Raw genomic sequence first — 57,671 nt, forward strand, 5'->3', positions numbered from 1 at the left:
CCCCCAACAGCCTCCAACGCCAACCCCACACACTCACCCACCTTCAACTGAATCCCCTCAACATCCCCCCGCCGCACCAGCAACTCAAACACATCCCGCTGGTAATCCCCCATCACCAAGTCATCCCGCAAAATCGGGCTCTGACCTTCCGACTCATAAGCCAGTTTCAGGGAGAAGAGGGCAACGGTTTCCAGGTGCAATTCCATGGGGGGAATCCTTGATGAGTGTCTTACTGACCGAGGGTGCGAGGATCAAAAAATCGCCAGCAGGCTGGCTCCCACAGGGTGGTGGGGTGTCAGGCACTTTATTGCAGGCGAAAAAAAAGGCCTTGCAAAGCAAGACCTTTCTTAATTTTGGTGCCCCGAGGGAGACTCGAACTCCCACTCCTTTCGAAAACGGATTTTGAATCCGCCGCGTCTACCAATTCCGCCATCAGGGCTCAATGGCGGCGAAGTATAGAGATGAGATAACCGCTGGTCAATCAGGTACATGGAGAATTTTTGATATTTCCGCTAGACTTCCCGGCCCTGCTAGACGACACCCCATCATGCGCGTTGCTGACTTTACTTTCGAGCTCCCTGATTCGCTGATCGCCCGCCATCCGCTGGCCGAGCGGCGCAATAGTCGCCTGTTGACCCTGGATGGGGTCAGCGGCGCCCTGGCACACCGTCAATTCACTGATTTGCTGGAGCATTTGCGCCCCGGCGATTTGATGGTGTTCAACAATACCCGGGTGATTCCGGCGCGGCTGTTTGGCCAGAAGGCTTCCGGCGGCAAGCTGGAAATCCTGGTGGAGCGGGTGCTCGACAGTCATCGCGTGCTGGCGCATGTGCGGTCCAGCAAGTCGCCCAAGCCTGGTTCGAAGATCCTCATCGACGGCGGTGGCGAGGCCGAGATGCTGGCGCGGCACGATGCGTTGTTCGAGCTGGGGTTCGCCGAGGAGGTGTTGCCGCTACTCGACCGTGTCGGGCACATGCCGCTGCCTCCTTATATAGACCGCCCGGACGAAGGCGCCGATCGCGAGCGTTACCAGACGGTCTACGCCGAGCGTTTGGGCGCGGTGGCGGCGCCGACGGCGGGGCTGCATTTCGATCAGGTGCTGATGGAGGCGATTGCCGCCAAGGGCGTCGAGACTGCGTTCGTGACCCTGCACGTCGGTGCTGGCACGTTCCAGCCGGTGCGCGTCGAGAAGCTTGAAGACCACCACATGCACACTGAATGGCTGGAAGTCGGCCAGGACGTGGTCGATGCCGTGGCCGCCTGCCGCGCTCGCGGTGGTCGCGTGGTGGCGGTGGGGACCACCAGCGTGCGTTCCCTGGAGAGCGCCGCCCGCGATGGCGTGCTCAAGCCGTTCAGCGGCGATACAGACATTTTCATTTACCCTGGCCGGCCGTTTCATGTGGTCGATGCCCTGGTCACCAACTTCCATTTGCCCGAATCCACGCTGTTGATGCTGGTTTCGGCGTTCGCCGGTTATCCCGAAACCATGGCTGCCTATAGGGCCGCGGTCGACAACGGATACCGCTTTTTCAGCTACGGTGATGCGATGTTCATCACGCGTAATCCTGCGCCGACTGCCCCTAAAGAATCGGGCCCCGAGGAAACTGTATGAGTCGCACCTGTCGTATGTCTTTCGAGCTGCTGGCCACTGATGGCAAGGCTCGTCGCGGTCGTTTGACCTTCCCGCGCGGTACCGTCGAGACCCCGGCCTTCATGCCGGTGGGCACCTACGGCACGGTCAAGGGTATGCTGCCACGGGATATCGAGGCGACCGGCGCTGAAATCATTCTGGGCAACACCTTCCACCTGTGGCTGCGCCCGGGCACGGAAGTGATCAAGAAGCACGGCGACCTGCACGATTTCATGCAGTGGAAAGGCCCGATCCTGACCGACTCCGGCGGTTTCCAGGTGTTCAGCCTGGGCGCCATGCGCAAGATCAAGGAGGAGGGCGTGACCTTCGCTTCCCCGGTCGACGGCGCCAAGGTGTTCATGGGCCCGGAAGAGTCGATGCAGGTCCAGCGTGACCTGGGCTCCGACATCGTGATGATTTTCGACGAGTGCACGCCGTACCCGGCTGACGAAGACGTCGCGCGTATCTCCATGGAATTGTCCCTGCGTTGGGCCAAGCGTTCGAAAGAAGCCCATGGCGAGAACACGGCGGCACTGTTCGGCATCGTTCAGGGCGGCATGCACCAGGACCTGCGCATGCGCTCCCTGGAAGGCCTCGACCAGATCGGCTTCGACGGCCTGGCCATCGGCGGCCTGTCAGTGGGCGAGCCCAAACACGAAATGATCAAGGTGCTGGATTATCTGCCGGGCATGATGCCGGCTGACAAACCTCGTTACCTTATGGGCGTTGGCAAACCGGAAGACTTGGTTGAGGGTGTGCGCCGCGGTGTGGACATGTTCGATTGCGTGATGCCAACCCGTAATGCCCGCAATGGGCATCTGTTCATTGATACCGGCGTGCTGAAGATCCGAAACGCGTTCCATCGCCATGATGATTCGCCGCTCGATCCGACCTGCGATTGCTATACCTGCCAGAACTTCTCCCGCGCTTATCTGCATCACCTGGACAAGTGCGGCGAAATGCTGGGAAGCATGCTCAATACCATCCATAACTTGCGCCATTATCAAGTGCTTATGGCTGGTTTGCGCGAGGCTATTCAACAGGGTACATTGGCCGCCTTTGTCGATGCCTTCTACGCCAAACGCGGGTTACCTGTTCCGCCTTTGGACTGAGTTTTCTGACCCCAAGATTCAACATTTGCAACTGGAGTGCTAAATGAGCTTTTTTATCTCGAATGCCATGGCTGATGCTGCTGCACCTGCTGCAGGCCCAATGGGTGGCGGTTTTGAGTGGATTTTCCTGGTCGGTTTCCTGGTCATCTTCTACCTGATGATCTGGCGTCCACAGGCCAAGCGCGCCAAAGAGCAGAAAAACCTGCTGAGCAGCCTGCAAAAAGGCGACGAAGTTGTGACCACTGGCGGCATCGCCGGCAAGATCACTAAAGTTGCAGACGATTTCGTCGTTCTGGAAGTTTCCGACACCGTCGAAATGAAATTCCAGAAAGGCGCCATCGCTGCCACGCTGCCAAAAGGCACGCTGAAAGCGATCTAAGTTTCAACTTCATCTTCAATCGACGGGGCGCGCAAGGCGCCCCGCGTCATAAACGGGCGGCGTGATGCTGAACAAATATCCTCTGTGGAAATACATTCTGATCCTGGCGGTGCTGGCGGTCGGTCTGATTTATTCCGCTCCCAATCTTTATCCTGATGACCCGGCCATTCAGGTCAGCGGTGCAAGCACTGCGCTGCAGGTCAATCAGGCTGATCTGGATCGCGTGAGCGTTGCGCTCAAGGAATCCGGGATCAACGTCAAGGCTGCCACGCTGGCTGCCAACGGCAAGGGCGGGCTGATTCGCCTGACCAAGGCTGAAGACCAGCTGCCGGCCAAGGACGTTGTACGCAAGGCATTGGGTGATGACTACGTCGTTGCACTGAACCTGGCACAAACCACCCCGCAATGGCTGCGCAACCTCGCTGCGCACCCTATGAAGCTGGGTCTGGACTTGTCCGGTGGTGTGCACTTCCTGCTGGAAGTGGACATGGACAAAGCCCTCGACGCACGCCTGAAAGTCTACGAAGGCGATGTAAAGAGCCTGTTGCGTAAAGAGAAACTGCGCTATCGCAGCCTGCCGCAACTCAACGGTGCCATCCAACTGGGCTTCGCTGATGAAGACAGCCGTGAACAGGCCCGTGTGCTGATCCGCAAGAACTTCAACGATTTCGACATTGTTCCGGCCGACCTCAATGGTCAGGCGGTACTGCGTCTGGCGATGACCCCGGCCAAGCTGGCGGAAATCCGCGAATACTCCATCAAGCAGAACTTGACCACGGTACGTAACCGCGTCAACGAGCTGGGTGTTGCCGAACCGATCGTCCAGCGCCAGGGCGCCAACCGCATCGTGGTTGAGCTGCCGGGCGTGCAGGACACCGCAGAAGCCAAGCGTATCCTTGGCAAGACGGCCAACCTCGAGTTCCGTCTGGCCGCTGAGCCTGGCGCTTCGAAAGCCACTTCCGAGGAATTCGAGTTCCGCGAAGGCAAGCGTCCTCCTGCGCTGATCGAGCGTGGCCTGATCATCACCGGTGACCAGGTGACTGATGCCAAGGCTGGCTTCGGCGAGCATGGCACGCCGGAAGTGAACATTCGCCTGGATGGTCACGGCGGTGAGCTGATGAGCCGTGCGACCCGTTCGAACGTCGGTCGCAGCATGGCGGTGATCTTCATCGAACAGCGTCCGGTGACCACCTACACCAAGCAAATGGTCAACGGCGTCGAGAAAGACGTGCCGGTCCAGACCTTCAAGGAAGAGAAGAAGATCATCAGCCTGGCGACCATCCAGTCGCCGCTGGGTGCTCAATTCCGCATCACTGGCCTGAACGGTCAGGGCGAGTCGTCCGAACTGGCGCTGCTGCTGCGTGCCGGTGGTCTGGCTGCACCGATGTACTTCGCTGAAGAGCGCACCATCGGTCCAAGCCTGGGTGCGGACAACATCACCAAGGGTATCGACGCTTCGCTGTGGGGCATGCTGTTCGTCTCGCTGTTCATCATGGCCATCTACCGCTTCTTCGGCCTGATCGCCACCGTCGCACTGGCGGTGAACATGGTGATGCTGCTGGCCCTGATGTCGCTGCTGGGTGCAACGCTGACCCTGCCGGGTATCGCCGGTATCGTGTTGACCATGGGTATGGCGGTCGACGCCAACGTGCTGATCTTCTCGCGGATTCGTGAAGAGATCGCTGCGGGCATGACCATCCAGCGGGCAATCAACGAAGGCTTCGGCCGGGCATTCACCGCGATTCTCGACGCCAACCTGACCACCTTGCTGGTCGGCGGCATCCTCTTTGCCATGGGCACCGGCCCGGTCAAGGGCTTCGCAGTGACCATGTCCCTCGGGATCTTTACCTCGATGTTCACGGCCATCATGGTGACCCGCGCGATGGTCAACCTGATCTTCGGCGGTCGTGACTTCAAGAAGTTGTGGATTTAAGGGGCTGCCATGTTACGTACAATCAACTTCATGGGCGTTCGCAACTTCGCGTTCGGCGTCACATTGTTCCTTACGGCGCTGGCCTTGTTCAGTGTCGCCACCAAGGGCATGAACTGGGGCCTGGACTTCACCGGCGGTACGCTCATCGAGCTGACCTACGAGCGTCCGGCCGACGTCACCCAGGTGCGTGAGCAGCTGGTGAAATCGGGTTATCACGAAGCTATCGTGCAGAACTTCGGTGCCACCACCGACCTGCTGGTGCGCATGCCTGGCGAAGACCCGCAACTGGGTCACCAGGTAGCCGAAGCCTTGCAGAAGGTCGGCGGCGAGAACCCGGCGACGGTCAAGCGCGTCGAGTTCGTCGGCCCGCAGGTGGGTGAAGAGCTGCGCGACCAGGGCGGCCTCGGCATGCTGATGGCGCTGGGCGGCATCCTGATCTACCTGGCTTTCCGCTTTCAGTGGAAGTTTGCGGTCGGTGCGATCGTTTCCCTGATCCACGACGTGATCGTGACCATCGGTATCCTGTCGTTCTTCCAGATCACCTTCGACCTGACGGTGCTGGCGGCGGTACTGGCGATCATCGGTTATTCGCTCAACGACACCATCGTGGTATTCGACCGGGTTCGTGAGAACTTCCGTGTGCTGCGCAAGGCCAGCCTGATCGAGAACATCAACATCTCGACCACGCAAACCCTGCTGCGGACCATGGCGACGTCGATCTCCACCTTGCTGGCGATCGCGGCCCTGCTGTTCTTCGGTGGCGACAACCTGTTTGGCTTCTCCATTGCCCTGTTCATCGGTGTCCTGGCGGGTACTTACTCGTCGATCTACATCGCGAACGTGGTGCTGATCTGGCTGAACCTGAGTACGGAAGACCTGATTCCTCCGGTCAATACCGAGAAGGAAGTCGACGACCGCCCTTGAGGGAAAAATCCTTATAGGCTGTCATCCAAAAAAGGCACGAGTTGAACTCGCGCCTTTTTTTGTGCTCCAAGGCTGGGAGAAGCGCGGACACGTTCCGCATGTGATGGTCCAGGAGGTTCATGTGAACAAGTCGATGCTGGTTGGTGCTGTACTGGGTGCTGTCGGTGTGACTGCCGGGGGTGCTGTGGCCACCTACAGCCTGGTTAAAAGCGGCCCGGAGTACGCACAAGTACTCGCCGTTGAGCCGGTCAAGACACAAATCAAGACTCCACGTGAAGTGTGCAAGGATGTAACGGTCACCCGGCAGGCGCCGGTGAAAGATCAACATCAGATCGCCGGTACGGTGGTCGGTGCATTGGCAGGTGGTTTGCTGGGTAACCAGATCGGTGGCGGTACCGGCAAGAAGATCGCCACGGTCGCGGGCGCTGTCGGTGGTGGTTATGCCGGCAACAAGGTGCAGGAAGGCATGCAGGAGCGTGATACCTACACCACGACCCAGACCCGCTGTAACACGGTTAACGACATCAGTGACAAGGTCGTAGGCTACGACGTGCGGTATTCGCTGGATGGCAAGGAAGGCAAGGTGCGCATGGATCGTGATCCAGGCAACCAGATTCCGGTGGATAAGGAAGGCAAGTTGATCTTGTCGCAGAATGAGCCGGCTCAGTGATCTGCTGAAGCCTGATTAAAAAGAAGCACCCTGCGGGGTGCTTTTTTTTGTGCTCGCGATTTATGCATCAGCGCAATCCCCTGTAGGAGCGAGCCTGCTCGCGAAGAACCTGAGGGCGCCGCGTTCATCCAGAATGCCCGCGTTATCGTTGACGACCATCGCGAGCAAGCTCGCTCCTACAGTGGGCGTGTGGTGTTTTTGAGGGTGATTTCCAGGCATAAAAAAAGCACCCCGAAGGGTGCTTTTTCTGTCGCGGGAAGCTTAGCGCTTCAGCGAGGCTGGCAGGTGCGGCTGGATTGCCGTCAGAACGGCCTTGAAGCATTTGGTGTTGCCGGCAACGACGTGGCCTTTTTCAAGGAAGTCGTGACCGCCGGTGAAGTCGCTCACCAGGCCGCCCGCTTCCTGGATCAGCAGTGCACCTGCCGCCATGTCCCACTCGGACAGGCCCGACTCCCAGAACGCGTCGAAACGGCCGGCAGCCACGTAGGCCAGGTCCAGGCTCGCCGAACCAGCACGACGGATGCCGGCGGTCTGGCCAACCAGGGCGCGGAACATGCCCAGGTAGTTGTCGAGGTTGTCCATCTGGTCGTCACGGAACGGGAAGCCGGTACCCAACAGGGCGCCGTCGAGGCTGGTGCGGCCGCTGACGCGCAGGCGACGACCGTTCAGTTGAGCGCCGCGACCACGGCTGGCGGTGAATTCTTCCTGGCGAACCGGGTCCAGAACAACAGCGTGCTCCAGGCGACCGCGGTATTTGCAGGCGATGCTGACAGCGAAATGAGGAATGCCGCGCAGGAAGTTGGTGGTGCCGTCCAGCGGATCGATGATCCACAGGTACTCTTCGCCTTCGATGCCGGTGCCGGCGTGCATGCCGGTCTCTTCGCCCAAGATCGAGTGATTCGGGTAAGCCTTGCGCAGGGCGTCGATGATTTTCTGTTCGGCGGCGCGATCCACCTCGGATACGTAATCCTTGGCGTCTTTTTCGTCGACCTTGATGGTATCCAGGCGCTCGATGGAGCGGAAGATCAATTCACTGGCGCTGCGGGCGGCGCGCAGCGCGATATTCAGCATGGGCTGCATGGATGTGTCACCTAAGGTTGTTAAAGAAAGCCGGGCATTCTATCAGAAAGTTTCTACAGGAGAAGGACGACGTTCGCTTTCATGGCTTAACGGTAGCTGGCGCTGTAAGATTCCGCTCCCGATTATCGTGTTCGAGAGCGCCTCCCTTGCTGCAAAACATTCGTGTCGTCCTGGTCAATACCAGCCATCCGGGCAATATCGGCGGGGCTGCGCGTGCCATGAAGAACATGGGGCTGTCGCGGCTGGTGCTGGTCGAGCCTCGCCTGTTCCCGCACCACGAGGCCGATGCCCGTGCTTCCGGTGCCGGGGACATCCTTGAAAACGCGCAAGTCGTCGCCACCTTGGAAGATGCCTTGGTCGGTTGCAACCTGGTGCTCGGCACCAGCGCTCGCGACCGGCGGATTCCCTGGCCGCTGCTCGACCCCCGCGAATGCGGAACGAAAGTGGTCGAGGAAGCCGGGCAGGGCGCGGAAATCGCCCTGGTGTTCGGTCGTGAAGATTCCGGCCTGACCAACGAAGAGCTGCAGCGATGTCATTATCACGTGCACATCCCATCAGACCCTGAGTTCAGCTCGCTGAACCTGGGGGCGGCGGTGCAGGTGTTGGGTTATGAAGTGCGCATGTCCTGGTTGGCAGCCCAAGGGCAGCCGAGCAAGGTCGAGAAGGAAGAAGTGGCTTCGGTCAAAAGCGCTGAGCTGGCGACCATGGACGAGCTGGAACGATTCTATGAGCACCTGGAGCAGACCCTGGTGGCCATCGAATTCCTCGATCCGGAAAAGCCACGGCACTTGATGGCGCGCCTGCGCCGGTTGTACGGACGCAGCTCGGTCAGCCGGGCGGAAATGAATATTTTGCGTGGCATCCTCACGGAAACCCAAAAAGCGGCCCGTGGTGAGCTCCTTAAGCGGAAGGATTAATGATGTTCGAGCGTTTGCGTGAAGATATCCAGAGCGTATTCCACCGAGACCCGGCGGCGCGTAACGCTTTTGAAGTCCTGACCTGCTACCCCGGCATGCATGCCATCTGGATACACCGTTTGTCGTCGATGTTGTGGCGCGCGGACCTGAAATGGCTGGCGCGACTGGTGTCGAACTTCGGTCGCTGGTTGACCGGGATCGAGATTCATCCGGGTGCCAAGGTCGGTCGACGCTTCTTCATTGACCATGGCATGGGCATCGTCATCGGTGAAACCGCCGAGATCGGCGATGACGTCACCATTTATCAGGGCGTGACCCTGGGCGGTACCAGTTGGAATAAAGGCAAGCGCCACCCGACGCTGGGTGATGGCGTCGTGGTCGGGGCGGGCGCGAAGGTACTCGGGCCGTTCACTGTCGGTGCCGGGGCCAAGGTCGGTTCCAATGCGGTGGTGACCAAGGAAGTGCCGCCGGGTGCAACTGTGGTGGGTATTCCGGGGCGGATCATCGTCAAGCCCGACGTCGAGCTGGATGCCAAGCGTAAGGCCATGGCCGAGAAGATCGGTTTTGATGCCTACGGCGTCACTGAAGACATGCCGGACCCGGTGGCGCGTGCCATCAACCAATTGCTCGATCATCTGCAGGCGGTTGATGGTCGCCTGGAGGGGATGTGCGGGGCGCTGAAGGATCTGGGCAGTAATTACTGTGCGAAAGATCTGCCTGAACTGCGCGAAGAAGACTTTGCCTGTGTGAAGGACAAGGATCAGAGTCAGGTCAGCTAGACCGCGTCGCCCCCTTCGCGAGCAAGCCCGCTCCCGCAGGATTTGTGTTGTCCCCTGTGGGGGCGGGCTTGCTCGCGAAGAACGATAACTCGGTACCACTGGCTGTACACGGCCAGCCTTTGCTATGATGCGGCCGCTCTTTTGCGGGTAAACCTGACTAAAGTACTAGGTCTTATAGTTGACTTAAATACTCGGGAATTGCATACTCGCCCCATTCCGAACTCCGTGGTAATTGTCCATGCGACTGACTACAAAAGGCCGATACGCCGTGACCGCCATGCTTGACCTGGCGTTGCACGCGCAGCACGGGCCCGTGTCCCTGGCCGATATCTCCGAGCGCCAAGGCATCTCCCTGTCCTACCTCGAACAGCTTTTCGCCAAATTGCGCCGCAGCAATCTGGTGTCCAGCGTCCGCGGTCCAGGCGGCGGCTACCAGCTGTCCCGCGACATGCAGGGCATCCAGGTCGCCCAGGTGATCGATGCGGTGAACGAGTCGGTCGATGCCACCAAATGCCAAGGCCAGGGTGATTGCCATCAAGGTGACACCTGCCTGACTCACCACTTGTGGTGCGATCTAAGCCTGCAGATCCACGAATTTCTGAGCGGTATCAGCTTGGCTGACCTTGTGACTCGCCGTGAGGTGCAAGAAGTAGCCCAGCGTCAGGATCAACGCCGTTGCAACAGCAAGGCGCCACGCCTGGACAAGATTGAAGCGTCCGCCGTCGAATGACAGCCACAGAGCTAACGGCGCGCCAGCCAGCCTGATTTAGGAGATAGTCCATGAAATTGCCGATTTACCTTGATTACTCTGCGACTACCCCGGTTGATCCGCGTGTCGCGCAAAAGATGAGTGAATGCCTGCTGGTCGACGGAAACTTCGGTAACCCGGCGTCCCGTTCCCACGTGTTCGGCTGGAAAGCTGAAGAGTCCGTCGAAAACGCTCGTCGTCAGGTGGCTGATCTGGTCAATGCCGATCCGCGCGAAATCGTCTGGACCTCCGGTGCCACCGAGTCCGACAACCTGGCAATCAAGGGTGCGGCACATTTCTACGCCACCAAAGGCAAGCACCTGATCACCACCAAGATTGAGCACAAGGCTGTCCTCGACACCATGCGCCAACTGGAGCGTGAAGGCTTCGAAGTGACCTACATCGAGCCTCGCACTGATGGCCTGGTGACCCCGGAGATGATCGAAGCCGAACTGCGCGACGACACCATCCTGGTTTCGGTCATGCACGTGAACAACGAAATCGGCACCATCAACGACATCGCGGCGATCGGCGAACTGCTGCGTTCCAAGGGCATCCTGTTCCACGTCGACGCTGCTCAGTCCACTGGCAAGGTCGAGATCGACCTGCAGAAGCTGAAAGTCGACATGATGTCGTTCTCCGCCCACAAGACCTACGGTCCTAAAGGCATCGGCGCCCTGTACGTAAGCCGCAAGCCGCGCGTACGTATCGAAGCGACCATGCACGGTGGCGGTCACGAGCGTGGCATGCGTTCCGGTACCCTGGCCACTCACCAGATCGTCGGCATGGGTGAAGCGTTCCGCGTAGCCAAGGAAGACATGGCTGCCGAGAACGTGCGCATCAAGGCCCTGAGCGACCGCTTCTACAAGCAGGTCGAGCACCTGGAAGAGCTGTACGTCAACGGCAGCCTGACCGCCCGCGTTCCGCACAACCTGAACCTGAGCTTCAACTACGTTGAAGGCGAGTCGCTGATCATGGCGCTCAAGGATCTGGCGGTTTCGTCCGGTTCGGCTTGCACCTCGGCTTCGCTGGAACCTTCGTACGTACTGCGCGCCCTGGGCCGCAACGACGAACTGGCGCACAGCTCGATCCGCTTCACCTTCGGCCGCTTCACCACCGAAGAAGAAATCGATTACGCCGCGCAGAAAGTCTGCGAGGCCGTTACCAAGCTGCGCGCTTTGTCGCCGCTGTGGGACATGTACAAAGACGGCGTCGATATCTCGAAGATCGAGTGGGCGGCACACTAACTATAGAAGCCGCCGGATACAGGTCCTGTAGCAGCGCGGCAGTAAACGCAGCGCAACTACAGGGTCTCAAGAGCGGCCCTGATGAGTGAGGATTGAGAATCATGGCTTACAGCGAAAAGGTCATCGACCACTACGAAAACCCGCGCAACGTCGGCAAGATGGACGCGGAAGATCCTGATGTCGGCACCGGCATGGTCGGCGCGCCGGCGTGCGGCGACGTGATGCGCCTGCAGATCAAGGTCAACGAAGCCGGCATCATCGAAGATGCCAAGTTCAAGACTTACGGCTGCGGTTCGGCTATCGCTTCCAGCTCCCTCGCCACCGAGTGGATGAAGGGCAAGACCCTGGACGAAGCGGAAACCATCAAGAACACCCAGCTGGCTGAAGAACTGGCCTTGCCGCCAGTGAAAATCCACTGCTCGGTACTCGCTGAAGACGCCATCAAGGCCGCCGTTCGCGATTACAAGCAGAAGAAAGGCTTGATCTGATTTTCGAGTTTTGGCGACGAGTAAGGAGTCACCGATGGCTATCAGCATGACAGAAGCGGCTGCTCGACACGTGCGGCGCTCCCTCGACGGGCGCGGCAAAGGTGAAGGGATTCGTCTGGGTGTTCGCACCACGGGCTGTTCCGGCCTTGCCTACGTGCTGGAGTTTGTCGACGAGGTGGTTGCAGAGGACCAGGTGTTCGAAAGTCACGGCGAAAAAGTGATTATCGACCCGAAAAGCCTGGCCTACCTGGACGGCACCGAGCTCGATTTCGTCAAGGAAGGGTTGAACGAAGGCTTCAAGTTCAACAACCCCAACGTGCGCGGTGAATGTGGCTGCGGCGAAAGCTTCAACATCTGAGGCTTGTCGTGGGAACTCCTTGTCATTTCGCTTTATTTGAGCTGCAACCGAGTTTCGATCTGGACCTCGACCAGCTGGCTACGCGCTACCGTGAGTTGGCGCGCAGTGTTCATCCGGACCGCTTTGCCGACGCTTCCGAGCGTGAGCAGCGGCTGGCGCTAGAGCAATCCGCGAGCCTCAACGAGGCCTACCAGACGCTCAAGAACCCACCCAAGCGCGCGCGTTACCTGCTCGCCTTGAATGGTGGCGAGCTGCCGCTGGAGGTCACGGTGCATGATCCGGAGTTTCTTCTGCAGCAGATGGAGTTGCGTGAAGAGCTCGAAGACCTGCAGGACAGCGCCGACCTCAAGGGCGTTGCCGTCTTCAAGCGTCGCCTGAAGGCTGCCCAGGATGAACTGAACCAAAGCTTCGCAGCTTGCTGGAACGATGCCGCGCAACGCGAAAAGGCCGAACGCCTGATGCGGCGCATGCAGTTCCTCGACAAGCTCACCTACGAAGTGCGCCAGTTAGAAGAGCGCCTCGACGATTAACCCAGTGCCGCTCCGGTCGCACGCCTGATATACAGATAAGTCCTGATAACGATGGCCCTACTGCAGATCGCCGAACCCGGCCAAAGTCCTCAACCGCACCAGCGTCGTCTGGCTGTGGGGATCGACTTGGGCACTACCAATTCGCTGGTCGCTGCATTGCGCAGTGGTCTTTCCGAGCCGCTTGCCGACGCAGAAGGGCGGGTCATCCTGCCGTCTGCCGTGCGCTATCACGCTGATCGCGTCGAAGTTGGCGAATCCGCCAAACTGGCTGCCGCTACCGATCCCTTGAACACCGTGCTGTCGGTCAAGCGCTTGATGGGTCGTGGTCTGTCCGACGTCAAGCAGCTTGGTGATCAGTTGCCGTACCGCTTTGTCGGTGGCGAGTCGCACATGCCGTTCATCGAGACGATCCAGGGGCCGAAAAGCCCTGTCGAAGTCTCTGCCGATATCCTCAAGGTCCTGCGTCAGCGCGCTGAAGCGACCCTGGGTGGCGAACTGGTAGGTGCGGTGATCACGGTTCCGGCCTATTTCGACGACGCTCAGCGTCAAGCCACCAAGGACGCGGCCAAGCTGGCCGGTCTGAACGTGCTGCGTTTGCTCAATGAGCCGACCGCGGCAGCCGTGGCTTACGGTCTGGACCAGCACGCCGAAGGCCTGGTCGCGATTTACGACCTGGGCGGCGGTACCTTCGATATTTCGATTCTGCGCCTGACCGGCGGTGTCTTCGAGGTTTTGGCTACCGGTGGCGACAGCGCCCTGGGCGGTGATGACTTCGACCACGCCATTGCTGGCTGGATCATCGAGAGCGCCGGTTTGTCCGCCGATCTCGATCCGGGTGCGCAGCGTCAACTGCTGCAAACCGCCTGTGCGGCCAAAGAAGCGCTGACCAATGCCCCATCGGTCGAAGTGGCCCACGGCGACTGGAAAGCCAAGCTGACCCGCGAAGCCTTCGATGCGTTGATCGAACCGATGGTCGCGCGCAGCCTGAAAGCCTGCCGTCGCGCTGTTCGTGATTCCGGTGTCGAGCTGGAAGACGTACATGCGGTCGTCATGGTTGGCGGTTCGACCCGTGTGCCGCGTGTTCGCGAAGCCGTGGCGGAAGCCTTCGGTCGTCAGCCACTGACCGAAATCGACCCGGATCAAGTGGTGGCCATCGGCGCTGCGATCCAGGCCGATACCCTGGCGGGCAACAAGCGCGACGGCGATGAGCTGCTGCTGCTGGACGTGATTCCGTTGTCCCTGGGCCTGGAAACCATGGGCGGCCTGATGGAGAAGGTGATTCCGCGCAACACCACCATCCCCGTCGCCCGCGCCCAGGACTTCACCACTTATAAAGACGGCCAGTCGGCCATGGCGATCCACGTGTTGCAGGGCGAGCGCGAGCTGATCAGCGACTGCCGCTCCCTGGCACGCTTCGAATTGCGCGGTATTCCGGCGATGGTGGCTGGCGCGGCGAAGATTCGCGTGACCTTCCAGGTCGATGCCGACGGTCTGCTCAGCGTCTCCGCGCGTGAGCTGGGTTCGGGCGTCGAGGCCAGCATCCAGGTCAAGCCGTCCTACGGCCTGACCGACGGCGAAATCGCCAAGATGCTCAAGGACTCGTTCCAGCACGCCAACGACGACAAGGTTGCCCGCGTATTGCGCGAGCAGCAGGTCGATGCCCAGCGTCTGGTTGAGGCCGTGCAGGCTGCGCTTGAAGTCGATGGCGAGCGCTTGCTCGACGCGGAAGAGCGCATGGTCATCGACATGCAGGTGCAGGAACTGACCGAACTGATGAAAGGTACCGATGGTTTCGCCATCGAGCAGCAGACCAAGCGTCTGTCGCAAGTGACCGACGCTTTTGCCGCCCGTCGTATGGATTCGACCGTGAAAGCCGCGCTGGCGGGCCGCAACCTGAACGAGATTGAGGAATAACGATGCCGCAGGTCATTTTTCTGCCACACGAGAAGTTCTGCCCTGAAGGCATGGTTGTTGAGGCCGAAACCGGTACCTCCATCCTTGAACTGGCCCACGAACACCACATCGAGATGGAAAGTGCTTGCGGCGGCGTCTGTGCCTGCACCACTTGCCACTGTCTGATTCGCGAAGGTTTCGACTCGCTGGAAGAGGCTGATGAGCTGGAGGAAGACTATCTTGATAAGGCTTGGGGGCTGGAAGCCCAGTCGCGTCTGGCCTGTCAGGCAAAAGTCGGGACTGAAGACCTGACCGTCGAAATTCCGAAGTACTCGCTCAACCACGCAGCCGAAGCACCGCACTGATTCAAGGAATTGTCATGAGTCTTAAATGGGTTGATGTGCTAGAAATCGCGATCCAGCTGGTTGAGTCCAAGCCAGATGTGGATCCGCGTTACGTGAACTTCGTCGATCTGCACCAATGGGTGCTGGCATTGCCGGAGTTCAGTGATGATCCGGCCCGCGGCGGCGAGAAGGTGCTTGAAGCGATTCAAGCAGCCTGGATCGAAGAAGCCGACTGAACGCACCGTACGCTGTTAGGCAATACCCGAGAACCCGCGTATAATTCGCGGGTTTAATTTTTCGTAAATTACCGTTTCTGGAGTTACACCATGGCTGTTCAACGTACTTTCTCCATCATCAAGCCTGACGCCGTTGCTAAAAACGTGATCGGCGAGATCACCACTCGTTTTGAAAAAGCTGGCCTGCGCGTTGTAGCTTCGAAACTGAAGCAACTGTCCAAAGCTGAAGCTGAAGGCTTCTACGCTGAGCACAGCGCTCGTGGTTTCTTCGGCGACCTGGTTGCTTTCATGATCTCCGGCCCGGTTGTCGTTCAGGTTCTGGAAGGCGAGAACGCTATCGCTCTGAACCGTGAGCTGATGGGCGCTACCAACCCTAAAGAAGCTGCTGCCGGCACCATCCGCGCTGACTTCGCTGATTCCATCGACGCCAACGCTGTGCACGGTTCGGACTCCGAAGCCGCTGCCGCTCGCGAAATCTCGTACTTCTTCGCAGCTACTGAAGTAACCACTCGCTAAGCATTGGCTTAAGAGTGAAGGTGAATCCATGACTACATCGACTGTAAAAACTAACCTGCTGGGTCTGACTCAGCTGGAAATGGAAAAATTCTTCGACTCAATCGGGGAGAAGCGTTTCCGTGCCGGTCAGGTAATGAAATGGATTCACCACTTTGGTGTCGATGATTTCGACGCCATGACGAACGTCAGCAAGGTCTTGCGCGAAAAGCTCAAGGCTGTTGCTGAGGTCCGTGGTCCGGAAGTGGTCAGCGAGGACATCTCCAGCGACGGCACCCGTAAGTGGGTGGTGCGCGTGGCGTCCGGTAGCTGCGTCGAGACCGTGTACATTCCCCAGGGCAAACGCGGCACCTTGTGCGTTTCGTCCCAGGCAGGCTGTGCCCTGGATTGCAGTTTCTGCTCCACCGGCAAGCAAGGCTTCAATAGCAACCTCACCGCCGCCGAAGTCATTGGCCAGGTGTGGATTGCCAACAAATCCTTTGGCAGCGTCCCGGCAACCGTCGACCGTGCCATCACCAACGTGGTGATGATGGGCATGGGTGAGCCGCTGCTGAACTTCGACAATGTCGTCGCGGCCATGCATCTGATGATGGACGACCTGGGCTACGGCATTTCCAAGCGCCGTGTGACCCTGTCGACCTCCGGCGTGGTGCCGATGATCGATGAGCTGTCCAAGCACATCGACGTCTCCCTGGCGTTGTCCCTGCACGCACCGAATGACGCATTGCGTAACCAATTGGTGCCGATCAACAAGAAGTATCCGCTTAAGATGCTGCTCGAGTCGTGCCAGCGCTACATGTCGTCCCTGGGCGAAAAGCGCGTGCTGACCATCGAGTACACCTTGCTCAAGGACATCAACGACAAGGTCGAGCACGCGGTCGAAATGATCGAGCTGCTCAAGAACATCCCGTGCAAGATCAACCTGATCCCGTTCAACCCGTTCCCGCATTCCGGGTACGAGCGGCCGAGCAACAACGCCATTCGTCGTTTCCAGGATCAGCTGCATCATGCCGGTTTCAACGTCACCGTGCGCACCACCCGTGGTGAAGACATCGACGCGGCCTGTGGTCAATTGGTAGGGCAGGTGCTGGATCGCACCCGTCGCAGCGAACGTTATATCGCCGTGCGTGAATTGAACGCCGACAGCGATGTTGCTTCGAGCACTGCGAACAACAATTAAGAGAGGATCTCTATGTCCCTGCGCTTTGCGCTGCTTTTGCTGTTGGCCAGCCTGTGTGCTGGCTGCGTGCTTTCGGGTGACTACAACCCGATGAAGACCAGCAAGGGCCGTGATGAAGCGCGCGAGGCGTATGTGCAGCTGGGCATCGGTTATCTGCAGCAGGGCATGACCGAGCGGGCAAAAGTGCCGTTGAAGAAGGCGCTGGAGCTGGATGGCTCGGATGCGGATGCCAACGCTGCGCTGGGGTTGGTGTTCCAGGCCGAAATGGAGCCGGAACTGGCCGACGAGCATTACGGCAAGGCGCTGTCTTCCCGTCCCGCCGATGCACGAATCCTCAACAACTACGGCAGTTTTCTGTTTGAGCAACAGCGTTACAAGGAAGCCTACGAGCGCTTTCAGCAGGCCGCCGCCGATACCCTGTATCCTGAGCGTTCACGGGTCTTCGAAAACCTTGGCATGACCGCTTCGATGCTGGGGGAGCGTGAGCTGGCCCGGCAGCAACTGGAAAAAGCCCTGCGCCTGAACCGCCAACAGCCTCGTGCATTGCTGGAAATGGCTGAGTTGTCTTACGAAGACAGGCATTATGTGCCCTCGCGTGACTACTACGATCGTTTTAGCCTGCTTGCCGAGCAAAATGCACGTAGTCTATTGCTCGGCGTTCGGCTGGCAAAAGTGTTTGATGATCGCGACAAGGCCGCAAGCAAAGGCCTGCAACTAAAAAGACTCTATCCCGGTACGCCGGAATATCAGCAATACCTGTCGGAGCAATGATGAAAGCGGCGCATCCCGAAGTTGTAGCAGCGAATCGCGTAAACCCCGGTGAGACCTTGCGCCAGGCCCGCGAAAGCAATGGCTGGTCGCTGGCCGAAGTGGCCCTCAAGCTCAACCTCACCACCACTTCCCTGAGCAATCTGGAAGCCGGCGCTTTCGACAAGCTGCCCGGGCATACCTTTGCCCGCGGTTACATTCGCGCCTATGCCAAATTGCTCGGTATGGACCAGGCCGTTCTGGTCCAGCAATTCGATCAATCCACCGGTACCGACTCCCAGGGCAGCAATGTTCACAGCCTGGGCCGTATTGAAGAGCCGGTTCGGGTTTCCCACACCATTTTGCGAATCGTCAGCCTGCTGTTGCTGGTCGCGGTGATTGGCGGCGGTTTCGTCTGGTGGCAGGATCAGACCTCGATGCGCACCAAGGACCTGATCGGCCTGGCACCAGAGCACGTGGAAGTCGAAGGCGCCGACGGTACGACACAGATTCATCCGCTGGACGAGCCGGAAGACCAGGCCGTCGTGGAAGGTCAGGCCGAAGGCGGAACCGCCCTCGCGCTGCCACAGGCCGATGCTCCAACTGAAGCACCGGTGGAAACCCAGGCGACTGCACCAGCCGCCCCCGTAGCACCGGCCAATCCAGCCGCGCCCGCACACGCCACCGCGCCCGTTGTGGCAGCGCCAGTGACCCCGGCAACTCCGGCTCCGGCAGCTCCAGCCGCCACGGCCCCGGTGGTGACTGCACCGGTAGCCCCCGTCGCTCCTGCTCCAGCGGCAGCCGCGCCAGTGGCCGGTCAAGGCCAGGTCCAGGTGCAGTTCACCTCAGATTGCTGGACACAAGTGACCGACGGTAGCGGCAAGGTGCTGTTCAGCGGTCTCAAACGCAAAGGCGACAGCCTTGCAGTCAATGGCAAACCACCGTTCGCCGTGCGCCTGGGCTTTGCCCGCGGCGCTCAGGTCAGCTACAACGGCCAGCCGGTTGATGTCGCTCCGTTCACCAGTGGCGAGACTGCTCGCCTGAAGTTGGGTCAATAAGTCATGCACGGCGAATCTCCAATCAAACGTCGCGAATCCCGCAAGATCTGGGTCGGTAACGTGCCTGTTGGCGGCGATGCGCCTATCGCTGTGCAGAGCATGACCAATAGCGACACCAACGATGTCGCGGCCACTGTCGCGCAAATCAATCGCCTGGAAGCGGCCGGCGTCGATATCGTGCGGGTCTCCGTACCGGACATGGACGCCGCCGAAGCCTTCGGCAAGATCAAGCAGCTTGTCAAAGTCCCCTTGGTTGCCGACATTCACTTCGACTACAGGATCGCTTTGCGCGTAGCCGAACTGGGTGTTGATTGCCTGCGTATCAACCCGGGCAACATCGGTCGCGAAGACCGCGTGCGTGCGGTGGTCGATGCCGCCCGTGACCGCGGGATTCCGATCCGTATTGGCGTCAACGCCGGTTCCCTGGAAAAAGACCTGCAAAAAAAATACGGCGAGCCGACCCCGGCGGCGCTGGTCGAGTCTGCCTTGCGTCACGTCGAGCACCTTGAGCGCCTGAACTTCCAGGATTTCAAGGTCAGCGTGAAAGCCTCCGATGTGTTCATGGCCGTCGAAGCGTACCGCCTGCTGGCCAAGGAAATCGTCCAGCCGCTGCACCTGGGCATCACCGAAGCCGGTGGTTTGCGTTCAGGCACGGTGAAATCCGCCGTGGGCCTCGGTATGCTGCTCGCCGAAGGGATTGGCGATACTATCCGCATCTCGTTGGCGGCCGACCCGGTCGAGGAAGTGAAAGTCGGCTACGACATTCTCAAGTCCCTGCACCTGCGTTCCCGTGGCATCAACTTCATCGCCTGCCCGAGCTGCTCGCGGCAGAATTTCGATGTGGTCAAGACCATGAACGAGCTGGAAGGGCGCCTCGAAGACCTGCTGGTGCCGCTGGATGTCGCGGTAATCGGCTGCGTGGTCAACGGCCCGGGTGAAGCAAAGGAAGCCCATATCGGCTTGACCGGCGGCACGCCCAACCTGATTTACATCGACGGCAAGCCGTCGCAGAAACTGACGAATGACAATCTGGTGGATGAGCTTGAACGCTTGATCCGCCAGAAAGCGGCCGAAAAGGTCGAAGCTGACGCTGCCGTTATTGCGCGCGGCTGATCCCGACGACGCGCCGAACGAATTTAAGGATTTAAAGTGAGCAAGTCTCTGCAAGCCATTCGTGGCATGAACGACATCCTGCCCGAACAGACTCCCCTGTGGCGTCATTTCGAAGGCACCGTTTCGCGCCTGCTGGATAACTACGGTTACAAGCAGATCCGCATGCCGATCGTCGAGTTCACCGAGCTGTTCAAACGCTCCATCGGTGAAGTGACCGACATCGTCGAAAAAGAGATGTACACCTTCGACGACCGCAACGGCGATTCCCTGACCCTGCGCCCTGAAGGCACGGCGGCGTGTGTGCGTGCAGTGCTGGAGCACGGCATCACCGGCGGTGGCCAGGTGCAGAAGCTCTGGTACATCGGCCCGATGTTCCGCCACGAGCGTCCGCAGAAAGGCCGCTATCGCCAGTTCCACCAGATCGGTGTCGAAGTGTTCAACCTCGACGGTCCGGACATCGACGCCGAGCTGATCGTGCTGACCTGGCGCCTGTGGGGCGAGCTGGGCATCCGCGATGCGGTCAAGCTCGAGCTCAACAGCCTGGGCACCAGCGAGTCCCGTGGTCGCTACCGTGAAGCGCTGGTCGAGTACCTCTCGGCGCATCTGGACAAGCTCGACGAAGACAGCCAGCGTCGCCTGAAAACCAACCCGCTGCGGGTTCTTGATACCAAGAACGCCGACACTCAAGCGGTATTGGTCGATGCGCCGAAAATGGCCGACTACCTCGACGAAGAATCCCGTGTGCATTTCGAGGGCCTCAAGGCTCGCCTGGATGCTGCCGGCATTCCTTACGTGATCAACCCGAAGCTGGTTCGCGGGCTGGATTACTACAGCAAGACCGTTTTCGAATGGGTCACCGACAAACTCGGCGCCCAGGGCACCGTGTGCGCGGGTGGTCGTTACGACGGCCTGGTCGAGCAGATGGGCGGCAAGCCGACCGCTGGCGTAGGTTTCGCCATGGGTATCGAGCGCCTGGTGCTGCTGCTGGAAACCCTGGAGCAGATCCCGGAAGAGATCTCCCGTCAGGTCGACGTTTACCTCTGCGCCTTCGGTGAGGCCGCCGAACTGGCCGGCCTGACCCTGGCGGAACGCGTTCGTGATCAGTTGCCCAACCTGCGCCTGCAAGTGAATGCCGGCGCCGGCAGTTTCAAAAGCCAGTTCAAGAAGGCCGACAAGAGCGGCGCGCTGTATGCGCTGATCCTCGGTGACGACGAAATGGCCCAGCAAGTGGTAGGTTTCAAACCCCTGCGTGGCCAGGGCGAACAACAAAGCATTGCCTGGGATGCGCTTGCTGCACACCTGGCCACCTGCGTCGTGCAGGGTTGAAGCTGTCTAAACAGCCGAATTAGCGATTAAGGAGTATTGGGGTGTCGAGTACCGAAGACGAACAGCTGGCGGATTTGAAGGATTGGTGGTCACGCAACGGCAAGCCCCTGGTTACTGGCGGCCTGTTGGCGCTGGTCATCGTGTTCGGCTGGCAGGCGTTCCACAAGTATCAGAGCAATCAGTCGCAAGGCGCCTCGATTCTCTATCAGCAATTGCTCGAAACCACGTTGACGCCTGATGGCAAGCCTGATGCGGCCCGTGTTTCGGACCTGGCCGGCAAGCTCAACAGCGAGTTCGGCGGCAGCGCCTACGCGCAGTACGGCAGCCTGTTCGTGGCTAAAGTAGCGGTCGACAGCGGCAAGCTGGACGACGCGGCCAGCGAGCTCAAGGCCATTGTCGACAAGCCGGCCAACCCGGCGCTGGGCGAAATCGCCCGTCAGCGTCTGGCCCAGGTACTCGGCGCGCAGAACAAGGCCGACGAAGCGCTGAAGCTTCTCGAAGGCGATGCCGACAAGGCATTCCTGGCCACTCGCGAAGAGCTCAAGGGCGACCTGCTGGTGCAGTTGGGTCGTACCGATGAAGCGAGCACGGCGTATCAAAAAGCCAAGGCGGCACTGTCGGATGAAGCGGCGGTCGGTGGCCTGCAAATCAAGCTGGACGACCTGGCCAAAGGGGATGCGTGACGTGATTCGTTGGAAACATGCAGCATTGCTGGCCCTGGCCTTGTTGGCCGCGGGTTGCAGCAGCAACAGCAAAAAAGAATTGCCTCCGGCCGAGTTGACCGACTTCAAGGAAGAAGTGGTTCTGCAAAAGCAATGGAGTCGTTCGATCGGTGACGGTCAGGGCGAAACCTACAACATGCTGGTTCCGGCCATCGATGGCGATACCATCTATGCCGCCGACGTCACTGGCGTGTTGATGGCAATGGACCGCAACACCGGCGACGTCAAATGGAAGAAAGACCTTGAGCTGCCTGTCTCCGGCGCCGTTGGCGTAGGTTACGGTCTGCTCACCATCGGTACGATCAAGGGTGAAATCGTTGCCCTGGACGCCATCAACGGTGAAGAAAAGTGGCGCGCTCGCGTTTCCAGCGAAGTGCTGGCACCACCAGCCAACAACGGTGACGTTGTGGTGGTTCAGACCCAGGACGATCGTCTGATCGGCCTGGATGCCGCCACCGGCAACCGTCGCTGGATCTATGACAGCACGCCTGCGGTACTGACCCTGCGTGGCACCAGTGCGCCGATCGTGACCAACCGCCTCGCGGTGGCTGGCCTGTCCACCGGTAAAGTGGTTGCCCTGGACATCACCAACGGCGTACCGGTTTGGGAACAGCGCGTAGCGATCCCGCAAGGTCGTTCGGAGCTGGAGCGTGTAGTCGATATCGACGGTGGCTTGCTGCTGTCGGGCGAGACGCTGTATGTCGCCAGTTATCAAGGGCGCGTTGCCGCTCTGGACCTGCAAAGCGGCCGTCAGCTCTGGCAGCGCGATGCTTCCAGCTATGCCGGTGTCGCCCAGGGTTTTGGCACCGTCTACGTAAGCCTGTCTTCGGGCACCGTTGAAGGCGTCGACGAGCGTTCCACCACAGCCTTGTGGAGCAACGATTCGCTGGCCCGTCGTCAACTGTCGGCCCCGGAAGTGTTCTCCAGCTACGTTGCAGTCGGTGACCTGGAAGGTTACCTGCACTTGCTGAGTCAAGTGGACGGCCGTTTCGTCGGCCGTGAGCGCATCGACAGCGACGGCCTGCGTGCCCGTCCGCTGGTGGTGGGTGACACGATTTATGTGTATGGCAACAGCGGCAAACTGGAAGCCCTGACCATTAAGTAACGACTATGCTTGGGTTTTAACCCCAAGCGGCTTCACTTGTGTGGAAATGTGGGAGCGAGCCTGCTCGCGATGGACGTCAACGATTACGTTGATAGCCTGAATGAACGCGGTGCCTTGGCGTTTTTCGCGAGCAGGCTCGCTCCCACAGAAAAGCATTCAGTGATTGCCCCCGAGCACCAGCCGCTGCCTCGCAGCGGCTTTTGTATTTTCTGAAATAACGAAGTGGAGAGCCGCATGGTTCCCGTAATCGCCCTGGTGGGCCGACCAAACGTCGGCAAGTCCACCTTGTTCAACCGCCTGACCAGGACTCGTGACGCCATCGTCGGCGACTTGTCCGGTCTGACCCGTGATCGCCAGTACGGTGAGGCCAAGTGGCAAGGGCGTTCCTACATTCTGATCGACACCGGCGGTATCTCCGGTGACGAACACGGTATGGACGAAAAGATGGCCGAGCAGTCGCTGCTGGCCATCGAAGAAGCAGATGTCGTGCTGTTCCTGGTAGATGCCAAGGCCGGTTTCACCGCCGCCGACCAGATGATCGCCGAGCATTTGCGTAAACGTAACAAGCGTTCCTTTGTGGTTGCCAACAAGGTCGACAACATCGACCCTGAAATGGCCCGCGCCGAATTCGCTCCGTTGGGCATGGGCCATGCGATTCCGATCGCCGGTGCTCACGGTCGTGGCATCACCCAGATGCTGGAAATCGCCCTGAGTGACTTCCCGAAGGACGACGACGAGCTGGAAGAAGGCGAGGAAGAAGTCGTCGCCGAAGGCGAGGAAGCCAAGCGCATTCCTGGCCCAAGCGAAAAAGACGGGATCAAGATCGCGATCATCGGCCGTCCGAACGTCGGCAAGTCGACCCTGGTCAACCGCATGCTCGGCGAAGACCGGGTAATCGTCTATGACCAACCCGGCACCACCCGCGACAGTATCTACATCCCGTTCGAGCGTAACGACGAGAAGTACACGCTGATCGACACCGCCGGTGTGCGCAAGCGCGGCAAGATCCACGAAGAAGTCGAAAAGTTCTCCGTGGTCAAAACCCTGCAAGCGATCAAAGACGCCAACGTGGTGATCTTCGTGATGGACGCCCGCGAAGGCGTGGTGGACCACGACCTCAACCTGCTGGGCTTCGCCATTGAGTCGGGTCGTGCGCTGGTCATCGCGATCAACAAGTGGGACGGCATGACGCCGAGCGAGCGCGACTTCGTGAAGGTCGAGCTGCAGCGTCGACTGTTCTTCGTCGACTACGCCGACATCCACTTCATCTCGGCCCTGCACGGCACTGGCGTGGGCAACCTCTACGCGTCGGTACAGAACTCGTTCAAGTCCGCGGTTACCCGCTGGCCGACCAGCCGTCTGACCCAGATCCTCGAAGACGCGGTCAGCGAGCATCAGCCGCCGATGGTCAACAGCCGTCGGATCAAGCTGCGTTATGCCCACCTTGGTGGCGCGAACCCGCCGATCATCGTGATCCACGGTAACCAGATCGAGAAAGTGCCGAAGTCGTATGTGCGCTATCTGGAAAACACTTACCGCCGTGTTCTGAAGCTGGTCGGTACGCCGATCCGCATCGAGTTCAAGGGTGGCGAGAACCCGTACGAAGGCAACAAGAACACGCTCACCGACCGTCAGGTCAACAAGAAGCGTCGCTTGATGTCGCACCACAAGAAGGCCGACAAGAAGCGCCGCGACAAGCGCTGATTCCAAGCCCTCACACTCTCTTGTGTGGGAGGCTTGTTGTGGCGAGGGGGCTTGCCCCCGTTCGGCTGCGCAGCAGTCGCAATACCTGCAAGTGCGGTCTGCCAGACACACCTAGATTGCAGGATTGGGGCCGCTTCGCGACCCAGCGCGGGCAAGCCCGCTCGCCACAAGGTACAGCGGTGATCAAATGAAGAAGGGCGTCTATAAGGCGCCCTTTTTCATGCCTGCCGTTTGGGCTATCCTCGGACTCCCCGCGCCGCCGTAGAGCCGGGTGTAGAGCAGGGAACCACCGATGATCACCAGCAAGCTGCCGAATGTCGGCATCACTATCTTCACGCAGATGTCTCAGCTCGCGGCACAGACCGGCGCGCTCAATCTGTCCCAGGGCTTTCCCGATTTCGCGGCCCCGCAGGCCCTGTGCGATGCGGTAGGCCGGCATATCGCCAACGGCCATAATCAATATTCACCAATGACCGGGTTGCCGATATTGCGTCAGCAGATCGCGGCGAAGATCGCCCGCAGCTATGGCGTGCAGGTGGATGTGGATACCGAGGTGACGGTCACCCCCGGCGCGACCGAAGCGATCTTCTGTGCCATTCAGGCGGTTATCCACAGCGGCGACGAAGTCATCGTGTTTGACCCGGCCTACGACAGCTACGAGCCCTCGGTAGAGCTGGCCGGCGGTCGTTGCGTGCATGTGCAATTGGGCCTGAACGATTTCAGTATCGACTTCGAGAAGCTTGCCCAAGCACTGAGCCCGCGCACGCGGATGATCATTCTCAACACCCCGCACAACCCTAGTGGTGCGTTGATCAGTCGTGCCGAACTCGACCAGTTGGCAGCGTTGATCCGTGATCGCGATATCTATGTGATCAGCGACGAAGTCTACGAGCACCTGGTGTATGACGGCGTGCCCCACGTCAGCGTGCTGGCCCATGAGGAGCTGTATCAGCGTGCATTCGTGGTCAGCTCCTTCGGCAAGACCTACCACGTCACCGGCTGGAAAACCGGATATGTGGTCGCGCCTGCGGCCCTGACGGCGGAATTGCGCAAGGTGCACCAGTACGTGAATTTTTGTGGCGTGACGCCGCTGCAATATGCCTTGGCCGATTTCATGGCCGAGCATCCTGAGCACGTCGAAGAGCTGCCGGCTTTCTATCAGGCCAAGCGCGATCTGTTCTGCGATCTGCTGGCGCCGTCGCGTTTCAGTTTCACCCGGGTGACCGGCACCTATTTCCAGCTGGTCGATTACTCGCAGATCCGTCCGGACCTCAATGACGTCGAGATGGCCCTGTGGATGACGCGCGAGCATGGCGTGGCGAGTATTCCGATTTCCGTGTTCTACCAGACGCCGCCAGAAGGCCAGCGCCTGGTGCGGCTATGCTTCGCCAAACGCGAGGAGACGCTGCGTGAAGCAGCGGAAAAACTATGCGTGATCTGAGTGCCTTGCCGAAGCTGACCGTGGCGCTGATCCAGACGACGTTGGCCTGGCACGACCGTCAAGCCAACCTTGAGCATTTCGAGCCTTTGCTGGAACAGGCTCGCGGCGCCGACCTGATCATCCTGCCGGAGATGTTCACCACCGGTTTCTCCATGGAGTCAGAGGCTCTCGCCGAAGCAGAAAACGGCCCGACGAGCAAATGGCTGCGGGTTCAGGCGGCGAAGCTGGATGCGGTGATTACCGGTAGCGTGATCGTCAAGGCCGCCGACGGCAGTCATCGCAATCGCCTGTTGTGGGCACGCCCGGACGGCGAGGTGCTGCACTATGACAAGCGCCACCTGTTCCGCATGGCCGGCGAGCACAACCACTACACCCCCGGCGAGCGCCAGGTGCAGTTCGAGCTCAAGGGCTGGCGAGTACGGCCGCTGATTTGCTACGACTTGCGTTTCCCGGTGTGGAGTCGCGATGCCCAGGACACTGACCTGTTGTTGTACACCGCGAACTGGCCGGGCGCGCGACGCCAGCACTGGAATCGTTTGTTGCCTGCACGGGCGATTGAAAACCTGTGTTATGTGGCGGCGGTGAATCGCATTGGCACCGACGGTAAGGGTTTTGCGTACACCGGTGACAGTCAGGTGCTGGATTTTCAGGGTGAGATGTTGCTGAGCACCGGCGAGGCGGATGGGGTGTTCAAGGTGACGCTGGATGCGGCGGAGTTGGCGGCGTATCGGCAGCGGTTTCCGGCGAATCTGGATGCCGATACCTTTGAGTTCACCTAGTATTTTCGGTGCCTGACAGGGCCTCTTCGCGAGCAAGCCCGCTCCCACAGGGTATGTGGGTGTACACAAGATTTGTGTTCACAATGGTCAACTGTGGGAGCGGGCTTGCTCGCGAAGGGGCCGGTTCAGACAACACAAAACAGACAGGCAAAAAAAGGCCCCGAGGTGTACGCCCCGGGGCCTTTTGCTTTTCGGCTGACAGCTTACGCCGCTTTCGCTTCCGGCTGGCTCAGCGAACGGTTCAGTGCGCTGAACAGGGCCTTGAAGCTGGCCGTGGTGATGTTTTCGTCGATGCCGACGCCGTGCACCGCACGCTCACCGTTCACACGCAGTTCGATGTAGGCCGCGGCCTTGGCATTGGTGCCCGCGCCGATGGCGTGCTCGTTGTAGTCCATGATTTCCACCGGAATCGGCAGGCCGGCCACCAGTGCTTCCAGAGCACCGTTGCCCTTGCCGCGCCAGTGCAGGTTGGTTTCGCCCTGGCCTTTGCTGGCCACTTCCACTTCGACGGCACTGTGACCGTTTTCTTCCTGCAGGCGATGGCTGACCAGCGCGTACGGGGTGTTGGCCTGCAAGTACTCGCTGTGCAACAGCGCATGGATTTGCTGGGCGGTCATTTCCAGGCCCAGGCGGTCGGTTTCACGCTGCACGACCTGGCTGAACTCGATCTGCATGCGACGCGGCAGGCTGATGCCGTATTCCTGTTCCAGCAGGTAGGCGATGCCGCCCTTGCCCGACTGGCTGTTGACGCGGATGACTGCCTCGTAGCTGCGGCCGATGTCGGCCGGGTCGATCGGCAGGTACGGTACTTCCCACAATGCATCGGATTTCTGCTGGGCGAAGCCCTTGCGGATTGCATCCTGGTGCGAGCCGGAGAACGCGGTATGCACCAGGTCGCCGACGTACGGGTGACGCGGGTGCACCTGGATCTGGTTGCACTCTTCGACGACTTTGCGCACGCCGTCGATGTCGGAGAAGTCCAGTTGCGGGTCGAGACCCTGGGTGTACATGTTCAGGGCGACGGTCACCAGGTCGACGTTACCGGTACGCTCGCCGTTGCCGAACAGGCAGCCTTCGACACGGTCGGCACCGGCCATCAGGCCCAGTTCGGTGGCCGCAACGCCAGTACCACGGTCGTTGTGGGTGTGCAGGCTGATGATCACGCTGTCACGACGGTTGATGTGACGGCCGAACCATTCGATCTGGTCGGCATAGATGTTCGGGGTCGCGCATTCGACGGTGGCCGGCAGGTTGAGGATCATCTTGTGCTCGGGCGTCGGGTTCCAGACTTCGATCACCGCGTCGCAGACTTCCTTGGCGAACTCCATTTCGGTCGCGCTGAAGGTTTCTGGCGAGTACTCGAAGGTCCACTCGGTGTCCGGCTGCATGGCCGCGTACTTGACGAACAGCTTGGCCGCGCTGACGGCGATGGCCTTGACCCCGTCCTTGTCCTGGTTGAAGACAATGCGGCGGAAGGAAGGGGAGGTCGCGTTGTACAGGTGAACGATGGCTTTCTTCGCGCCGCGCAGGGATTCGAAGGTGCGCTCGATCAGGTCTTCACGGCCCTGGGTCAGCACCTGGATGGTGGTGTCGTCCGGGATGTGGTTGCCTTCGATCAGGGTGCGGACGAAGTCGAAGTCGGTTTGCGAGGCGGCCGGGAACGATGCTTCGATTTCCTTCACGCCGACCTGCACCAGGGTTTTCCAGAAGCGCAGCTTCTTGACGGCGTCCATCGGCTCGATCAGCGACTGGTTGCCGTCGCGCAGGTCGGAACTGCACCAGATTGGCGCGGCGGTGATGGTTTTCGATGGCCAGGTGCGGTCCGCAATGTCGATGGTCGGGAACGCGCGGTATTTCGAAGACGGGTCTTTGAGCATGCTCATCGGGAAATCCTTATTGTGTGGGCCGAAAAAAGGCGGCCTGCCGGTGGATCAAAAGTTCTTGGAGTAACGCTTGGGACGAGGCACCACGATTCAGCCCGGCAGTCGTGCGCTGACGAGGCACAGGCTGCGGTGCTGGCGGAGCTGAATGAGGGTGTGAAAGGTTTTCATGCCTTCAACCCTAACCGCGAGGGGGGAGGTTGGCAAGCAGTCGAAAAAAATTGAGAGGAATACTCGTGAACGGGTATTTATCGAGATTTTATTGCTTCAATTGGTTTCGATGATCTTGTTTTTTGCGCGAGGTTTGAGCGGTGCGCAATTGAGTGATGGGGCGGCCTGGGGTTTTCTGGTGGCTGGAATGCCGCCTTCGCGAGCAAGCCCGCTCCCACAGGGATTGCGCTGTACCTGTGGGAGCGGGCTTGCTCGCGAAGAGGCCAATGGCTTCAACGAAAATTCAGGGTTGAAACGCACCAATGAAGATAGCCGGATCGACCCGCGCATCGTTCAGGCTGACATTCCAGTGCATATGTGGCCCAGTCGCGCGGCCAGTCGCACCTACTTTGCCGACCACGCCACCGCGCGCCAGCTGTTGCCCCACCTTCACGTCGATTTTCGACATATGGCAGAACATGCTGATGAAGCCCTGGCCGTGGTCGACGAACACCGTGTTGCCATTGAAGAAGTAGTTGCCTATCAGGATCACCTTGCCGGCAGCCGGGGTCTTGATCGGTGTTCCGGCCGGCACGGCGAAGTCCAGGCCGGCGTGAGGGTTGCGCTCTTCACCGTTAAAGAAACGACGCACGCCGAACTTGCTCGACAGCGGCCCGTTCACCGGTTTGTCCAGCAGCAGGTTGCTCGGGGTGTTGGGACTGAACGTGCGGTAAGCGGCAATCTGCTCGGCCAGCTCACGCTCGATGCGCTTGAGATTCTCCGGGTCCGGATTGACCTGCTGGGTGTTCTTCAGGGTGATGCGTTGTTCCGGGTAGTTCTTGTTGCCCACCGTAAAACTCAGATTGCGACCGCCACTGCTGACCGATTGAGCCCCTGGCTTGACGGTCAGCGGCACACCGACGATGGCCAGCCAGTTGTTCTGTTCCTTGACCACCAGCACCGGTTTGCCCTGGTAAGTGGCTTTTGGTGCCTGGGCCGATGTGCCCAGGTCCAGCACGGCAACGCCGCCCGGCACCGGTTTGTTCAACAGGCGGGTGATGTAGCTGTCGGCGTGGGCGTTGAAGGTCAGGCACAGCAACAGCAACGGAGCAAAGAAACGCGGCATGGATCAATCCAGTAAAGAAAGGGTGACAGGCGTCAGGTGATTGTCTTCGACCCGTACTTGCAGTTCGCCTTCGCCCAGTTTGGCCTTGAGGCGCTGGCCGGTATGGGTTTGCGCGGCGTTGCGGATCGCGTTGCCACGCTCGTCCAGCAAAATGCTGTAGCCGCGGCCGAGGGTCGCCAGCGGGCTGACCACATGCAGTGTCTGCATCTGGCTGTGCAATTGCAGTCGACGGTTCTTCAGCCCTTCGCGGATGGCGCGTGGCAGGCGTTCGGCCAGGCTGTCGAGGCGCTGGCGCAGCATTGCCAGTTGCCGGCCTGGATGTTGTGCGGCCAAACGGGTTTCCAGGCGGATCAAGCGTTCGCGGCGGGTGTTGAGGCTGCGCTCGAAGGCGCGGCGCATGCGCATGTCCAGGTCATCCAGGCGCTGCGCTTGCTGGCGCAGGCGCTCGCCGGGATGACGCAGGCGCCGGGAAATGCCTTCCAGGCGCAGGCGGTCGCGCATCAGGCGGTCACGCATGCGCATCACCAGCCGGCGGTGCAGGCTTTCGACCCGACGTACCAGGTCGCTGGAGTCCGGTGCCAGCAATTCGGCGGCAGCGGAAGGGGTGGGCGCGCGCACGTCGGCGACGAAGTCGCTGATCGATACGTCGGTTTCATGGCCAACTGCGCTGACAATCGGCGTCACGCAAGCGTCTACGGCGCGGGCCACGGCTTCTTCGTTGAAGCACCAGAGGTCTTCCAGCGAACCGCCACCCCGGGCCAGGATCAGTGCGTCGAAACCGCGGGCATCCGCCAGTTTCAGGGCGCGGACAATCTGCGCGGTGGCTTCGCGGCCCTGTACGGCGGTGGGGATCAGGGTCAACTGCACCTGCGGTGCGCGACGGCGGAACACACTGATGATGTCGCGGATCACCGCCCCGGTAGGCGAGCTGATGATGCCGACGCGTTGCGGGTGCGCCGGCAGCGGCACCTTGCGCTCGGCACTGAACAGGCCTTCGGCGCTGAGCTTTTCCTTGAGTGCATCGAAGGCCAGGCGCAAGGCGCCATCGCCGGCCGGCTCCACGGTGTCGAGGATCAACTGGTAATCGCCGCGCCCTTCGAACAGCGAGACTTTGCCGCGCACCTTGACCGCGAGCCCGTCCTTCAGTGCCTGGCGAACCCGTGCCGCGTTCTGCCGGAACAGCGCGCAACGAACCTGGGCGCCGCTGTCCTTGAGGGTGAAGTACACGTGGCCCGACGCCGGGCGGGCGAGGTTGGAGATTTCGCCTTCGACCCAGATGTTGCTGAACACGTCTTCGAGCAACACCCGCGCGCGGCCGTTGAGCTGGCTGACGGTCAGGACTTCGCGGTCCAGGCCGAGTCTTGCAAAGGGATCTTTAATCATGGGGCGCAGTTTAAAGGCATTCTTCAAGTGAATGCACGACCCCTATATCACCAAATGTTCGAGGAACTGTTGAACCAGTGCCGTCGGGTGTTTGCGGTACGCCAGAGCGACGCTGCTATGACTGCCGGGGTCTGCCAAAGGCAGGAAATGAACGTTGGGTGGCGCAATGTCTTGCATCGATTCCGGCAAGAGAGCGATACCAAATCCCGCCTGGATCAGTTGCAGCTGCGTGGTTTTACGCGAAATTACCCGAGCGGCTTTGGGAAAGAAGCCTTGGCGCATGCACAACTCGGCAGAGAGGTAGCTAAGACCACCTCGCTGGGGATGAGGGATGGAAATAAACGCTTCGTCGCGTAGCTGCCCCAGGTTGATCTGCCGCCCGGATTTGTCCCTGGCCAGCCAGTGATCGGGCGGGACTGCCACCAGCAGAGGTTCGTCGTAGAGCGGGTCGATTTGCACCTCTTCACACTGACGGAGCACTGGCAAGCGCAATAGGCCGATGTCGAGTCGGCCGTCTGTCAATTCTTGCAGCTGCGCCTCGGAAGACATCTGAGCGATGTCCAGGGACACGCCGGGATGATGTTCGAGATAACGGCCGACGCTGCGCAGCAGTCGGCCGCTCATGGGCACAGTGCTGGAATGGCTCAAGCGTAAGGTGCCGTGTTGACCGTTGCCGATCCTGGTCGCCATGTCGCTGGCCTTGATCAGCTCGCTCAACAGGTTTTTGGCACGGGGTAAAAAAGACTCACCCGCAGGTGTGAGCTGAGGTCGCCGCGCAGTACGTTCGAAAAGTGGGGTTTGCAGGAGGACTTCCATGTCCTTGATTTGCCGGCTCAGGGCCGACTGGGCGATGAACAGGCGCTCGGCTGCGGCGCCGAAACTGCCGCATTCAGCGATTTCAACGAAGTAACGCAGTTGCCGGATTGAAAGCACAAGGCATGCCTTTTTGAGATGGGTTAGTAGCTTTGATGATATTAGTCGCAACGCTCAGCGATGGCTAAAGTCAGCGAACTTAAAGTAGAGGAACGCTTCAATGAGCGTATTGACGTTGTTGAACCAGTGGCCCTTCGGCCCGCTGGACTGGCTGGTCATCGGCGCGGGCATCGCTTTGGCCTACATCGTGTTCGGCGTCGCCGGTTTCGGCACCGCGCTGGTGGCGGGTCCGATCCTGATTCTGTTCATGCCGCTGTCGAAAATCGTGCCGTTGCTGGTGTTGCTCGATTTTGTCGCGGCATTCGGCAATCTGCTGCCTTCGCGGCGCGATGTGGCGAGGCCGGAGCTGTTGCGGTTACTGCCTTGCATGGCGGTGGGGTGCACGCTGGGAGTGATTTTCCTGCTGAACCTCAAGTCCGACCTGTTGCTGCTGTTGATGGGACTGTTTATCAGCGCCTATGCGATTTACAGCCTGTGGGTAAAAGCACGTCCGGCGCAGTTGTCCGCCGCCTGGGCACTGCCCATGGGGACGGTGGGCGGAATGTTTGGCGCGTTGTTTGGCAGCGGTGGCTTTCTCTATGCGATCTATCTGAACAGCCGTTTGCCCAAGGAGGCGGCCCGCGCGACCCAAAGTGCGTTGATCAGTTGCAGCACCGTGGTGCGGTTGAGCCTGTTTGTAATCGCCGGGGTGTATGCCGATTTGCCGCTGCTGGTGCTGGCGGTGTGTCTGTTGCCGGCCATGGCGCTGGGGTTGTGGGCGGGGCGACGGTTGAGCATGCGCTTGTCTCGCGAAGCATTCGTGCGCCTGGTGACCTGGCTGGTGCTGGCGAGTGGGATTGCGTTGATCGGGCGTTACTTGAGCATCTGACCAGAGAAGTTGTGGCGAGGACGCTTTTTGTGGCGAGGGGGGCTTGCCCCCGTTGGGTTGCGAAGCGACCCCTTGCTTTTTCAGTTGCACCAGATTGCCTGAATTTGCGACTGCTTCGCAGCCGAACGGGGGCAAGCCCCCTCGCCACAGTTTGTCTGTGTCCCGTCAGTCGTTGTACTGGCTCAACAATCGCTCAAGGCGTGCACTGAGGCGGCGTTTGATTTCGGTCTCGATGTGCGGGGCGAAATCGTCGATCACGTCTTGCATGATCAACTGTGCGGCTGCGCGCAATTCGCTGTCCAGGTGCAACAGGTCATCCGGGTTCTTGCTGACGGCGGGCGCCGGCGCAGCGGCGGCGACCGGTTCAACGATTGCGGCAGGCGCGGTCGGTTCGAGGGGCGACGAAGGCTCGCTCACGGCGTCGAACAACATGGGAATCTGTTCCTGGTCGCCGTCCTCGACCGTGTCGGTCAGCAGGGGCGGTTGCAGGTTGTCATCGCCGAGCAATTGGCGGATCGACTCAAGGTCGTCCAGCAGGTGCGCGGACTGTTGCAGCGGTTTTGGAGTGTCCATTGGCAGGCTCAGAGTCGCTGTAAACGGTGATCTTGCAGAGGATAGCCCTGTTCGCGGTAGAAACGGAAACTCTCCCGCGCGGCCTGGCGAATCGTCGGGTCTTCCACCACCACTTCCGCCACCCGGGCGAACTTGTTGGCGAAGGCCGGGACTTTCAGGTCGAGATTGACCAGCAGGTCCTGATGCTGCCCGCAATCGTCACCCAGACCCAGGACAATCAAGCCATCCGGCTCGCTTTCGGCGGGGCCGTGGGGCACGAAGCTTTCACCCTTGAAGGTCCAGAGGCGTGCGTCGAGATCGTTGCGTTGGGCGGTGTCACTGCAATGCAGGTAGACACGGTGACCCATGCGCCAGGCTTTTTCGGTGAGCTTGCAGGCGAAATCCAGCCGTGCCGAAGGATCGGCGCTGGGCAGGATATAGAAGTCGACTTTGGTCATTGCGGTTCCTGAGCCCTTGGTGGCGCAGCCCGAAAGCTACGCCGCCAAGGGTCATTGGTTTCAGGCTTTGGCGCGGTCCAGCAGGTATTGGGTCAGCAATGGAACCGGACGGCCAGTGGCGCCCTTGTCCTTGCCGCCGCTGGTCCAGGCGGTACCGGCGATGTCCAGGTGCGCCCAGTTCAGGTTCTTGGTGAAGCGCGACAGGAAGCAGGCCGCGGTGATGGTGCCGGCTTTCGGGCCGCCAATGTTGGCGATGTCGGCAAATGGACTGTCAAGCTGTTCCTGGTACTCATCGAACAGCGGCAGTTGCCAGGCGCGGTCGTCGGCAGCCTTGCCGGCGCTCAGCAGTTGGCCGATCAGTTCGTCGTTGTTGCCCAGCAGGCCCGAAGTGTGGGAACCCAGGGCAACCACGCAGGCACCGGTCAGGGTGGCGATGTCGATCACCGCTTGTGGCTTGAAGCGCTCGGAGTAGGTCAGGGCGTCGCACAGCACCAGACGGCCTTCGGCGTCGGTGTTGAGGATTTCCACGGTCTGGCCGCTCATGGTGGTGACGATGTCGCCAGGGCGCGAAGCGTTGCCGCTCGGCATGTTCTCGGCGCAGGCCAGGATGCACACCAGGTTGATCGGCAGCTTCAGTTCCAGCACGGCACGCAAGGTGCCGAACACGCTGGCGGCGCCGCCCATGTCGTACTTCATTTCATCCATGCCGGCGCCCGGCTTGAGGCTGATACCGCCGGTGTCGAAGGTGATGCCTTTGCCGACCAGTGCGTAAGGCTTCTCGGATTTCTTGCCGCCGTTGTATTGCATGACGATCAGGCGCGGAGGCTGGGCGCTGCCCTGGCCCACGGCGTAGAACGAGCCCATGCCCAGTGCCTTGATCTTCTTCTCGTCGAGGACTTCGACTTTCAGGTCCTTGAACTCTTTGCCGAGGTCTTTGGCCTGTTCACCGAGGAAGGTCGGGTGGCAGATGTTTGGCGGCAGGTTGCCCAGGTTACGGGTGAAGGCCATGCCATTGGCGATGGCGGTGGCATGGGTCACGGCGCGCTGTACTTCAGCCTGGGCGGCCTTGATGGTCAGCAGGGTGATTTTCTTCAGGGCGCGGGGTTCGGCTTTCTGGCTCTTGAACTGGTCGAAGGAGTACTCGCCGTCCACCAGGGTTTCGGCCAGCAGGCGGGTCTTGCCATAGCTGTCGCGGCCTTTGACGACCACTTCATCCAGGGCCAGTACCGCATCGCTACCGCCCAGGCCCTTGAGGGTATTGAGGATGCCGGCGATGATTTTGCGGAACGGGCGGTCACCCAGTTCGTCGTCCTTGCCCACGCCCACCAGCAGCACGCGCTCGGCCTTGAGGTTCGGCAGGCTGTGCAGCAACAGGCTCTGGCCAACCTTGCCGGCCAGGTCGCCGCGCTTGAGCACAGCGCTGATGGCGCCGCCACTCAGTTCGTCGAGTTGTTTGGCAACGGCGCCGAGCTTGCGGCCTTCGCCGACGGAGACCACGAGCGTGGCGGTCTTCAACGTTTCCGGGTTGACGCTTTTTACAACCAGTTCCATGTCCGGGTCCCTGAATTGATGGTTATCACGCAAGCGCCCGACACCTTATGTGCGTCGATTGCTTATAAACAGAACGGCGCCAGGATCGACCGGCGACAAAGGCCGCAGTTTGAACCTCGCTACCGGCGGCTGACAACCCTCGGTTGTACGATCTTCGCGGTTTTGTCGGTCACTGTAGGAGCGAGCTTGCTCGCGAAGAACCCAAGACCACCGCAGGGTTTCAGGTTCTTCGCGTTATCGTTGGCGACCATCGCCAGCAAGCTGGCTCCTGCATGCATTGCGAAGTGACAGGCGCACCCAATCACAGGATAATGCGCCATCTTTTTTCGGCGGCTCTGTCTTGCGGGCTGTCCGATACGTTTGCTTGTTTGGCCGCCTTAGCCTGACAACCCTGGAGTGTCTGGTTTGATCGTCTTCCGTTATCTATCCCGCGAAGTCCTGTTGACCTTGAGCGCCGTCAGTGCCGTGCTGCTGGTCATCATCATGAGCGGTCGCTTCATCAAATACCTCGCCCAGGCGGCCTCGGGCCTGCTGGATCCGGGTTCGCTGTTCCTGATCATGGGCTTTCGCCTGCCGGGATTCCTCCAGCTGATCCTGCCGCTGGGGCTGTTTCTCGGGATCCTGTTGTCCTACGGGCGCCTGTACCTCGAAAGCGAAATGACCGTGCTCTCGGCCACCGGCATGAGCCAGCAACGGCTGGTCTGGATGACCATGTTTCCCGCCACCCTGGTTGCACTCGTGGTGGCGTGGTTGAGCCTGAGCCTGGCGCCACAGGGGGCCAACCAGTTTCAACTGCTGTTGAACAAGCAGGATGCCCTGACTGAATTCGATACCCTGGAACCGGGGCGTTTCCAGGCCCTGCGTGACGGCACCCGGGTCACCTACACCGAGCGCATGTCGGATGACCGCGTCAATCTGGGTGGCGTGTTCATTTCGCAAAAGAACATCAGTTCCAACAACAAGGATCGCGGGATTTCTGTCCTGGTCGCGGAAAAGGGGCGTCAGGAAATTCGTCCGGACGGCAACCGATACCTGATCCTGGACAACGGCTATCGCTATGACGGCAGTCCGGGTCAGGCTGACTACCGGGCGATCAAGTACGACGAGTACGGTGTATTGCTGCCAAAACCCGACGTCAGCGACGAAGTCACCGACCGTGACGCGATGCCGACCAGTAGTTTGATCGGCAGTGAAGACATTCGTGCACGCGCCGAGTTGCAATGGCGCATTTCCCTGCCATTGCTGGTGTTCATCGTGACCCTGATGGCGGTGCCGCTGTCGCGGGTCAACCCGCGTCAGGGCAGATTCCTCAAATTACTGCCGGCGATTCTTCTCTATATGGCTTACCTGACCATTCTGATTGCCGCCCGCGGTGCCCTTGATAAGGGCAAGATCCCCGCGGTGCTGGGCTTGTGGTGGGTGCACGGGATTTTCCTGGCCATTGGCCTGGGCTTGCTCTATTGGGAACCCTTGCGATTGAAGAGGGCGAGTCGCCGCAGCGCGCTGGAGGTGGCCCGTGGTTAAGCTGGATCGCTACATTGGTAGCAGCGTGTTCATGGCGATCCTGGCGGTGCTCGGGATCATTCTTGGCCTGGCGACACTGTTTGCCTTCATCGACGAGATGGGTGAAGTCACCGACACCTACACCCTGGTCGATGCGCTGAGTTATGTGTTGTTGACCGCGCCGCGCCGGATGTACGAGATGCTGCCGATGGCCGCGCTGATCGGTTGCCTGATCGGGCTGGGCAGTCTGGCCAGCAACAGTGAGTTGACGATCATGCGCGCCGCCGGCGTGTCGATCGGCCGGATCGTCTGGGCGGTCATGAAACCGATGCTGGTACTGATGCTGGCCGGTCTGCTGATCGGCGAGTACGTCGCTCCACCCGCTGAAACCGCCGCGCAGGCCAATCGCTCGCTGGCCCAGGGCAGCGGCGATGCACAAAGCGCCAAGCACGGCCTGTGGCACCGTCAGGGCGATGAATTCATTCACGTCAACTCGGTGCAGCCCAATGGCATTCTGTACGGCGTGACCCGCTATCGTTTCGACAATGAACGGCACATGCTGTCGGCGAGCTTCGCCAAGCGTGCCGAGTTCGACACCGATCACTGGCAGTTGACGGACGTCACGACCACGCTGTTCCACGAGCGCAACACCGAAGTGGTTTCGACTCCGAACGAGCGCTGGGAAATCACCTTGAGCCCGCAGTTGCTCAACACAGTGGTCATGGTGCCGGAGTCGCTGTCGATCAGCGGTCTGTGGAGTTATATCCACTACCTGGCGGACCAGGGGTTGAGCAACAGCCGCTACTGGCTGGCATTTTGGGTCAAGGTGTTGCAACCGCTGGTGACTGCCGCCCTGGTGTTGATGGCGATTTCCTTCATCTTCGGTCCGCTGCGTTCGGTGACCCTGGGGCAACGGGTGTTCACCGGCGTGCTGGTGGGCTTCACCTTCCGCATCGTGCAGGATCTGCTGGGCCCTTCGAGCCAGGTGTTCGGCTTCCCACCGCTGCTTTCGGTGCTGGTGCCGGCGGGTATTTGTGCCGTGGCGGGGCTCTGGTTGCTGCGTCGAGCTGGTTGATGGCGGGTATTTTCCGACCGTTTTGACGATAAAAAACGCCCTTGTCGCAAGACCGGGGCGTTTTTGTAGGTGCCGTCTGACCTGCGAACGTGACGCTTGTGCCGTGGATCAGGTACAATTCCCGGCTATTTTTCGGCGGGCTATGCCTGCAGCCTTTTTGAGTGTTGATCCGTGAGTGATTTGAGTCATATCCGCAATTTCTCCATCATCGCCCACATTGACCATGGCAAGTCGACGCTGGCCGATCGCTTCATCCAGATGTGTGGCGGCCTGGCCGAGCGCGAAATGGAAGCCCAGGTCCTGGACTCCATGGACCTCGAGCGCGAGCGCGGGATCACCATCAAGGCGCACAGCGTTACTCTGTATTACAAAGCCAAAGACGGTATCAACTACCAGCTGAACTTCATTGACACCCCCGGCCACGTTGACTTCACCTACGAAGTCAGCCGTTCGCTGGCTGCCTGTGAAGGCGCGCTGCTGGTGGTCGACGCCGGTCAAGGCGTTGAAGCACAGTCGGTTGCCAACTGCTACACGGCGATCGAGCAGGGCCTGGAAGTGATGCCGGTGCTGAACAAGATCGACCTGCCACAGGCCGATCCGGACCGTGTTAAAGAAGAAATCGAAAAAATCATCGGCATCGATGCCACCGACGCAGTCGAGTGCTCGGCCAAGACCGGCCTGGGTGTCGACGCAGTGCTCGAGCGCCTGGTCGCCACCATTCCTGCACCGACCGGCAACTACGAAGATCCGCTGCAAGCGTTGATCATCGACTCCTGGTTCGACAACTACCTGGGCGTTGTTTCCCTGGTCCGCGTGCGCCACGGTCGCGTGAAGAAGGGCGACAAGATCCTGGTCAAGTCCACCGGCAAGATCCACCTGGTGGACAGCGTCGGTGTATTCAACCCGAAACACACCCCTACCGTTGACCTTAAGGCCGGTGAAGTGGGCTTCATCATCGCCAGCATCAAGGACATTCACGGTGCGCCAGTGGGCGACACCCTGACCCTGAGCTCGACGCCGGACGTTGATGTACTGCCAGGCTTCAAACGTATCCAGCCGCAGGTTTACGCCGGTCTGTTTCCGGTCAGCTCCGACGACTTCGAAGACTTCCGCGAGGCGCTGCAAAAGCTCACCCTCAACGACTCGTCGCTGCAATACACGCCGGAAAGCTCCGACGCACTGGGCTTCGGCTTCCGTTGCGGCTTCCTCGGCATGCTGCACATGGAAATCATCCAGGAGCGCCTGGAGCGCGAGTACAACCTGGACCTGATCACCACGGCGCCGACGGTAATCTTCGAGCTGCTGCTCAAGACCGGCGAGACGATCTACGTCGATAACCCGTCCAAGCTGCCGGACCTGTCTTCCATCGAAGACATGCGTGAGCCGATCGTGCGCGCCAATATTCTTGTGCCGCAAGAGCACCTGGGTAACGTCATTACCCTGTGCATCGAAAAACGTGGTGTGCAGGTCGACATGCTGTTCCTCGGTTCGCAGGTACAAGTGACCTACGACTTGCCGATGAACGAAGTGGTGCTGGACTTCTTCGATCGTCTGAAATCCACCAGTCGCGGCTATGCTTCTCTGGACTACCATTTCGATCGTTACCAATCGGCCAGCCTGGTAAAACTGGACGTGCTGATCAACGGCGACAAGGTCGATGCCCTGGCGCTGATCGTGCACCGTGACAACTCGCACTACAAAGGTCGCCAGTTGACCGAGAAAATGAAAGAACTGATTCCGCGGCAGATGTTCGATGTGGCAATCCAGGCCGCCATTGGCGGGCAGATTGTGGCGCGGACAACCGTCAAGGCGCTCAGAAAGAACGTATTGGCCAAATGCTACGGTGGTGACGTCAGCCGTAAGAAAAAGCTGCTGGAAAAGCAAAAGGCCGGTAAGAAACGCATGAAGCAGGTCGGCAACGTGGAAATTCCACAGGAAGCCTTCCTTGCAGTGCTCAGGTTGGATAGTTAGGTCCTATGTCACTAAATTTCCCGCTGTTGCTGGTCATCGCCGTGTTTGTCTGCGGCCTGTTGGCGTTGCTCGATCTGTTGATCCTGGCCCCGCGTCGGCGTGCCGCCATCGCTTCCTATCAGGGCAGCGTCAGCCAGCCAGACATGGTCGTGGTCGAGAAACTGAACAAGGAGCCGTTGCTGGTTGAATACGGCAAGTCGTTCTTCCCGGTGTTGTTCATCGTGCTGGTGCTGCGTTCGTTCCTGGTGGAACCGTTCCAGATTCCTTCCGGTTCGATGAAGCCAACCCTGGATGTCGGCGACTTCATCCTGGTGAGCAAGTTTTCCTACGGGATCCGCTTGCCGGTGATCGACAAGAAAGTCATCGAAGTCGGTGATCCGCAGCGCGGCGATGTCATGGTGTTCCGTTACCCGAGCGATCCGAACGTCAACTACATCAAGCGTGTAGTCGGCCTGCCGGGCGACACGGTTCGCTACACCGCCGACAAGCACCTGTTCGTCAACGGTCAATCGATTGCCGAACAACTGGTCGGCTCCGAGCCGGGCACGCTGGGCAGCGCTGAGCTCTACAAGGAAAAACTCGGTGCGGCCGAGCACATGATCCGCAAGGAAATGAGCCGCTACCGCGCCATGCCGGACCATTCGTGGACCGTGCCGGCCGGGCATTATTTCATGATGGGCGACAACCGCGACAACTCGAACGACAGTCGCTACTGGGATGATCCAAACATTCCCAAGGATCTGCTGGGCATGGTTCCCGACAAGAATATCGTCGGCAAGGCCTTTGCGGTCTGGATGAGCTGGCCGGAACCCAAACTCAGTCACCTGCCGAATTTCTCGCGGGTTGGCCTGATCAAGTAATCAAACACGGCGCTGTTGAACACAGCGCCGAATGCATTTCTGGAACCGACACATTCGGGGCCGAACGCATGAAGCCAATGATATTCAGGACGTTATTTTTGAACACAGCGTTAATTGTCCCAAGCCTGCGCCGCCTCACGGCGATGGCGGTGGAATCCAGCCACGAACTCAGCGTGGGTAAACCGTGAGCGTCTCCTTAAGCCGTCTAGAGCGTCAGCTCGGCTACACCTTCAAGGATCAGGAACTGATGGTCCTGGCCCTGACTCACCGCAGTTTTGCCGGGCGTAACAACGAACGCCTGGAATTCCTCGGTGACGCCATCCTCAACTTCGTCGCCGGTGAGGCGCTGTTCGAGCGTTTTCCGCTGGCCCGCGAAGGCCAGTTGTCGCGTTTGCGCGCGCGTCTGGTGAAAGGTGAGACCCTGGCCGTACTGGCTCGTGGTTTCGATCTGGGCGAATACCTGCGCCTGGGCTCGGGCGAGTTGAAAAGTGGCGGTTTCCGTCGCGAGTCGATTCTGGCCGATGCCCTCGAAGCGCTGATCGGTGCGATCTACCTCGATGCCGGCATGGAAATGGCCCGCGAGCGCGTGCTTGCCTGGCTGGCCGGCGAGTTCGAAGGCCTGACGCTGGTCGACACCAACAAAGATCCAAAGACCCGCCTGCAGGAGTTCCTGCAGTCCCGTGGTTGTGAGCTGCCGCGTTACGAAGTGGTGGATATCCAGGGTGAGCCGCATTGCCGGACGTTCTTCGTCGAATGCGAAATCATCTTACTGAATGAAAAAAGCCGAGGTCAGGGTGTGAGTCGTCGTATTGCCGAACAGGTAGCGGCCGCCGCAGCACTGATTGCCCTGGGTGTGGAGAATGGCAATGACTGATACAAACGCAACTCGCTGTGGCTATGTTGCCATCGTCGGCCGTCCGAACGTGGGCAAGTCCACGCTGCTGAACCACATCCTGGGTCAGAAGCTGGCGATCACCTCGCGCAAACCGCAAACCACCCGCCACAACATGCTCGGTATCAAGACCGAGGGCGATGTGCAGGCGATCTACGTCGACACCCCTGGTATGCACAAGGGTGGCGAGAAGGCCCTGAACCGCTACATGAACAAGACCGCTTCGGCGGCGTTGAAAGACGTCGACGTGGTGATCTTCGTGGTCGACCGCACCAAGTGGACCGACGAAGACCAGATGGTTCTCGAGCGCGTCCAGTACGTGACCGGCCCGCTGATCGTGGCGCTGAACAAGACCGATCGCATCGAAGACAAAGCCGAGCTGATGCCGCACCTGAGCTGGTTGCAGGAGCAGCTGCCGAATGCGCAGATCATCCCGATTTCCGCGCAACACGGGCACAACCTCGACGCACTGGAGCGAGTGATCGCCGAGCACCTGCCGGAAAACGATCACTTCTTCCCGGAAGACCAGATCACCGACCGCAGCAGCCGCTTCCTCGCCGCTGAACTGGTGCGCGAGAAAATCATGCGCCAGATGGGCGCCGAGCTGCCGTACCAGATCACCGTTGAAATCGAAGAGTTCAAGCAGCAGGGCAAGACCCTGCACATCCATGCCTTGATTCTCGTCGAGCGCGATGGCCAGAAGAAAATCATCATTGGCGACAAGGGCGAGCGCATCAAGCGCATCGGCACCGAAGCGCGCAAGGACATGGAGCTGCTGTTCGACTCCAAGATCATGCTCAACCTGTGGGTCAAGGTTAAGGGTGGCTGGTCCGATGACGAGCGTGCGTTGCGTTCGTTGGGTTATGGCGATCTGTAATACTTCGCAAGGCCCCCTGTAGGAGCGAGCTTGCTCGCGATGGACTTGAAAGCGCCGTGTTCATTCAGAATGCCCGCGTTATCGTTACCCACCATCGCGAGCAAGCTCGCTCCTACAGTTCATTGAGAGCTCCATGTCCCAACCCATCCCCCAACCCGCCTACGTCCTGCACTCCCGCGCTTACCGTGAAAACAGTGCGCTGGTGGACTTCCTGACGCCGCAAGGTCGGTTGCGGGCGGTGTTGCGCAGTGCGCGGGGCAAGGCCGGGACGCTGGCGAGACCGTTCGTGCCACTGGAAGTGGAGTTTCGGGGCAGGGGCGAGCTGAAGAATGTCGGGCGCATGGAAAGTGCCGGGGTTTCCACCTGGCTCAGTGGCGAGGCGCTGTTCAGTGGGCTTTATCTCAATGAGTTGCTGATTCGCCTGTTGCCCGCTGAAGATCCGCTCCCCTCGGTGTTCGATCATTACGCCGCCACTTTGCTGGCGCTGGCTGAAGGTCGGCCGCTGGAGCCCTTGCTGCGCTCCTTCGAGTGGCGCTTGCTCGATGACCTCGGCTACGGTTTTTCCCTGACCGGTGATATCCATGATCAGCCCATCGCGCCGGACGGTCTCTACCGTTTGCAAGTGGATGCGGGGCTGGAGCGGGTCTATCTGCTGCAGCCTGGCCTGTTCAATGGCGCCGAGCTGTTGGCCATGGCTGAAGCCGACTGGAGTGCGCCGGGTGCCTTGTCGGCTGCCAAGCGTCTGATGCGCCAGGCATTGGCCGTGCATCTGGGGGGCCGGCCGCTGGTTTCCCGCGAGTTGTTTCGAAAACCGTAAATTCCCCATGTATGCTGTGCACCGAACTTTCTCTTCTTCTGGAGCGTTTTCCGTGACCACCAGCACCCGTATTCTTCTTGGCGTGAACATCGACCACGTTGCCACCCTGCGTCAGGCCCGGGGCACCCGTTACCCGGACCCGGTCAAGGCAGCACTGGACGCGGAAGAGGCGGGCGCCGACGGCATCACCGTGCACCTGCGTGAAGATCGTCGACACATTCAGGAACGCGACGTGCTGCTGCTCAAGGACGTGCTGCAAACCCGCATGAACTTCGAAATGGGCGTCACCGAGGAAATGATGCAGTTCGCCGAACGCATCCGCCCGGCGCACATTTGCCTGGTGCCGGAAACCCGTCAGGAACTGACCACCGAAGGCGGCCTGGACGTGGCGGGGCAGGAAGCGCGGATCAAGGCAGCGGTCGAGCGCCTGTCGAAGATCGGCTCCGAAGTGTCGCTGTTCATTGACGCCGACGAGCGTCAGATCGAAGCCTCCCGTCGCGTTGGCGCACCGGCCATCGAGCTGCACACCGGTCGTTACGCCGATGCCGAGACGCCGACCGAAGTCGCTGAAGAGCTCAAGCGCGTGGCCGATGGCGTGGCCTTCGGCCTGGCCCAGGGCCTGATCGTCAATGCCGGCCATGGCCTGCACTATCACAACGTTGAGGCCGTGGCGGCGATCAAGGGCATCAACGAGTTGAACATCGGCCATGCGCTGGTGGCCCATGCGCTGTTCGTTGGCTTCAAGTCGGCTGTTTCGGAGATGAAGGCGCTGATTCTGGCGGCGGCTGCCAAGGCCTGAAAAACAACACAAAACCAATGTGGGAGCGGGCTTGCTCGCGAAGGCGGTTTATCATTCAACATCTCTGTTGGCTGACACTCCGCTTTCGCGAGCAAGCCCGCTCCCACATTTGATTGGTGGTGATTGTCAGAGCGGAGCAGGCTCCTGCGCCGGCTTGCTCTTGTCGATCCCCGGCACAAGCAGTTTGCCCTCGGCGACCTGATCGCCTTCGAGCTGCGGTTGCGTGACCCAGGTCAGGATGTCGTAGTAGCGACGGATGTTCGCCACGAAGTGCACCGGTTCGCCGCCACGGGCGTAGCCGTAACGGGTCTTGCTGTACCACTTCTTTTCCGACAGGCGCGGCAGGATTTTCTTCACATCCAGCCATTTGTCCGGGTTCAACCCTTCCTTGGCCGCCAGTTTGCGTGCGTCATCCAGGTGACCGCTGCCGACGTTATAGGCTGCCAGGGCAAACCAGGTACGGTCCGGTTCCTGGATCGAATCGTCGAGCTGGTCTTTCATGTAGGCCAGGTACTTGGCGCCGCCCATGATGCTCTGCTTGGGGTCCAGGCGGTTGGACACACCCATGGCCTGCGCGGTGTTCTGGGTCAGCATCATCAGGCCGCGCACGCCGGTCTTGGACGTGACGGCCGGCTGCCACAGCGACTCCTGGTAGCCGATGGCCGCCAGCAGGCGCCAGTCGACTTTCTCTTTCTTGGCGTACGACTTGAAGTGCTGTTCGTACTTGGGCAGGCGTTGCTGCAAGTGCTGGGCAAACGTGGTGGCGCCCATGTAGCCGAGGACGTCGACGTGCCCGTAGTAGCGGTCCTTGAGGCGTTGCAGGGTGCCGTTCTTCTTGACCTTGTCGAGGTATTCGTTGATTTCGTTGAGCAGGCTGTTGTCGTCGCCTGGCGCAACGGCCCAACTCTGGTTGCTGGCGTCACCGAGGTCGAAGGCGACCCGGATGTTGGTGAAGTACACCTGGTTCATCGCCACTTCGTTGGAGTCGACCAGCGTCAGGTCGATCTGGCCTTCATCGACCATGCGCAGGAGATCGACGACCTCGACTGCGTCAGACTCTTCGTATTCGATGCCGGGAAATTTCTGTTTCAGTTGCGCGAGTTGTTCGGCGTGGGTGCTGCCCTTGAGCACCATGATCTTCTTGCCCACCAGATCCTTTGCATCGGTCGGCCGTGACTGGCCGTTGCGGTAGATGACCTGCGGGGTGACTTCCAGATAGGAGTGCGAGAAGCGCACCTGCTTCTTGCGCTCTTCGCTGCTGACCAGGCCGGCAGCCGCCAGCACCGGGCCATTGGGCTTGCCGACCTGGTTGAACAGGTCATCGAGGTTGTCGGCGGTCTCGATCTTGAGCTCGACCCCCAGATCGTCGGCGAAGCGCTTCACCAGCTCGTATTCGAAGCCGGTTTCACCGTTGCGATCCTGAAAGTAGGTGGCGGGGCTGTTTCGGGTAACCACCCGCAGTACACCATCCTCCTTTACGCGCTCAAGCGTGTTGGGTTTATCAACACAGCCACCGAGCATCAGGAAGAGTCCGGTTGCGATCAGCCATTTGGCGTACCGCGGACGCAAAGCCGTTGGGGAAAACATCTGCGCAGTATACGCAAAGGACCACGGGCGCCATATCTCGACAGCGAGGGGGTTGTCTGCTAGAGATCACAAAACCGGCCGAAACCCCGCAGGAATGGGCCTTGTCTGCATTTTGTTACAGTAAAAATAAGCGATCGGCATAGGTGTAATTAACCTGACTTTCGAGGCAGAAACACAGATCGACACCCGAGTGCAACCGTGCGTAGCGTTTCGGGTGATGTCGCGGGCTGTTTAGGCTAGAATGCACGGCCTCAAAGCACACCCCTTCCCGAGGCTGTCCCGAAGATGTTGATCCTGCGCGGCGCTCCTGCCCTTTCTGCCTTTCGCCACAGCAAGCTCCTTGAGCAACTGAGCCAAAAGGTTCCGGCTGTCAGTGGCCTGTATGCTGAATTCGCTCACTTCGCCGAAGTTACCGGCGTCCTGAACGGCGACGAACAGCAGGTGCTTGCGCGCCTTCTGAAGTACGGTCCAAGTGTTCCGGTACAAGAACCGACCGGTCGTCTGTTTCTGGTGCTGCCACGTTTCGGCACCATTTCGCCGTGGTCGAGCAAGGCCAGTGACATCGCTCGCAACTGTGGCCTGGCGAAAATCCAGCGCCTGGAACGCGGTATCGCGTTCTACGTGGCCGGCCAGTTCAGCGACGCTGAAGCCCGGTTGATCGCCGACGGTTTGCACGACCGCATGACCCAGATCGTCCTGGGCAACCTCGAACAGGCCGCCGGCCTGTTCAGCCACGCCGAACCGAAACCCCTGACCGCCATCGACGTGTTGGGCGGCGGCCGCGCCGCGCTGGAAAAAGCCAACACCGAGCTGGGCCTGGCCCTGGCCGAAGACGAGATCGATTACCTGGTCAACGCCTTCGTCGGCTTGAAGCGCAACCCGCATGACATCGAACTGATGATGTTCGCCCAGGCGAACTCCGAGCACTGCCGTCACAAGATCTTCAACGCCAGTTGGGACATCGACGGCCAGAGCCAGGAAAAAAGCCTGTTCGGCATGATCAAGAACACCTACCAGATGCACAGCGAAGGTGTCCTGTCGGCTTATAAGGACAACGCTTCGGTGATCGTCGGCTCCGTGGCCGGTCGCTTCTTCCCGGACCCTGAGACCCGCCAGTACGGCGCGGTGCAGGAGCCGGTGCACATCCTGATGAAGGTCGAGACCCACAACCACCCAACCGCGATTGCCCCGTTCCCGGGCGCATCCACCGGTTCCGGTGGCGAGATCCGCGACGAAGGCGCGACCGGTCGCGGTGCCAAACCAAAGGCTGGCCTGACCGGGTTCACCGTGTCCAACCTGCAGATCCCGGGCTTCGAACAGCCGTGGGAAGTGCCGTACGGCAAGCCTGAGCGCATCGTTACCGCGCTGGACATCATGATCGAAGGCCCGCTGGGCGGCGCTGCGTTCAACAACGAATTCGGTCGTCCGGCCCTGACCGGCTACTTCCGTACCTTCGAACAGTCGATCACCACCCCGCACGGTGACGAAGTTCGCGGCTACCACAAGCCGATCATGCTGGCTGGCGGCATGGGCAACATCCGTGAAGAACACGTCAAGAAAGGCGAGATCCTGGTCGGCTCCAAGCTGATCGTGCTCGGCGGCCCGGCGATGCTGATCGGCCTGGGCGGCGGCGCGGCTTCCTCCATGGCCACCGGCACCAGCTCGGCGGACCTGGACTTCGCTTCGGTACAGCGCGAAAACCCTGAGATGGAACGTCGCTGCCAGGAAGTCATCGACCGTTGCTGGCAGCTGGGCGACAAGAACCCGATCAGCTTCATCCACGACGTGGGTGCGGGCGGCCTGTCCAACGCCTTCCCGGAACTGGTCAACGACGGCGACCGCGGTGGCCGTTTCGAACTGCGCAACATTCCAAACGACGAGCCGGGCATGGCCCCGCACGAAATCTGGTCCAACGAATCCCAGGAACGTTACGTTCTGGCGGTCGGCCCGGCGGACTTCGAGCGCTTCAAGGCGATCTGCGAACGCGAGCGCTGCCCGTTTGCCGTGGTCGGCGAAGCCACTGCCGAACCGCAGTTGACCGTGACCGACAGCCACTTCGGCAACAGCCCGGTGGACATGCCACTGGAAGTCTTGCTGGGCAAGGCGCCACGCATGCACCGTTCGGTGGTTCGTGAAAATGAACTGGGCGACGATTTCGATCCGTCGACCCTGAACATTGGCGACTGCGTCGAGCGCGTCCTGCATCACCCGGCCGTGGCCAGCAAGAGCTTCCTGATCACCATCGGCGACCGCACCATCACCGGCCTCGTTGCTCGTGACCAGATGGTCGGCCCGTGGCAGGTGCCGGTGGCCGACGTTGCCGTTACCGCCACCAGCTTCGACGTCTACACCGGTGAAGCCATGGCCATGGGCGAGCGTACTCCGCTGGCACTGCTGGACGCTCCGGCGTCGGGCCGCATGGCCATCGGCGAAACCCTGACCAACATCGCGGCATCGCGCATCGGCAAGATCTCCGACATCAAGTTGTCGGCGAACTGGATGTCCGCTGCCGGTCACCCGGGTGAAGACGCGCGTCTGTACGACACCGTGAAAGCGGTCGGCATGGAACTGTGCCCTGAGCTGGGCATCACCATTCCAGTGGGCAAGGACTCGATGTCCATGGCCACGCGCTGGAACGATGAAGGCGTGGACAAGTCCGTCACTTCGCCAATGTCCCTGATCGTGACCGGTTTCGCGCCAGTGACTGACATCCGTCAGACCCTGACCCCGCAACTGCGCATGGACAAGGGCACCACCGACCTGATCCTGATCGACCTCGGTCGTGGCCAGAACCGCATGGGCGCCTCGATCCTCGCCCAGGTTCACGGCAAGCTCGGCAGCCAGGCTCCGGACGTCGATGACGCCGAAGACCTGAAAGCCTTCTTCGCGGTGATCCAGGGTCTCAACGCCGACGGTCACCTGCTGGCTTACCACGACCGTTCCGACGGTGGTCTGCTGACCAGCGTTGTCGAGATGGCGTTCGCCGGTCACTGCGGCCTGAGCCTGAACCTCGACGGCCTGGCAGAAACCTCCGCCGACATCGCCGCGATCCTGTTCAACGAAGAACTGGGTGCGGTGATCCAGGTTCGCCAGGACGCCACTCCGGACATCCTCGCGCAGTTCAGCGCTGCCGGTCTGGGTGATTGCGTATCGGTGGTTGGCCAGCCGATGAACAACGGCGAGATCAGCATCACCTTCAACGGCGAAACCGTGTTCGAAGGTCAGCGTCGTCTGCTGCAGCGTCAGTGGGCCGAGACCAGCTACCAGATCCAGCGTCTGCGTGACAACGCCGACTGCGCCGAGCAAGAGTTCGATGTGCTGCTGGAAGAAGACAACCCGGGCCTGAGCGTCAAGCTGAGCTACGACGTCAACCAGGACATCGCCGCGCCTTACATCAAGAAAGGCATTCGCCCACAGGTTGCCGTACTGCGTGAGCAGGGCGTTAACGGTCAGGTGGAAATGGCGGCTGCGTTCGACCGCGCCGGTTTCAACGCGATCGACGTGCACATGAGCGACATTCTGGCCGGCCGTGTCGACCTGAACGAGTTCAAGGGCATGGTTGCCTGCGGCGGTTTCTCCTACGGCGACGTACTGGGTGCCGGTGAAGGCTGGGCCAAGTCCGCACTGTTCAACAGCCGTGCCCGCGATGCGTTCCAGGGTTTCTTCGAACGCAACGACAGCTTCACCCTCGGCGTGTGCAACGGTTGCCAGATGATGTCCAACCTGCACGAGCTGATCCCGGGCAGCGAGTTCTGGCCGCACTTCGTGCGTAACCGTTCCGAACAGTTCGAAGCCCGTGTTGCCATGGTGCAGATCCAGGAGTCGAACTCGATCTTCCTGCAGGGCATGGCCGGTTCGCGCATGCCGATCGCCATCGCCCACGGTGAAGGCCATGCCGAGTTCTCCAGCGAAGAAGCACTGCTGGAAGCCGATCTGTCCGGTTGCGTGGCGATGCGTTTCGTCGACAACCACGGCAAGGTCACCGAAAGCTACCCGGCCAACCCGAACGGCTCGCCGCGCGGGATCACCGGTTTGACCAGCCGCGACGGTCGCGTGACCATCATGATGCCGCACCCGGAGCGTGTATTCCGCGCCGTGCAGAACTCGTGGCGCTCGGATGAGTGGAACGAAGATGCACCGCTGATGCGCATGTTCCGTAATGCTCGGGTTTGGGTGAACTAAGCGCTGTGTACAAGCTCAGCTTTTTTGTTCCAACCAGTCACGTCGAAGACGTGAAGAGTGCCGTATTCGCTGCCGGTGGCGGTCGAATCGGTGACTATGACCACTGTGCTTGGCAGGTGCTTGGCACTGGCCAGTTTCGCCCACTGGACGGCAGTCAGCCGTTCATTGGCGAGGCAGGGCAGGTCGAACAGGTCGAGGAATGGAAGGTCGAGCTGGTGGTGGCGGATGAGTTGATTCGCTCGGTGGTGGCGGCTCTGAAACAGAGCCATCCCTACGAGACTCCGGCTTATGAAGTGTGGCGGTTGGAGGATTTCTGATTCTGCGCCGCTGAAATGAAAAACCCGCTGAGAGTGATTTCAGCGGGTTTTTTGTTGCCTGCCGTTCAACGAATGTACACCGATCAAAACTGTGGGAGCGGGCTTGCTCGCGAAGGCGGCGGGTCAGCCAGCATTGATGTTGACTGACACTCCCTCTTCGCGAGCAAGCCCGCTCCCACATTGGTTCGATGGAGGCCGGCAATCAGGTGCTAAACCTTGGCATTCACCTCACTGCGATTGACCAACGCTTCCAGCGCATCACTCAAGCTCGGTGCCTTGTCGCCTATCAGCAGATGCCAGATGCCGCCGTCCAGCTGACTCACACCCTGGCAACCCAGCACTTTCAAATCACACTCCGACAGGGCCTTGCCGTTGGCCAGTTGCAGGCGAATGCGGGTCATGGCGATGCAATCGAGTTGCAGCACGTTGTTGCCACCGCCCAGGGCATTGAGCCATTGCTGCGCCTCAGGTGTCGTCACGGTGGCAGGTTTCGGCGCGTCGACTTCTGCGGCCGGTGACGACACGATGGCGCGCCCCAGTGCCGGCATTGCCAGGCGAATCTCATCGGCAATGGCATCAGCCATCGGCCCGACCACCACCTGCAAGCTCCCGCCCTTGCCCGGACGCACCACGGCCATGGCGCCGAGTGCTTTCAGATCGGCATCCGAAGCCTTGTTGCGATCCACCATGTCCAGGCGCAAACGCGTGGTGCAGGCACCGACGGTGATCAGGTTCTCGGCACCGCCCAGGGCCTTGATGTAAGCCCCGGCGCGTTCATTGTCGGCCACTGCAACCTGCGGGGCGGTGGCGCTGGTTTCGCGGCCCGGTGTCTTCAGGTCGAAGCGGCGGATGCAGAAATCGAACACCACGTAATAGATCACGGCATACGCCACGCCCACCGGGAGCACCAGCCAGCCGTTGGTGGACTTCCCCCAGCCGAGGATCATGTCGATGAGGCCGCCGGAAAAGGTGAAGCCCAAATGAATGTTCAGCGCATTGGTGATGGCCATCGACAGGCCAGTCAACAACGCATGCAGCAGAAACAGCAGTGGCGCGAGGAACATGAAGGCGAATTCGATCGGCTCGGTCACACCGGTCAGGAACGCGGTCAGTGCCATCGACAGGAAAATCCCGCCCATGACCTTGCGCCGCTCCGGCAGGGCGTTGCGGTACATCGCCAGGCAGGCGGCAGGCAGGCCGAAGATCATCATCGGGAACATGCCGGTCATGAACTGGCCACCTTTCGGGTCGCCGGCGAAGTAGCGCGACAGGTCGCCGGTTACCAGCGCACCGGTGGTGGGGTCGGTGAAATTGCCGAACACGAACCACGCCATGTTGTTGAGGATGTGATGCAGGCCGGTGACGATCAGTAGGCGGTTGAACACGCCGAAGATGAACGCGCCGAAGCTGCCGCTCTCCATCATCAGCGTGCCGAAGCTGTTGATGCCGTGCTGGATCGGCGGCCAGATATAGCCGAACACCACGCCCAAACCGACGGCAGCGAAGCCGGTGACAATCGGCACGAAGCGCCGGCCACCGAAGAACGCCAGGTATTCCGGCAGCTTGATGTCCTTGAAGCGGTTGTACAGCGCGCCGGCCATCAGGCCGCTGACGATCCCGGCGAGCATGCCCATGTTGATGCTCGGATCGAGCACCTTGAGCGTAGCGATCATCACCAGGTAACCGATCACCCCGGCGAGCCCCGCCGTACCGTTGTTGTCCTTGGCGAAACCGACCGCGATGCCGATGGCGAAGATCATCGCCAGGTTGGCGAAAATCACCTGGCCGGCGTCGTGGATGATCGCGATGTTCAGCAGGTCGGTATCGCCCAGGCGCAGCAGCAGGCCGGCAATCGGCAGGATCGCGATCGGCAGCATCAGCGCGCGGCCGAGGCGTTGCAGGCCTTCAATGAAAAGTTGGTACATGGCGCTTCTCCGTGGATTCTTGTTGTTCTTTAGCTCAGAGGCCAATGCTGGTGACAGGCGTGACGCACCGCGCTGGCGCTGCTCAGCTTGAGCAGGCCCTGGCTGATGCGCCGGCATTCGCTGGCGTCGAGATGACGCACGCGGTCCTTGATTTCACCGATCTGTACCGGGCTCACCGACAACTCACTGACCCCCAGGCCGATCAACACCGGCGTGGCCAATGGATCGGACGCCAGGGCGCCGCACACGCCCACCCAACGGTTGTGCTGTGCTGCACCGGCGCAGGTCTGGGCGATCAAGCGCAGCAGCGCCGGATGCAGTGCATCGACGCGGGCGGCGAGACCGGCATGGTCGCGGTCCATGGCCAGGGTGTATTGCGACAGGTCGTTGGTGCCGATGGACAGGAAGTCCGCGTGTTCGGCCAGTTGCTCGGCCAGCAGCGCGGCGGCCGGAACCTCAATCATCACCCCCAGCTCCGGGCGTTGCGCCAGGCCGAGCTCACCGCACAAGGCGTCGAGGCGCTGGCGGATGTGCAGCAGTTCATCGACTTCAGTGACCATCGGCAGCAGGATCCGGCAGCGTGACAATGGGCTCAGGTGCAGCAGCGCGCGCAGTTGCTGGTCGAGCAGTTCAGGACGAACCTGGGCCAGGCGAATGCCGCGCAGACCGAGCACCGGATTGGCCTCGGCGGGCAGTGGCAGGTAGTCGAGTTGCTTGTCGCCACCGACGTCGATGGTGCGGATGATCACCGACTTGTCGCCCATGGCATCGAGCACCGCTTGATAAGCCTGGTGTTGTTCCTGTTCGTCCGGAGCGGTGTGGCGGTCGACGAAGAGAAATTCGGTGCGCAACAGGCCGACGCCGTCAGCGCCATTGGCCAGTGCGTCCGTCGCTTCCGAACTGGACGCCACATTGGCGGCGACTTCGATGCGCAGGCCGTCGGTGGTCAGCGCCGGAGTGTGCGCCTGGGCCTGTTGTTCGGCCCGGCGTTGTTGCTGTTGTTGCTGTAACTGGCGTACGTCGGTCAGGCGCTCGGCATTGGGAGTCAGTTCGAGGCGGCCGCCGTCGGCGTCCAGCACTACCGCTTGCCCCTGTTGCTGATCAAGCAGGGTCGAGCCCAGTGCGACCATGCATGGCAGGCCTTTGCCCCGGGCCAGAATCGCCACGTGGGAGGTCGCGCCGCCTTCGGCCATGCACAGCCCCGCGACCCCTTGCTGGCTCAGTTGCAGCAAATCGGAGGGGGTCAGTTCATGGGCGGCGACGATGGCGCCGGCCGGTACGTCGTAATGCCAGGTATCGCCGAGCAACACGCGCAGCACCCGTTGCTTGAGGTCACGCAGGTCGTTGGCGCGTTCGGCCAGCAGCGTGCTACCGGTTTGCTGGAGGACCTCGCATTGCGCGTCGATGGCCTGGCTCCAGGCGTGAGTCGCGGCCGTGCCCAGGGCGACAGATTGACTGGCGGCGTCCAGCAAGGCCGGATCTTCGAGCAGCGCCAGGTGCGCGGCGAAAATCGCCTCTTCCGCAGTGTCCTTGTGTTTTTTCGCCAGGGCCAGCGTGTGCTCGATATCGCCGCGCACCTGGCTCCGTGCCGCGTCCAACACTTGCAGTTGTTGCTGCGGATCATGATTGCCAGCATCCACCGGCAGGCTGATCGCATTCAGGCGAAACAGCGGCCCGCCGACCAGGCCGGGTGCTGCGCAGACGCCATGCAACACACCGGCTTCGGCGGGGCGATTGCGTTGGGCAATCGTGGCTGGCGCGGCGGCGTGGCTGTCTTCGGCCAGGGCGGTGGACAGCGCAGTCAGCAAGGCTTGCAGCGCGGCTTCGGCGTCCGGGCCCTGGCAACTGACCTGGACCTCCGCCTGCTCGCCGACGGCCAGCCCCATCAGGCCGATCAGGCTGTCGCAGGTGGCCGACTTGCCGGCGAAATGCAGCTGCGATTTGCTTTTGAAACCCTGCGCGGTCTGACGGATCAACGCAGCCGGCCGCGCATGCAGACCGCCCCGGTGCGCAATGCGCACATGGCCGACAATCTCGACGCCGACAAACTCGGCATCGACCTGCGCGCTCGACGTCTGTCGACGAATGATGTGCAGCAGCGGCTCGCCCACTTTCACCGATTTCAACGTGATGGGCCGTGCCTGGAAGTCCTGGCTGTTGGTGAGGATCAACAGGCTGACCAGGCTCTTGCACTGTTGCGCGACCTTGTCCAGGTCGTAGCGCAGCAGCGGCTGGCCGTTGGTGACGCGCGCGCCTTCCTTGACCAGCATCGAGAAACCCTGGCCCTGCAATTCGACCGTGTCGAGGCCCAGGTGCAGGAGCAATTCCGCGCCGTTGTCGGCACGCAGGGTCACCGCGTGACCGGTGCGGGCGACATGCACCACCACGCCGGCGCAGGGGGCGTGGAGGGTGTCGTTGAGCGGATCGATGGCGATGCCGTCACCCATGGCGCCGCTGGCAAACACCGGGTCCGGGACTTTGGCGAGCGTGAGCACCGGGCCGCTGAGCGGGGCGCTTAAAGTCAGCTCTTTATTGTTGTTGTGCATGGCTCGGTCTCATAAAAAGTTCAGATCAGCTCGCCCACTGTAGGAGCGAGCTTGCTCGCGAAGAACCTGAGAACAACGCGTGCATTCAGGAAGAACGCGTCATCGTTGACGTCCATCGCGAGCAGGCTCGCTCCTACAGGGGGGGCGTTCAGTGCGTACGCGTGACTTTGCTCAGGTGTCGCGGTTGGTCCGGGTCCATGCCGCGGGCCACGGCCAGGCCGGCGGCCATCACGTAGAAACTCTGGATCGCCAGAATCGGGTCGAGGGCCGGGTGTTCGGCGCAGGTCAGGGTCAGGTCGCGTTCGAGTACGTCATCCGGTGCGGCCAGCAGGACACGGGCACCGCGCTGGCGCATGTCGGCGGCCAGGCTGAGCAAACCGGCCTGTTCGGCACCCCGTGGGGCAAACACCAGCAGCGGGTAGTTGTCGCCGATCAAGGCCATCGGGCCGTGACGGACTTCGGCGCTGCTGAAGGCTTCGGCCTGGATCGCCGAGGTTTCCTTGAACTTGAGCGCCGCTTCCTGGGCAATGGCAAAACCGGCGCCACGGCCGATCACCATCAACCGCTGGCAATCGCGCAAGGCGTCGATGGCCAGGCTCCAGTCCTGTTGCGCGGCGTGGCGCAGGCCATCGGGCAAGGCAGCACCGGCCTCGAGCAGTTCGGCGTCTTCTTTCCAGTGGCCAATCAGCCGGGCGCTGGCGCTGAGGGTGGCGATGAAGCTCTTGGTCGCGGCGACGCTGCTTTCGGTGCCGGCACACAGGGGCAGGCTGAATTCGCAGGCGGCTTCCAGTGGTGAGTCTTCGACATTGACCAGCGAAATGCTCAAGGCGCCACGCTTGCGCAACAGGCGCAGGCTGTTCACCAGGTCCGGGCTTTGCCCCGATTGCGAGAAGGCGAATGCCACCTGGCCGCTGACCTTCAGCGGTGCCTGCTGCATGGTCACCACCGACATCGGCAGCGACGCCACCGGGATGCCCAGCAGTTGCATGGTCAGGTAGGCGAAGTAGCTGGCGGCGTGGTCGGAGCTGCCGCGTGCCACGGTCATGGCCACTTGCGGCGGCTGACGGCGCAGGCGCCCGGCGATCTCGATCATCTGCGGGTCGAGTGTTTGCAGTTGGGCTTGCACGGCCTCGAACGAGGACAGCGCCTCTTCAAGCATTTTTGAAGTCAATGTCTTCTCCTTCGACCATGACGGCGGTCAGTTTCAGTGAGCGATCCAGCCGCACGCAGTCGGCCCAGGCCCCGGGTTGCAGGCGCCCGCGTTCGGTGATGCCGAGGTAGTCGGCGGGGAATTGCGACAAGCGCTGCGAGGCTTCGGCGATGGGCAGGCCGATCTTCACCAGGTTGCGCAGGGCCTGATCCATGGTCAGGGTGCTGCCGGCCAGGGTGCCGTCGGGCAGGCGCACGCCGCCCAGGCACTTGGTCACGGTGTGGCTGCCGAGTTTGTATTCGCCGTCGGGCATGCCGGCGGCGGCGGTCGAGTCGGTGACGCAGTACAGGCACGGGATCGAGCGCAGGGCGACGCGAATGGCGCCGGGGTGCACGTGCAGTAAATCCGGTATCAGTTCGGCGTATTTGGCGTGGGCCAGCGCCGCGCCGACGATCCCCGGCTCGCGGTGATGCAGCGGGCTCATGGCGTTGTAGAGGTGGGTGAAGCTGCTGGCGCCGGCTTCCAGCGCGGCGACGCCTTCCTCGTAACTGCCCAGGGTGTGGCCGATCTGCATGCGAATGCCACGGCTGCTGAGGTCACGGATCAAGGCATCGTGACCGGCGATTTCCGGGGCGATGGTGATCACCCGGATCGGCGCGAGCGCCAGGTACGCTTCGACTTCAGCCATCAGCGCCGTATGGGCGAAGTTGGGTTGCGCGCCGAGCTTGCCGGGGTTGATGTACGGGCCTTCAAGGTGCACGCCGAGCACCCGGGCGCTGCCTTTGGGGCGCTGCTCAGAGAATTCGCCGACGGCCTTGAGCACGCGCGAGATTTCGTCGCTCGGTGCGGTCATGGTGGTGGCCAGCAGCGAGGTGGTGCCGAAGCGCACGTGGGTTCGGGTGATGGTTTCGAAGGCTGGCGCGCCTTCCATGATGTCTTTGCCGCCGCCGCCGTGAACGTGCAGGTCGATGAAGCCCGGCAGGAGGTACGGCAAATCGTTGTCCGCCGGATCGCAGGGCACGCCTTCGATCGACACGACTTTGCCGTGTTCGTGGACCAGTCGGCCGCGAACCCAGCCGTGGGCGGTGAGGATGTTGTCTTCGGACATGATCGGTTCTCTGGTTTGGCGATTTCGCGGTGCAGCGTTCTAGCGGCGAAGCTCTGCCACAAAGTCGTAGTAGTCGTTGCGGCAATAGGTGTCGGTGACTTCGATGGGCGAGTTGTCTTCCAGGTAGCCGACCCGGGTCATCAGCAACATCGCGGTGCCGGGGGCGATACCGACCAGCGCGGCGAACTCGTCCGAGGCGTTGATC

General features: G+C 60.7%; 52 protein-coding genes, 1 tRNA gene and 1 pseudogene (1 of these 54 running past the window's edge). 38 read left to right on the forward strand and 16 right to left on the reverse strand.

Features of this window, described 5'->3' with window-relative positions:
* Nucleotides 1-206, reverse strand: a pseudogene (locus tag KGA88_RS25745) (hypothetical protein); the annotation flags it as partial.
* A gap of 148 nt (nucleotides 207-354) precedes the next feature.
* Nucleotides 355-439 (reverse strand) — tRNA-Leu (locus KGA88_RS25750).
* Nucleotides 440-547: 108 nt separating this feature from the next.
* Between KGA88_RS25750 and queA the strand changes: the two genes are divergently transcribed.
* The 6 genes from queA (at nucleotide 548) to KGA88_RS25780 (ending at nucleotide 6,648) form a co-directional block, all read left to right on the forward strand.
* On the forward strand, nucleotides 548-1,612 hold the full coding sequence (queA, locus tag KGA88_RS25755) for a tRNA preQ1(34) S-adenosylmethionine ribosyltransferase-isomerase QueA (RefSeq protein ID WP_223595169.1): 1,065 nt from the start codon (nucleotides 548-550) through the stop codon (nucleotides 1,610-1,612).
* Between the two features lie 14 nt (nucleotides 1,613-1,626).
* Nucleotides 1,627-2,742, forward strand: coding sequence for a tRNA guanosine(34) transglycosylase Tgt (gene tgt, locus KGA88_RS25760; RefSeq protein ID WP_160387208.1), 1,116 nt, complete (start codon nucleotides 1,627-1,629; stop codon nucleotides 2,740-2,742).
* A gap of 43 nt (nucleotides 2,743-2,785) precedes the next feature.
* Nucleotides 2,786-3,121, forward strand: a complete 336-nt coding sequence (gene yajC / locus KGA88_RS25765) for a preprotein translocase subunit YajC (protein ID WP_007982729.1) — start codon at nucleotides 2,786-2,788, stop codon at nucleotides 3,119-3,121.
* Between the two features lie 64 nt (nucleotides 3,122-3,185).
* Nucleotides 3,186-5,054, forward strand: a complete 1,869-nt coding sequence (secD, locus tag KGA88_RS25770) for a protein translocase subunit SecD (protein WP_110660600.1) — start codon at nucleotides 3,186-3,188, stop codon at nucleotides 5,052-5,054.
* Nucleotides 5,055-5,063: 9 nt separating this feature from the next.
* Nucleotides 5,064-5,978: a protein translocase subunit SecF gene (secF, locus tag KGA88_RS25775; RefSeq protein ID WP_110660599.1), complete on the forward strand. Its 915-nt coding sequence runs from the start codon at nucleotides 5,064-5,066 to the stop codon at nucleotides 5,976-5,978.
* Between the two features lie 121 nt (nucleotides 5,979-6,099).
* Complete coding sequence (locus KGA88_RS25780; RefSeq protein ID WP_103394284.1) at nucleotides 6,100-6,648, forward strand: glycine zipper 2TM domain-containing protein; 549 nt, start codon at nucleotides 6,100-6,102, stop codon at nucleotides 6,646-6,648.
* 261 nt (nucleotides 6,649-6,909) lie between these two features.
* Here KGA88_RS25780 and suhB read toward each other — a convergent pair whose 3' ends face one another.
* Entirely contained in the window at nucleotides 6,910-7,728 is an 819-nt protein-coding gene (gene suhB / locus KGA88_RS25785; protein ID WP_008053258.1) for an inositol-phosphate phosphatase, read from the reverse strand.
* Nucleotides 7,729-7,874: 146 nt separating this feature from the next.
* Between suhB and trmJ the strand changes: the two genes are divergently transcribed.
* From trmJ to KGA88_RS25890, 21 genes are all read left to right on the forward strand, one after another.
* Complete coding sequence (gene trmJ / locus KGA88_RS25790; protein ID WP_103394285.1) at nucleotides 7,875-8,645, forward strand: tRNA (cytosine(32)/uridine(32)-2'-O)-methyltransferase TrmJ; 771 nt, start codon at nucleotides 7,875-7,877, stop codon at nucleotides 8,643-8,645.
* 2 nt (nucleotides 8,646-8,647) lie between these two features.
* Nucleotides 8,648-9,424 carry a serine O-acetyltransferase gene (cysE, locus tag KGA88_RS25795; RefSeq protein WP_223595341.1) on the forward strand — a complete coding sequence of 259 codons (777 nt, stop codon included), beginning with the start codon at nucleotides 8,648-8,650 and terminating at the stop codon, nucleotides 9,422-9,424.
* Between the two features lie 238 nt (nucleotides 9,425-9,662).
* Nucleotides 9,663-10,154 (forward strand): Fe-S cluster assembly transcriptional regulator IscR, encoded by a 492-nt coding sequence (gene iscR / locus KGA88_RS25800; protein WP_007903581.1) that lies wholly within the window; start codon nucleotides 9,663-9,665, stop codon nucleotides 10,152-10,154.
* Nucleotides 10,155-10,204: 50 nt separating this feature from the next.
* Nucleotides 10,205-11,419, forward strand: a complete 1,215-nt coding sequence (locus KGA88_RS25805; RefSeq protein WP_008057730.1) for an IscS subfamily cysteine desulfurase — start codon at nucleotides 10,205-10,207, stop codon at nucleotides 11,417-11,419.
* A 101-nt stretch (nucleotides 11,420-11,520) separates the two neighbouring features.
* Nucleotides 11,521-11,907, forward strand: coding sequence for a Fe-S cluster assembly scaffold IscU (gene iscU, locus KGA88_RS25810; RefSeq protein WP_028620148.1), 387 nt, complete (start codon nucleotides 11,521-11,523; stop codon nucleotides 11,905-11,907).
* Nucleotides 11,908-11,941: 34 nt separating this feature from the next.
* Nucleotides 11,942-12,265, forward strand: coding sequence for an iron-sulfur cluster assembly protein IscA (gene iscA / locus KGA88_RS25815; RefSeq protein WP_003227904.1), 324 nt, complete (start codon nucleotides 11,942-11,944; stop codon nucleotides 12,263-12,265).
* A gap of 8 nt (nucleotides 12,266-12,273) precedes the next feature.
* Nucleotides 12,274-12,795 carry a co-chaperone HscB gene (hscB, locus tag KGA88_RS25820; RefSeq protein WP_110660597.1) on the forward strand — a complete coding sequence of 174 codons (522 nt, stop codon included), beginning with the start codon at nucleotides 12,274-12,276 and terminating at the stop codon, nucleotides 12,793-12,795.
* A gap of 51 nt (nucleotides 12,796-12,846) precedes the next feature.
* Nucleotides 12,847-14,709 (forward strand): Fe-S protein assembly chaperone HscA, encoded by a 1,863-nt coding sequence (gene hscA, locus KGA88_RS25825; protein ID WP_223595171.1) that lies wholly within the window; start codon nucleotides 12,847-12,849, stop codon nucleotides 14,707-14,709.
* Between the two features lie 2 nt (nucleotides 14,710-14,711).
* Nucleotides 14,712-15,053 (forward strand): ISC system 2Fe-2S type ferredoxin, encoded by a 342-nt coding sequence (gene fdx, locus KGA88_RS25830; protein WP_110660899.1) that lies wholly within the window; start codon nucleotides 14,712-14,714, stop codon nucleotides 15,051-15,053.
* Nucleotides 15,054-15,067: 14 nt separating this feature from the next.
* Complete coding sequence (gene iscX / locus KGA88_RS25835) at nucleotides 15,068-15,268, forward strand: Fe-S cluster assembly protein IscX (protein WP_223595173.1); 201 nt, start codon at nucleotides 15,068-15,070, stop codon at nucleotides 15,266-15,268.
* A 90-nt stretch (nucleotides 15,269-15,358) separates the two neighbouring features.
* Nucleotides 15,359-15,784, forward strand: coding sequence for a nucleoside-diphosphate kinase (gene ndk / locus KGA88_RS25840; protein ID WP_007916882.1), 426 nt, complete (start codon nucleotides 15,359-15,361; stop codon nucleotides 15,782-15,784).
* Between the two features lie 28 nt (nucleotides 15,785-15,812).
* Nucleotides 15,813-16,961, forward strand: a complete 1,149-nt coding sequence (gene rlmN, locus KGA88_RS25845) for a 23S rRNA (adenine(2503)-C(2))-methyltransferase RlmN (RefSeq protein ID WP_110660898.1) — start codon at nucleotides 15,813-15,815, stop codon at nucleotides 16,959-16,961.
* Nucleotides 16,962-16,973: 12 nt separating this feature from the next.
* A complete protein-coding gene (gene pilW, locus KGA88_RS25850; protein WP_223595176.1) occupies nucleotides 16,974-17,732 on the forward strand; it encodes a type IV pilus biogenesis/stability protein PilW in 759 nt (252 codons plus the stop codon).
* A complete protein-coding gene (locus KGA88_RS25855) occupies nucleotides 17,732-18,766 on the forward strand; it encodes a helix-turn-helix domain-containing protein (protein WP_223595178.1) in 1,035 nt (344 codons plus the stop codon). The genes pilW and KGA88_RS25855 overlap by 1 nt, the downstream gene beginning before the upstream one ends.
* 3 nt (nucleotides 18,767-18,769) lie before the next feature.
* Nucleotides 18,770-19,879 carry a flavodoxin-dependent (E)-4-hydroxy-3-methylbut-2-enyl-diphosphate synthase gene (gene ispG, locus KGA88_RS25860; RefSeq protein ID WP_003185136.1) on the forward strand — a complete coding sequence of 370 codons (1,110 nt, stop codon included), beginning with the start codon at nucleotides 18,770-18,772 and terminating at the stop codon, nucleotides 19,877-19,879.
* A gap of 36 nt (nucleotides 19,880-19,915) precedes the next feature.
* Entirely contained in the window at nucleotides 19,916-21,205 is a 1,290-nt protein-coding gene (gene hisS, locus KGA88_RS25865) for a histidine--tRNA ligase (protein ID WP_110660895.1), read from the forward strand.
* 41 nt (nucleotides 21,206-21,246) lie between these two features.
* Nucleotides 21,247-21,888, forward strand: a complete 642-nt coding sequence (locus KGA88_RS25870; RefSeq protein WP_110660894.1) for a tetratricopeptide repeat protein — start codon at nucleotides 21,247-21,249, stop codon at nucleotides 21,886-21,888.
* The gene (bamB, locus tag KGA88_RS25875; protein ID WP_223595189.1) at nucleotides 21,881-23,032 is read left to right on the forward strand and encodes an outer membrane protein assembly factor BamB; all 1,152 of its coding nucleotides are present in this window, start codon (nucleotides 21,881-21,883) and stop codon (nucleotides 23,030-23,032) included. Before KGA88_RS25870 ends, bamB begins: the two co-directional genes overlap by 8 nt.
* A 234-nt stretch (nucleotides 23,033-23,266) precedes the next feature.
* Nucleotides 23,267-24,736, forward strand: coding sequence for a ribosome biogenesis GTPase Der (der, locus tag KGA88_RS25880; protein ID WP_110660281.1), 1,470 nt, complete (start codon nucleotides 23,267-23,269; stop codon nucleotides 24,734-24,736).
* Nucleotides 24,737-25,028: 292 nt separating this feature from the next.
* Nucleotides 25,029-26,177 (forward strand): pyridoxal phosphate-dependent aminotransferase, encoded by a 1,149-nt coding sequence (locus KGA88_RS25885; protein ID WP_223595191.1) that lies wholly within the window; start codon nucleotides 25,029-25,031, stop codon nucleotides 26,175-26,177.
* The gene (locus KGA88_RS25890; protein ID WP_110660289.1) at nucleotides 26,165-26,956 is read left to right on the forward strand and encodes an amidohydrolase; all 792 of its coding nucleotides are present in this window, start codon (nucleotides 26,165-26,167) and stop codon (nucleotides 26,954-26,956) included. The genes KGA88_RS25885 and KGA88_RS25890 overlap by 13 nt, the downstream gene beginning before the upstream one ends.
* 203 nt (nucleotides 26,957-27,159) lie before the next feature.
* Here the strand turns inward: KGA88_RS25890 and leuA are convergent, their stop codons facing one another.
* From leuA to KGA88_RS25910, 4 genes are all read right to left on the reverse strand, one after another.
* Entirely contained in the window at nucleotides 27,160-28,839 is a 1,680-nt protein-coding gene (leuA, locus tag KGA88_RS25895) for a 2-isopropylmalate synthase (protein ID WP_110660284.1), read from the reverse strand.
* A gap of 451 nt (nucleotides 28,840-29,290) precedes the next feature.
* Nucleotides 29,291-30,112 carry a M23 family metallopeptidase gene (locus KGA88_RS25900; protein ID WP_110660285.1) on the reverse strand — a complete coding sequence of 274 codons (822 nt, stop codon included), beginning with the start codon at nucleotides 30,110-30,112 and terminating at the stop codon, nucleotides 29,291-29,293.
* 3 nt (nucleotides 30,113-30,115) lie between these two features.
* Nucleotides 30,116-31,495, reverse strand: coding sequence for an exodeoxyribonuclease VII large subunit (gene xseA, locus KGA88_RS25905; protein ID WP_110660286.1), 1,380 nt, complete (start codon nucleotides 31,493-31,495; stop codon nucleotides 30,116-30,118).
* A gap of 42 nt (nucleotides 31,496-31,537) precedes the next feature.
* Nucleotides 31,538-32,428 carry a LysR family transcriptional regulator gene (locus KGA88_RS25910; RefSeq protein WP_223595198.1) on the reverse strand — a complete coding sequence of 297 codons (891 nt, stop codon included), beginning with the start codon at nucleotides 32,426-32,428 and terminating at the stop codon, nucleotides 31,538-31,540.
* Between the two features lie 100 nt (nucleotides 32,429-32,528).
* Here KGA88_RS25910 and KGA88_RS25915 point away from each other — a divergent pair, with 100 nt between their 5' ends.
* The gene (locus KGA88_RS25915) at nucleotides 32,529-33,296 is read left to right on the forward strand and encodes a sulfite exporter TauE/SafE family protein (RefSeq protein ID WP_223595201.1); all 768 of its coding nucleotides are present in this window, start codon (nucleotides 32,529-32,531) and stop codon (nucleotides 33,294-33,296) included.
* 165 nt (nucleotides 33,297-33,461) lie between these two features.
* Here the strand turns inward: KGA88_RS25915 and KGA88_RS25920 are convergent, their stop codons facing one another.
* From KGA88_RS25920 to KGA88_RS25930, 3 genes are read right to left on the reverse strand one after another with little or no spacing between them, the layout of a single operon-like run.
* Nucleotides 33,462-33,869 carry a DNA polymerase III subunit chi gene (locus KGA88_RS25920; RefSeq protein WP_110662199.1) on the reverse strand — a complete coding sequence of 136 codons (408 nt, stop codon included), beginning with the start codon at nucleotides 33,867-33,869 and terminating at the stop codon, nucleotides 33,462-33,464.
* An 8-nt stretch (nucleotides 33,870-33,877) separates the two neighbouring features.
* Complete coding sequence (locus KGA88_RS25925) at nucleotides 33,878-34,306, reverse strand: DNA polymerase III subunit chi (protein WP_110662198.1); 429 nt, start codon at nucleotides 34,304-34,306, stop codon at nucleotides 33,878-33,880.
* A 60-nt stretch (nucleotides 34,307-34,366) separates the two neighbouring features.
* The gene (locus KGA88_RS25930) at nucleotides 34,367-35,857 is read right to left on the reverse strand and encodes a leucyl aminopeptidase (RefSeq protein WP_110662197.1); all 1,491 of its coding nucleotides are present in this window, start codon (nucleotides 35,855-35,857) and stop codon (nucleotides 34,367-34,369) included.
* Nucleotides 35,858-36,262: 405 nt separating this feature from the next.
* Here KGA88_RS25930 and lptF point away from each other — a divergent pair, with 405 nt between their 5' ends.
* The 8 genes from lptF to pdxJ all read left to right on the forward strand — a co-directional run bounded on the left by lptF (nucleotide 36,263) and on the right by pdxJ (nucleotide 44,651).
* A complete protein-coding gene (lptF, locus tag KGA88_RS25935) occupies nucleotides 36,263-37,381 on the forward strand; it encodes an LPS export ABC transporter permease LptF (protein ID WP_110662195.1) in 1,119 nt (372 codons plus the stop codon).
* Nucleotides 37,374-38,435, forward strand: coding sequence for an LPS export ABC transporter permease LptG (gene lptG, locus KGA88_RS25940; protein ID WP_223595203.1), 1,062 nt, complete (start codon nucleotides 37,374-37,376; stop codon nucleotides 38,433-38,435). Before lptF ends, lptG begins: the two co-directional genes overlap by 8 nt.
* 171 nt (nucleotides 38,436-38,606) lie before the next feature.
* Nucleotides 38,607-40,406 (forward strand): translation elongation factor 4, encoded by a 1,800-nt coding sequence (gene lepA / locus KGA88_RS25945; protein ID WP_110661233.1) that lies wholly within the window; start codon nucleotides 38,607-38,609, stop codon nucleotides 40,404-40,406.
* A gap of 5 nt (nucleotides 40,407-40,411) precedes the next feature.
* Nucleotides 40,412-41,266, forward strand: a complete 855-nt coding sequence (gene lepB, locus KGA88_RS25950; RefSeq protein ID WP_110661234.1) for a signal peptidase I — start codon at nucleotides 40,412-40,414, stop codon at nucleotides 41,264-41,266.
* A gap of 184 nt (nucleotides 41,267-41,450) precedes the next feature.
* On the forward strand, nucleotides 41,451-42,140 hold the full coding sequence (rnc, locus tag KGA88_RS25955; RefSeq protein WP_008053221.1) for a ribonuclease III: 690 nt from the start codon (nucleotides 41,451-41,453) through the stop codon (nucleotides 42,138-42,140).
* Nucleotides 42,133-43,035, forward strand: a complete 903-nt coding sequence (gene era / locus KGA88_RS25960; RefSeq protein WP_093214366.1) for a GTPase Era — start codon at nucleotides 42,133-42,135, stop codon at nucleotides 43,033-43,035. Before rnc ends, era begins: the two co-directional genes overlap by 8 nt.
* 133 nt (nucleotides 43,036-43,168) lie before the next feature.
* Nucleotides 43,169-43,852: a DNA repair protein RecO gene (gene recO, locus KGA88_RS25965; protein ID WP_110661235.1), complete on the forward strand. Its 684-nt coding sequence runs from the start codon at nucleotides 43,169-43,171 to the stop codon at nucleotides 43,850-43,852.
* 52 nt (nucleotides 43,853-43,904) lie between these two features.
* Entirely contained in the window at nucleotides 43,905-44,651 is a 747-nt protein-coding gene (gene pdxJ / locus KGA88_RS25970; protein WP_008053219.1) for a pyridoxine 5'-phosphate synthase, read from the forward strand.
* 126 nt (nucleotides 44,652-44,777) lie between these two features.
* Here pdxJ and mltF read toward each other — a convergent pair whose 3' ends face one another.
* Nucleotides 44,778-46,238 (reverse strand): membrane-bound lytic murein transglycosylase MltF, encoded by a 1,461-nt coding sequence (gene mltF, locus KGA88_RS25975; protein WP_110661237.1) that lies wholly within the window; start codon nucleotides 46,236-46,238, stop codon nucleotides 44,778-44,780.
* 285 nt (nucleotides 46,239-46,523) lie between these two features.
* On the opposite strand from mltF, the gene purL reads away from it, so the two are divergent.
* Together purL and KGA88_RS25985 are read left to right on the forward strand one after the other, a co-directional pair.
* Nucleotides 46,524-50,420: a phosphoribosylformylglycinamidine synthase gene (gene purL / locus KGA88_RS25980; RefSeq protein WP_223595206.1), complete on the forward strand. Its 3,897-nt coding sequence runs from the start codon at nucleotides 46,524-46,526 to the stop codon at nucleotides 50,418-50,420.
* 5 nt (nucleotides 50,421-50,425) lie between these two features.
* Nucleotides 50,426-50,737 (forward strand): YqfO family protein, encoded by a 312-nt coding sequence (locus KGA88_RS25985; RefSeq protein ID WP_223595208.1) that lies wholly within the window; start codon nucleotides 50,426-50,428, stop codon nucleotides 50,735-50,737.
* Nucleotides 50,738-50,946: 209 nt separating this feature from the next.
* On the opposite strand, the gene nagE is transcribed toward KGA88_RS25985, so the two are convergent.
* The 5 genes from nagE to KGA88_RS26010 all read right to left on the reverse strand — a co-directional run.
* Nucleotides 50,947-52,662 (reverse strand): N-acetylglucosamine-specific PTS transporter subunit IIBC, encoded by a 1,716-nt coding sequence (gene nagE / locus KGA88_RS25990; protein ID WP_223595210.1) that lies wholly within the window; start codon nucleotides 52,660-52,662, stop codon nucleotides 50,947-50,949.
* Nucleotides 52,663-52,691: 29 nt separating this feature from the next.
* A complete protein-coding gene (ptsP, locus tag KGA88_RS25995) occupies nucleotides 52,692-55,208 on the reverse strand; it encodes a phosphoenolpyruvate--protein phosphotransferase (protein ID WP_223595212.1) in 2,517 nt (838 codons plus the stop codon).
* Between the two features lie 148 nt (nucleotides 55,209-55,356).
* Complete coding sequence (locus KGA88_RS26000) at nucleotides 55,357-56,379, reverse strand: SIS domain-containing protein (RefSeq protein WP_223595214.1); 1,023 nt, start codon at nucleotides 56,377-56,379, stop codon at nucleotides 55,357-55,359.
* Nucleotides 56,360-57,466, reverse strand: coding sequence for an N-acetylglucosamine-6-phosphate deacetylase (gene nagA / locus KGA88_RS26005; RefSeq protein ID WP_110662648.1), 1,107 nt, complete (start codon nucleotides 57,464-57,466; stop codon nucleotides 56,360-56,362). Before nagA ends, KGA88_RS26000 begins: the two co-directional genes overlap by 20 nt.
* A gap of 39 nt (nucleotides 57,467-57,505) precedes the next feature.
* On the reverse strand, nucleotides 57,506-57,671 hold the final stretch of the coding sequence (locus tag KGA88_RS26010; RefSeq protein WP_223595216.1) for a GntR family transcriptional regulator. The gene runs 566 nt beyond the window's last position; the window shows 166 of its 732 coding nt (coding positions 567-732); the start codon falls outside the window, past its right edge; the stop codon is at nucleotides 57,506-57,508.

The organism is Pseudomonas sp. A-R-19, assembly GCF_019956575.1.
In the GTDB taxonomy this organism is placed as follows: Bacteria; Pseudomonadota; Gammaproteobacteria; order Pseudomonadales; family Pseudomonadaceae; genus Aquipseudomonas.

Coding starts and splice junctions, on each gene's coding strand:
- queA (WP_223595169.1), top strand. CDS start 548: ATGCGCGTTGCTGACTTTACTTTCGAGCTCCCTGATTCGCTGATCGCC.
- tgt (WP_160387208.1), top strand. CDS start 1,627: ATGTCTTTCGAGCTGCTGGCCACTGATGGCAAGGCTCGTCGCGGTCGT.
- yajC (WP_007982729.1), top strand. CDS start 2,786: ATGAGCTTTTTTATCTCGAATGCCATGGCTGATGCTGCTGCACCTGCT.
- secD (WP_110660600.1), top strand. CDS start 3,186: ATGCTGAACAAATATCCTCTGTGGAAATACATTCTGATCCTGGCGGTG.
- secF (WP_110660599.1), top strand. CDS start 5,064: ATGTTACGTACAATCAACTTCATGGGCGTTCGCAACTTCGCGTTCGGC.
- suhB (WP_008053258.1), bottom strand. CDS start 7,728: ATGCAGCCCATGCTGAATATCGCGCTGCGCGCCGCCCGCAGCGCCAGT.
- cysE (WP_223595341.1), top strand. CDS start 8,648: ATGTTCGAGCGTTTGCGTGAAGATATCCAGAGCGTATTCCACCGAGAC.
- iscR (WP_007903581.1), top strand. CDS start 9,663: ATGCGACTGACTACAAAAGGCCGATACGCCGTGACCGCCATGCTTGAC.
- KGA88_RS25805 (WP_008057730.1), top strand. CDS start 10,205: ATGAAATTGCCGATTTACCTTGATTACTCTGCGACTACCCCGGTTGAT.
- iscU (WP_028620148.1), top strand. CDS start 11,521: ATGGCTTACAGCGAAAAGGTCATCGACCACTACGAAAACCCGCGCAAC.
- iscA (WP_003227904.1), top strand. CDS start 11,942: ATGGCTATCAGCATGACAGAAGCGGCTGCTCGACACGTGCGGCGCTCC.
- hscA (WP_223595171.1), top strand. CDS start 12,847: ATGGCCCTACTGCAGATCGCCGAACCCGGCCAAAGTCCTCAACCGCAC.
- fdx (WP_110660899.1), top strand. CDS start 14,712: ATGCCGCAGGTCATTTTTCTGCCACACGAGAAGTTCTGCCCTGAAGGC.
- iscX (WP_223595173.1), top strand. CDS start 15,068: ATGAGTCTTAAATGGGTTGATGTGCTAGAAATCGCGATCCAGCTGGTT.
- ndk (WP_007916882.1), top strand. CDS start 15,359: ATGGCTGTTCAACGTACTTTCTCCATCATCAAGCCTGACGCCGTTGCT.
- rlmN (WP_110660898.1), top strand. CDS start 15,813: ATGACTACATCGACTGTAAAAACTAACCTGCTGGGTCTGACTCAGCTG.
- pilW (WP_223595176.1), top strand. CDS start 16,974: ATGTCCCTGCGCTTTGCGCTGCTTTTGCTGTTGGCCAGCCTGTGTGCT.
- KGA88_RS25855 (WP_223595178.1), top strand. CDS start 17,732: ATGAAAGCGGCGCATCCCGAAGTTGTAGCAGCGAATCGCGTAAACCCC.
- ispG (WP_003185136.1), top strand. CDS start 18,770: ATGCACGGCGAATCTCCAATCAAACGTCGCGAATCCCGCAAGATCTGG.
- bamB (WP_223595189.1), top strand. CDS start 21,881: ATGCGTGACGTGATTCGTTGGAAACATGCAGCATTGCTGGCCCTGGCC.
- der (WP_110660281.1), top strand. CDS start 23,267: ATGGTTCCCGTAATCGCCCTGGTGGGCCGACCAAACGTCGGCAAGTCC.
- KGA88_RS25885 (WP_223595191.1), top strand. CDS start 25,029: ATGATCACCAGCAAGCTGCCGAATGTCGGCATCACTATCTTCACGCAG.
- KGA88_RS25890 (WP_110660289.1), top strand. CDS start 26,165: ATGCGTGATCTGAGTGCCTTGCCGAAGCTGACCGTGGCGCTGATCCAG.
- leuA (WP_110660284.1), bottom strand. CDS start 28,839: ATGAGCATGCTCAAAGACCCGTCTTCGAAATACCGCGCGTTCCCGACC.
- KGA88_RS25900 (WP_110660285.1), bottom strand. CDS start 30,112: ATGCCGCGTTTCTTTGCTCCGTTGCTGTTGCTGTGCCTGACCTTCAAC.
- xseA (WP_110660286.1), bottom strand. CDS start 31,495: ATGATTAAAGATCCCTTTGCAAGACTCGGCCTGGACCGCGAAGTCCTG.
- KGA88_RS25915 (WP_223595201.1), top strand. CDS start 32,529: ATGAGCGTATTGACGTTGTTGAACCAGTGGCCCTTCGGCCCGCTGGAC.
- KGA88_RS25920 (WP_110662199.1), bottom strand. CDS start 33,869: ATGGACACTCCAAAACCGCTGCAACAGTCCGCGCACCTGCTGGACGAC.
- KGA88_RS25925 (WP_110662198.1), bottom strand. CDS start 34,306: ATGACCAAAGTCGACTTCTATATCCTGCCCAGCGCCGATCCTTCGGCA.
- KGA88_RS25930 (WP_110662197.1), bottom strand. CDS start 35,857: ATGGAACTGGTTGTAAAAAGCGTCAACCCGGAAACGTTGAAGACCGCC.
- lepB (WP_110661234.1), top strand. CDS start 40,412: ATGTCACTAAATTTCCCGCTGTTGCTGGTCATCGCCGTGTTTGTCTGC.
- era (WP_093214366.1), top strand. CDS start 42,133: ATGACTGATACAAACGCAACTCGCTGTGGCTATGTTGCCATCGTCGGC.
- recO (WP_110661235.1), top strand. CDS start 43,169: ATGTCCCAACCCATCCCCCAACCCGCCTACGTCCTGCACTCCCGCGCT.
- mltF (WP_110661237.1), bottom strand. CDS start 46,238: ATGTTTTCCCCAACGGCTTTGCGTCCGCGGTACGCCAAATGGCTGATC.
- purL (WP_223595206.1), top strand. CDS start 46,524: ATGTTGATCCTGCGCGGCGCTCCTGCCCTTTCTGCCTTTCGCCACAGC.
- nagE (WP_223595210.1), bottom strand. CDS start 52,662: ATGTACCAACTTTTCATTGAAGGCCTGCAACGCCTCGGCCGCGCGCTG.
- ptsP (WP_223595212.1), bottom strand. CDS start 55,208: ATGCACAACAACAATAAAGAGCTGACTTTAAGCGCCCCGCTCAGCGGC.
- nagA (WP_110662648.1), bottom strand. CDS start 57,466: ATGTCCGAAGACAACATCCTCACCGCCCACGGCTGGGTTCGCGGCCGA.